At 52.8% G+C, this 57671-nt stretch carries 50 protein-coding genes (2 of these 50 cut by a window edge); 25 read left to right on the forward strand and 25 right to left on the reverse strand.

Going from position 1 to position 57671, the window contains the following annotated elements; all coding sequences use genetic code 11:
• On the reverse strand, positions 1 to 494 hold the beginning of the coding sequence (dacC, locus tag FDW92_RS15670) for a serine-type D-Ala-D-Ala carboxypeptidase (RefSeq protein WP_032940149.1). The gene continues 709 nt to the left of window position 1, outside the view; only the first 494 of its 1203 coding nucleotides appear in the window; the start codon lies at positions 492 to 494; the stop codon falls past the left edge of the window.
• Between the two features lie 329 nt (positions 495 to 823).
• On the opposite strand from dacC, the gene FDW92_RS15675 reads away from it, so the two are divergent.
• Complete coding sequence (locus FDW92_RS15675) at positions 824 to 1450, forward strand: glutathione S-transferase family protein (protein ID WP_042309542.1); 627 nt, start codon at positions 824 to 826, stop codon at positions 1448 to 1450.
• A 5-nt stretch (positions 1451 to 1455) separates the two neighbouring features.
• Here FDW92_RS15675 and FDW92_RS15680 read toward each other — a convergent pair whose 3' ends face one another.
• Positions 1456 to 2553, reverse strand: a complete 1098-nt coding sequence (locus FDW92_RS15680; RefSeq protein WP_042309544.1) for a PQQ-dependent sugar dehydrogenase — start codon at positions 2551 to 2553, stop codon at positions 1456 to 1458.
• Between the two features lie 102 nt (positions 2554 to 2655).
• Positions 2656 to 3039 carry a biofilm formation regulator BssR gene (gene bssR / locus FDW92_RS15685; protein WP_038639191.1) on the reverse strand — a complete coding sequence of 128 codons (384 nt, stop codon included), beginning with the start codon at positions 3037 to 3039 and terminating at the stop codon, positions 2656 to 2658.
• Positions 3040 to 3259: 220 nt separating this feature from the next.
• Between bssR and FDW92_RS15690 the strand changes: the two genes are divergently transcribed.
• Entirely contained in the window at positions 3260 to 4186 is a 927-nt protein-coding gene (locus FDW92_RS15690; protein ID WP_042309545.1) for a LysR family transcriptional regulator, read from the forward strand.
• 31 nt (positions 4187 to 4217) lie between these two features.
• Here the strand turns inward: FDW92_RS15690 and glgP are convergent, their stop codons facing one another.
• Positions 4218 to 6668: a glycogen phosphorylase gene (gene glgP / locus FDW92_RS15695; protein ID WP_042309547.1), complete on the reverse strand. Its 2451-nt coding sequence runs from the start codon at positions 6666 to 6668 to the stop codon at positions 4218 to 4220.
• Positions 6669 to 6720: 52 nt separating this feature from the next.
• Positions 6721 to 6906 carry a glycine cleavage system protein T gene (locus tag FDW92_RS15700; protein WP_227255149.1) on the reverse strand — a complete coding sequence of 62 codons (186 nt, stop codon included), beginning with the start codon at positions 6904 to 6906 and terminating at the stop codon, positions 6721 to 6723.
• 231 nt (positions 6907 to 7137) lie between these two features.
• On the opposite strand from FDW92_RS15700, the gene rimO reads away from it, so the two are divergent.
• A complete protein-coding gene (gene rimO, locus FDW92_RS15705) occupies positions 7138 to 8445 on the forward strand; it encodes a 30S ribosomal protein S12 methylthiotransferase RimO (protein WP_003831616.1) in 1308 nt (435 codons plus the stop codon).
• 54 nt (positions 8446 to 8499) lie between these two features.
• Here the strand turns inward: rimO and gsiD are convergent, their stop codons facing one another.
• The 6 genes from gsiD to FDW92_RS15735 form a co-directional block, all read right to left on the reverse strand.
• Entirely contained in the window at positions 8500 to 9411 is a 912-nt protein-coding gene (gene gsiD, locus FDW92_RS15710; protein WP_042309548.1) for a glutathione ABC transporter permease GsiD, read from the reverse strand.
• 2 nt (positions 9412 to 9413) lie between these two features.
• Positions 9414 to 10334 (reverse strand): glutathione ABC transporter permease GsiC, encoded by a 921-nt coding sequence (gene gsiC, locus FDW92_RS15715; RefSeq protein ID WP_042309550.1) that lies wholly within the window; start codon positions 10332 to 10334, stop codon positions 9414 to 9416.
• A 46-nt stretch (positions 10335 to 10380) separates the two neighbouring features.
• Positions 10381 to 11919: a glutathione ABC transporter substrate-binding protein GsiB gene (gsiB, locus tag FDW92_RS15720; RefSeq protein ID WP_042309552.1), complete on the reverse strand. Its 1539-nt coding sequence runs from the start codon at positions 11917 to 11919 to the stop codon at positions 10381 to 10383.
• A 28-nt stretch (positions 11920 to 11947) separates the two neighbouring features.
• Complete coding sequence (gene gsiA / locus FDW92_RS15725) at positions 11948 to 13819, reverse strand: glutathione ABC transporter ATP-binding protein GsiA (protein ID WP_042309554.1); 1872 nt, start codon at positions 13817 to 13819, stop codon at positions 11948 to 11950.
• Positions 13803 to 14771 (reverse strand): beta-aspartyl-peptidase, encoded by a 969-nt coding sequence (iaaA, locus tag FDW92_RS15730; protein ID WP_042310148.1) that lies wholly within the window; start codon positions 14769 to 14771, stop codon positions 13803 to 13805. Before iaaA ends, gsiA begins: the two co-directional genes overlap by 17 nt.
• Positions 14772 to 14962: 191 nt before the next feature.
• On the reverse strand, positions 14963 to 15751 hold the full coding sequence (locus FDW92_RS15735; protein WP_042309556.1) for an aminoglycoside nucleotidyltransferase ANT9: 789 nt from the start codon (positions 15749 to 15751) through the stop codon (positions 14963 to 14965).
• A 176-nt stretch (positions 15752 to 15927) separates the two neighbouring features.
• On the opposite strand from FDW92_RS15735, the gene moeA reads away from it, so the two are divergent.
• Positions 15928 to 17163, forward strand: coding sequence for a molybdopterin molybdotransferase MoeA (moeA, locus tag FDW92_RS15740; RefSeq protein WP_042309558.1), 1236 nt, complete (start codon positions 15928 to 15930; stop codon positions 17161 to 17163).
• Positions 17163 to 17912, forward strand: coding sequence for a molybdopterin-synthase adenylyltransferase MoeB (moeB, locus tag FDW92_RS15745; protein WP_042309559.1), 750 nt, complete (start codon positions 17163 to 17165; stop codon positions 17910 to 17912). Before moeA ends, moeB begins: the two co-directional genes overlap by 1 nt.
• 48 nt (positions 17913 to 17960) lie before the next feature.
• Here the strand turns inward: moeB and FDW92_RS15750 are convergent, their stop codons facing one another.
• Both FDW92_RS15750 and fsa read right to left on the reverse strand, forming a co-directional pair.
• Positions 17961 to 18902 (reverse strand): Rpn family recombination-promoting nuclease/putative transposase, encoded by a 942-nt coding sequence (locus FDW92_RS15750; RefSeq protein ID WP_042309561.1) that lies wholly within the window; start codon positions 18900 to 18902, stop codon positions 17961 to 17963.
• A gap of 174 nt (positions 18903 to 19076) precedes the next feature.
• Complete coding sequence (gene fsa, locus FDW92_RS15755; RefSeq protein WP_042309562.1) at positions 19077 to 19739, reverse strand: fructose-6-phosphate aldolase; 663 nt, start codon at positions 19737 to 19739, stop codon at positions 19077 to 19079.
• Between the two features lie 132 nt (positions 19740 to 19871).
• Between fsa and FDW92_RS15760 the strand changes: the two genes are divergently transcribed.
• From FDW92_RS15760 to FDW92_RS15775, 4 genes are all read left to right on the forward strand, one after another.
• Positions 19872 to 20771 carry a glycyl-radical enzyme activating protein gene (locus FDW92_RS15760; protein WP_042309564.1) on the forward strand — a complete coding sequence of 300 codons (900 nt, stop codon included), beginning with the start codon at positions 19872 to 19874 and terminating at the stop codon, positions 20769 to 20771.
• 5 nt (positions 20772 to 20776) lie between these two features.
• Positions 20777 to 23209 carry a glycyl radical protein gene (locus FDW92_RS15765; protein ID WP_042309566.1) on the forward strand — a complete coding sequence of 811 codons (2433 nt, stop codon included), beginning with the start codon at positions 20777 to 20779 and terminating at the stop codon, positions 23207 to 23209.
• A gap of 167 nt (positions 23210 to 23376) precedes the next feature.
• Entirely contained in the window at positions 23377 to 24192 is an 816-nt protein-coding gene (locus FDW92_RS15770; RefSeq protein WP_137400659.1) for a Cof-type HAD-IIB family hydrolase, read from the forward strand.
• A 148-nt stretch (positions 24193 to 24340) separates the two neighbouring features.
• Entirely contained in the window at positions 24341 to 25603 is a 1263-nt protein-coding gene (locus FDW92_RS15775; protein ID WP_042309570.1) for a DUF1479 domain-containing protein, read from the forward strand.
• On the opposite strand, the gene FDW92_RS15780 is transcribed toward FDW92_RS15775, so the two are convergent.
• Positions 25600 to 26673 carry a LacI family DNA-binding transcriptional regulator gene (locus FDW92_RS15780; RefSeq protein ID WP_042310151.1) on the reverse strand — a complete coding sequence of 358 codons (1074 nt, stop codon included), beginning with the start codon at positions 26671 to 26673 and terminating at the stop codon, positions 25600 to 25602. The genes FDW92_RS15775 and FDW92_RS15780 overlap by 4 nt on opposite strands.
• Before the next feature lie 288 nt (positions 26674 to 26961).
• Between FDW92_RS15780 and FDW92_RS15785 the strand changes: the two genes are divergently transcribed.
• A complete protein-coding gene (locus FDW92_RS15785) occupies positions 26962 to 28263 on the forward strand; it encodes an MFS transporter (RefSeq protein WP_042309572.1) in 1302 nt (433 codons plus the stop codon).
• A 17-nt stretch (positions 28264 to 28280) separates the two neighbouring features.
• Positions 28281 to 30644 (forward strand): glycoside hydrolase family 31 protein, encoded by a 2364-nt coding sequence (locus FDW92_RS15790; protein WP_042309574.1) that lies wholly within the window; start codon positions 28281 to 28283, stop codon positions 30642 to 30644.
• 187 nt (positions 30645 to 30831) lie between these two features.
• On the opposite strand, the gene FDW92_RS15795 is transcribed toward FDW92_RS15790, so the two are convergent.
• Positions 30832 to 32427, reverse strand: coding sequence for an ABC-F family ATPase (locus FDW92_RS15795; protein WP_042309575.1), 1596 nt, complete (start codon positions 32425 to 32427; stop codon positions 30832 to 30834).
• 232 nt (positions 32428 to 32659) lie between these two features.
• Here FDW92_RS15795 and ldtB point away from each other — a divergent pair, with 232 nt between their 5' ends.
• Positions 32660 to 33580, forward strand: a complete 921-nt coding sequence (ldtB, locus tag FDW92_RS15800; protein ID WP_042310152.1) for a L,D-transpeptidase — start codon at positions 32660 to 32662, stop codon at positions 33578 to 33580.
• 45 nt (positions 33581 to 33625) lie between these two features.
• On the opposite strand, the gene FDW92_RS15805 is transcribed toward ldtB, so the two are convergent.
• Positions 33626 to 34735, reverse strand: coding sequence for an anion transporter (locus FDW92_RS15805; protein ID WP_042309577.1), 1110 nt, complete (start codon positions 34733 to 34735; stop codon positions 33626 to 33628).
• Positions 34732 to 35205: a manganese-binding transcriptional regulator MntR gene (gene mntR, locus FDW92_RS15810; RefSeq protein WP_042309579.1), complete on the reverse strand. Its 474-nt coding sequence runs from the start codon at positions 35203 to 35205 to the stop codon at positions 34732 to 34734. The genes FDW92_RS15805 and mntR overlap by 4 nt, the downstream gene beginning before the upstream one ends.
• A 186-nt stretch (positions 35206 to 35391) precedes the next feature.
• Here mntR and mntS point away from each other — a divergent pair, with 186 nt between their 5' ends.
• Positions 35392 to 35520 carry a manganase accumulation protein MntS gene (mntS, locus tag FDW92_RS15815; protein WP_042309581.1) on the forward strand — a complete coding sequence of 43 codons (129 nt, stop codon included), beginning with the start codon at positions 35392 to 35394 and terminating at the stop codon, positions 35518 to 35520.
• A 277-nt stretch (positions 35521 to 35797) separates the two neighbouring features.
• Positions 35798 to 37384, forward strand: a complete 1587-nt coding sequence (locus FDW92_RS15820) for a phosphoethanolamine transferase (protein WP_042309583.1) — start codon at positions 35798 to 35800, stop codon at positions 37382 to 37384.
• Positions 37385 to 37447: 63 nt separating this feature from the next.
• Here the strand turns inward: FDW92_RS15820 and ompX are convergent, their stop codons facing one another.
• Positions 37448 to 37963, reverse strand: coding sequence for an outer membrane protein OmpX (gene ompX, locus FDW92_RS15825; RefSeq protein WP_003035257.1), 516 nt, complete (start codon positions 37961 to 37963; stop codon positions 37448 to 37450).
• A gap of 400 nt (positions 37964 to 38363) precedes the next feature.
• Between ompX and rhtA the strand changes: the two genes are divergently transcribed.
• The 6 genes from rhtA (at position 38364) to ybiO (ending at position 45042) form a co-directional block, all read left to right on the forward strand.
• Positions 38364 to 39251, forward strand: a complete 888-nt coding sequence (gene rhtA, locus FDW92_RS15830) for a threonine/homoserine exporter RhtA (protein ID WP_042309586.1) — start codon at positions 38364 to 38366, stop codon at positions 39249 to 39251.
• 304 nt (positions 39252 to 39555) lie between these two features.
• Entirely contained in the window at positions 39556 to 40059 is a 504-nt protein-coding gene (dps, locus tag FDW92_RS15835) for a DNA starvation/stationary phase protection protein Dps (RefSeq protein WP_038639118.1), read from the forward strand.
• A 365-nt stretch (positions 40060 to 40424) separates the two neighbouring features.
• Positions 40425 to 41171 (forward strand): glutamine ABC transporter substrate-binding protein GlnH, encoded by a 747-nt coding sequence (glnH, locus tag FDW92_RS15840; protein ID WP_038639115.1) that lies wholly within the window; start codon positions 40425 to 40427, stop codon positions 41169 to 41171.
• Between the two features lie 137 nt (positions 41172 to 41308).
• The gene (glnP, locus tag FDW92_RS15845) at positions 41309 to 41968 is read left to right on the forward strand and encodes a glutamine ABC transporter permease GlnP (protein ID WP_006685364.1); all 660 of its coding nucleotides are present in this window, start codon (positions 41309 to 41311) and stop codon (positions 41966 to 41968) included.
• On the forward strand, positions 41965 to 42687 hold the full coding sequence (gene glnQ, locus FDW92_RS15850; protein WP_042309588.1) for a glutamine ABC transporter ATP-binding protein GlnQ: 723 nt from the start codon (positions 41965 to 41967) through the stop codon (positions 42685 to 42687). Before glnP ends, glnQ begins: the two co-directional genes overlap by 4 nt.
• A gap of 117 nt (positions 42688 to 42804) precedes the next feature.
• Positions 42805 to 45042 (forward strand): mechanosensitive channel protein, encoded by a 2238-nt coding sequence (gene ybiO / locus FDW92_RS15855; protein WP_042309590.1) that lies wholly within the window; start codon positions 42805 to 42807, stop codon positions 45040 to 45042.
• Here ybiO and rlmF read toward each other — a convergent pair.
• Complete coding sequence (gene rlmF / locus FDW92_RS15860; protein WP_042309591.1) at positions 45039 to 45965, reverse strand: 23S rRNA (adenine(1618)-N(6))-methyltransferase RlmF; 927 nt, start codon at positions 45963 to 45965, stop codon at positions 45039 to 45041. The genes ybiO and rlmF overlap by 4 nt on opposite strands.
• A 211-nt stretch (positions 45966 to 46176) precedes the next feature.
• On the opposite strand from rlmF, the gene mcbA reads away from it, so the two are divergent.
• The 3 genes from mcbA to ybiJ all read left to right on the forward strand — a co-directional run bounded on the left by mcbA (position 46177) and on the right by ybiJ (position 47409).
• On the forward strand, positions 46177 to 46437 hold the full coding sequence (gene mcbA / locus FDW92_RS15865; RefSeq protein WP_006685368.1) for a DUF1471 family periplasmic protein McbA: 261 nt from the start codon (positions 46177 to 46179) through the stop codon (positions 46435 to 46437).
• Between the two features lie 143 nt (positions 46438 to 46580).
• Positions 46581 to 46847, forward strand: coding sequence for a DksA/TraR family C4-type zinc finger protein (locus FDW92_RS15870; protein WP_042309595.1), 267 nt, complete (start codon positions 46581 to 46583; stop codon positions 46845 to 46847).
• Positions 46848 to 47148: 301 nt separating this feature from the next.
• Entirely contained in the window at positions 47149 to 47409 is a 261-nt protein-coding gene (gene ybiJ / locus FDW92_RS15875; RefSeq protein WP_006685371.1) for a DUF1471 family protein YbiJ, read from the forward strand.
• A 97-nt stretch (positions 47410 to 47506) separates the two neighbouring features.
• Here ybiJ and FDW92_RS15880 read toward each other — a convergent pair whose 3' ends face one another.
• From FDW92_RS15880 to FDW92_RS15900, 5 genes are all read right to left on the reverse strand, one after another.
• Positions 47507 to 48592 (reverse strand): malate/lactate/ureidoglycolate dehydrogenase, encoded by a 1086-nt coding sequence (locus tag FDW92_RS15880; RefSeq protein ID WP_042309598.1) that lies wholly within the window; start codon positions 48590 to 48592, stop codon positions 47507 to 47509.
• Between the two features lie 160 nt (positions 48593 to 48752).
• Positions 48753 to 49721 (reverse strand): DNA-binding protein YbiB, encoded by a 969-nt coding sequence (gene ybiB, locus FDW92_RS15885; RefSeq protein WP_042309599.1) that lies wholly within the window; start codon positions 49719 to 49721, stop codon positions 48753 to 48755.
• Between the two features lie 28 nt (positions 49722 to 49749).
• Positions 49750 to 51900, reverse strand: a complete 2151-nt coding sequence (gene dinG / locus FDW92_RS15890) for an ATP-dependent DNA helicase DinG (RefSeq protein ID WP_042309601.1) — start codon at positions 51898 to 51900, stop codon at positions 49750 to 49752.
• A gap of 167 nt (positions 51901 to 52067) precedes the next feature.
• Complete coding sequence (locus tag FDW92_RS15895) at positions 52068 to 53489, reverse strand: DASS family sodium-coupled anion symporter (RefSeq protein WP_137400660.1); 1422 nt, start codon at positions 53487 to 53489, stop codon at positions 52068 to 52070.
• Between the two features lie 33 nt (positions 53490 to 53522).
• Positions 53523 to 54875 carry an adenylosuccinate lyase family protein gene (locus FDW92_RS15900; protein ID WP_042309604.1) on the reverse strand — a complete coding sequence of 451 codons (1353 nt, stop codon included), beginning with the start codon at positions 54873 to 54875 and terminating at the stop codon, positions 53523 to 53525.
• A 202-nt stretch (positions 54876 to 55077) separates the two neighbouring features.
• Between FDW92_RS15900 and FDW92_RS15905 the strand changes: the two genes are divergently transcribed.
• Positions 55078 to 55812 carry a GntR family transcriptional regulator gene (locus tag FDW92_RS15905; RefSeq protein WP_042309605.1) on the forward strand — a complete coding sequence of 245 codons (735 nt, stop codon included), beginning with the start codon at positions 55078 to 55080 and terminating at the stop codon, positions 55810 to 55812.
• 67 nt (positions 55813 to 55879) lie between these two features.
• Here the strand turns inward: FDW92_RS15905 and rhlE are convergent, their stop codons facing one another.
• Entirely contained in the window at positions 55880 to 57223 is a 1344-nt protein-coding gene (rhlE, locus tag FDW92_RS15910) for an ATP-dependent RNA helicase RhlE (protein WP_042309606.1), read from the reverse strand.
• A gap of 221 nt (positions 57224 to 57444) precedes the next feature.
• Here rhlE and cecR point away from each other — a divergent pair, with 221 nt between their 5' ends.
• Positions 57445 to 57671: the start of a transcriptional regulator CecR gene (gene cecR, locus FDW92_RS15915; RefSeq protein ID WP_042309607.1), read on the forward strand. Its footprint extends 451 nt past the window's final position; only the first 227 of its 678 coding nucleotides appear in the window; the start codon lies at positions 57445 to 57447; the stop codon falls past the right edge of the window.

The raw sequence follows: 57671 nt of genomic DNA on the forward strand, positions 1-57671 counted from the left end.
GTCAGTCCCAGTTTTTTCGCGTAACCGTTCATCAGACCGATGAAGGACTCCTGACTCCCGGCAACGTAATCAGCGAGTGCAATACAGGCATCATTACCAGACTGAATGATAACGCCTTTGTTCAGATCGGATACCGCAACCTGATCGCCAGGTTTGAGGAACATAACCGACGAACCGCGCAGGGCCGGATTACCGGTCGCCCAGGCATCTTTGCCCACGGTGACCATGTCGTTGAGGTTAATTTTTCCGGCCTTCAGCGCCTGACCGACCACATAGCTGGTCATGATCTTGGTCAGACTGGCAGGATCCAGTTTCTCATCAGCATTACCTTCCGCCAGCACCTTGCCGCTGGCGTAATCCATCAGGATCCATGCACGCGCGTCCACGCTCGGAGGAGCCGTGGGTTGCTCCGCCGCCTGTACGGTCGGTGCCAAAAGGATTAAGAGTGCAGAACCAGCAGCAAAGCTGCGAAGTGAAGAGAAGTATTGCGTCATAAATGCCACCCGAGTATCCATTCTAAAAAACCACGTCATACCACACCGTGTTTACACAAAACTGGCCAGACAATCTCGGCCAACCCATTGCAGAAAAAGTCTGATGGATGACGTGTAAAATAAGTGCGGTGAGTAATAACGCACTAACGAGCTTAAATAAACCGTAAGTTGGTAAAGTTTTTAAAGTTTATGCAATAACACCGCGCAGCGCTGCCCCTGGCACGATTTTTTTAGACGTTGTTGCGTAAATATTAGGTTTACCCCACCATGTGAGCGAGTCAGAGGGTATCTGCAGCCATGAAGCTGCTCAATTAATTTGCGGGGTTACTATGATTACACTGTGGGGTCGCAATAACTCGACCAACGTAAAAAAAGTATTGTGGACGCTCGAAGAACTGGAACTGCCGTATAACCAAATTCTGGCAGGCGGGCAGCATGGCGGTAACCGCGATGCCGACTATCTGGCGATGAACCCGAACGGGTTGGTCCCACTGCTACGCGATGATGAAACAGACGTTGTCCTGTGGGAATCCAATACCATTGTCCGTTATCTGGCGGCGCAGTACGGGCAAAAGCGTTTGTGGGTTGAGGCGCCTGCCGCGCGTGCCGTCGGCGAAAAATGGATGGATTGGGCGAACCAGACGCTGAGTCCTACGCACCGGGTTATCTTATTTGGTCTGGTCAGAACGCCAGCCGATCAACGCGACATGGCAGCCATTGAGGCAAGTATTCAGGTTTGCGATAACCTGTTTGCTATTCTGGATAACGCGCTGGCGGACCAGCCGTGGTTCTCCGGGGCGGAATTTGGCACGGCGGATATCGCCATTGCGCCATTTGTCTATAACCTGTTCAACGTTGGTTTGACATGGACCCCGCGTCCACACCTGGAACGCTGGTATCAGCAACTGACGGAACGACCGGCATTTCAAAAAGTGGTGATGATCCCGGTCAGTTAATCAGCTCAGGGACTCACCTTCAGTAATTCCCCGTCGGACTCGTCGGTTAACACATACAAATAGCCGTCTGGTCCGACGCGCACATCGCGGATCCGCTGTCCCCTTTCCTGCAACAGGCGCCCCTCTTCGGTGACCGTATTCCCTTTGACGCTCAGCACGATCACCTCTTTATCTTTCAACGCGCCGATAAACAGCTTCTGCCGCCACTGCGGGAAGGTATCGCTATTGTAAAAAGCCATTCCGCTAACTGCCGGTGACTTTTCCCAGTAAAAGATAGGCTGTTCTGTACCCGCAACAATTTGCCCCTTGGCTTCGGGAATTTTGAGACCGCTATAGTTAATCCCCCAGGTTGCGATCGGCCAACCGTAGTTTTTGCCTCTTGCGGGGATATTGATTTCATCGCCTCCACGCGGACCATGCTCATTGAGCCACAGCGCATCGCTCCACGGATTCATTGCCATACCTTGTGGATTACGGATGCCATACGACCAAATTTCTGCCCGCGCCCCCGACTGATTCACAAACGGATTATCCGGCGGCGTTTTGCCCTCGTCGGTCAGACGTACCACCTTGCCCTGCAATTTATTTAGATCCTGGGCGGTTGCACGTTGGTTATTCTCACCCAGGCCGATAAACAGATAGCCATGACCATCAAACACCATGCGCCCGCCAAAATGGTTTCCGGTTGAGAGCTTCGGCTGTTGGCGAAAAACGGTCTGGAACGCTTGCAGGTGTTTGAGATCGTCGCTCAGTCGTCCGTAACCCACCGCCGTGCCGGCTTTACCCTCACTGTCGGCTTCAGCGAAGCTGAGCCACACTCGCCGGGATCGTTCAAAGTCAGGCGCTAACACCACATCCAACAATCCTCCCTGACCATTCGCCCAGACTTTAGGTACGCCGGTCAGCGGGTCGGAAAGTCCCTTATCAGGCTGCCAGAGTCGAAGCTGGCCGCCTTTGAGCGTAATTAACATACCGCGATTATCGGGTAAAAAAGCCAGCGACCACGGGTGATCAAGTTTGGTTTGCAGCACCTCCACCTTTACCGCGGCGGCATAAGAGGAAAATAGCGCAAGTGGGATAGCACAGAGAAAGAGTTGACGCATAACACCTCCTGAATGGCTCTGCATAAAGCGTAGCCAGCAGGGGGAATTATCCCGCTACATTTACATAATCTTAACGAAAAGGGGGAGCGCCCTCCCCCTGATTCAGACGTGTTCCAGCGTTGGATAAGATTGCAAACACTGGATGCTCAGCGTCAGCGTTGTCAGGCAGTTTTCCAGTTTATCTGCGTTAACGGCAATAAAAGTTGGACAATCGTGATGTCCACTCATAAGACAAACAGCGGCGGCGGCTAACGCCCCTTCAGCACGATGAAGGGCATTCCACTCTTCCTGATCAAGATGCATACCGTGAAGCTGTGATTGCTCGTGCAGTTCGCGATTCAGCACAAAAAAATTATCACGCAGACGATCGCTCTCGCTGACTGACATGTAGCCTTTCGCTTTTCTCAACAGCAGATAAGCGGCAAGTTCGATACGGGCGTTTATCAATTTGTTGAGAAGATCGGTTCTCAGTCTGTCAACAACCATACTTTGTTCCTCCTCTTTCCAACCATGGTGCAACTTAATAGTATGGTTGTTTTTTGAACAAATAGATGTCCTACATCAACAAAGCTCAATTGATTAACATAATTTACAATGTTACAACTCCAGGCGATGCGCTTAGCGAAAATGGTCAGTTTCCCGCTAGCATGACATTTTTTGCTATACCTGATGTGATTACTGCCGTAGTGCTGATTATGAGGGGTCTATGTCGAAAGCAAATGATGCAGAGAAAATTCGCACACTATCAAAAATTGATCTCAATCTGCTGACGATTTTCTGTTTGATCTATAGCGTAGGCAGCATCTCCCGAGTCGCTGATATGTTGAATATCTCACCCTCTGCCGTCAGCCAGTCCTTGAGAAAACTGCGCGAAATGATGGGGGATAATCTGTTTGTCCGCAGCGGAAATGCGCTGTTACCGACGGTCTACTCTGATGAGCTTTATGATAATACGATCCCTATTATCGACAAACTGTCGTTGCTGATGCCGCTTTCCACGCCTGCCGCCAAAAAAAGGCTAACGCTCTATACGGAATCTTTTATATCCCCTATCGTCATTCCCGATGTTACCGCGAGAATAATCGATACCGACGCCGATATCAGTCTCCTGCACCTCACCGCCGACCTGAATGAACAGAGCATTATTGAGTTATTGAATATGCGCCAGGCGGATGTCGTTTTTTCAACTTTTTCCGTTGAGTCAGCAAGCCTTTCATGCCAGAAAATATGCGATATGCGCCTGGTACTGGTAGCGTCGCAGAATAATGCTTTATACGGTAGTTCCATTAGCGAAGCACAATTCAGAAACGCGAACCTGGTGGGTTATAATACCAAGAATGAAAAAATCATTTACCATCGCAGTATTGTGGATAAAAAATTCAGATCCGGGGATCGCTGCCTGCTGACCTCATCATTTACGGCGATACTGACGATTGTGTCCAATACCCATTGTATAGGGGTGATCCCGGAAAAGGTGTTTGCAACACATGCTCATCTGTATGGGCTGAAAAAAATAAACACGCCGTTTCCCCTGCCGCAATTTAGTGTGTTTGCTTCATCACGCAAAGACAGCAATACCCATAAGATCCTCTCCCCCATACTCGCCGATTTGCAAACCGCCTCCCTGTTATAAAAACCAGGGAGGCTCAGCGTTAGGGAAATTGCTATACGTGAATTTTAGCTATGCGCCAGATATGGTCGGCATATTCCTGCACCGTTCTGTCCGATGAGAAATACCCCATGTTGGCAATATTGTGCATCGTCCTGGTCGTCCACTCCCGGGGAGTTCGATACAGCTCATCCACCGCATCCTGACAGTTCACATAGCTGCGGTAATCCGCCAACACCTGATAGGTGTCGCCAAAATTGATTAATGAATCCAGCACGTCTCTGTAACGTCCGGGCTCCTGCGGGCTGAACATACCCGTACCGATTTGCGTCAGCGCCTGGTGCAATTCCTCATCATTTTCAAAGATGCGTCGCGGGTCATAGCCATCGCGTCGTAAGGCTTCAACCTGATTAGCCGTATTACCAAAGATGAAGATGTTATCTTCCCCAACGTACTCGCGCATTTCAATATTCGCGCCGTCGAGCGTACCAATGGTCAACGCGCCATTCATACCAAACTTCATATTGCTGGTCCCGGAGGCTTCCGTCCCGGCCAGGGAAATTTGCTCTGACAGATCGGCAGCAGGAATAATTAGCTGTGCGAGACTGACGCTGTAATCCGGGATGAAAACCACCTTTAGTTTGCCGCCTGTTTGCGGGTCATTGTTGACTAACTGCGCCACATCATTAATTAAGCGGATAATTTGCTTCGCCATGTAATAAGACGAGGCGGCTTTTCCGGCAAAAATATTCACCCGTGGAACCCAGTTGGCATCCGGCGCGGCTTTAATCCGGTTATAGCGCGTGATCACATGCAGCACATTCATAAGCTGCCGCTTGTATTCGTGAATACGTTTCACCTGCACATCAAACAGCGCATCAGGATTCACCACCACGCCGTAATGGGCGGCAATATGTTGCGCCAATCGCTGCTTATTTTCATACTTCGCCCGGCGCACCGCCTCATTCACCGTCGGATAATCTATGTATTGCTTTAACTCGCCCAATTGCATTAATTTGGTCCGCCAGCTTTCGCCAATATTCTCATCCAGCACATTGGCAAGCGGAGGATTAGCCAACGCCAGCCAACGCCGCGCCGTGACACCATTGGTTACGTTGGTGAAACGCAGAGGAAAGATACGCGCAAAATCAGCAAACAGAGAGTCGGTCATCAGCTTTGAATGCAACGCCGACACGCCATTTACCTTATGACTGACAACCACCGCCAGCCAGGCCATGCGCACCACGCGCCCATTAGATTCATCAATCAGCGATACGCGCTGCAGTAGTTCGCTATCATCGCGATAGCGCTCCTGTAACGTCTTCAGGAAGCGGTCGTTAATCTCAAAAATAATCTGCAAATGACGCGGTAAAAGTCGACTTAGCATTTCTACCGGCCAGGTTTCCAGCGCCTCGCTCATCAACGTATGGTTGGTATAAGAAAAAATCTGACAGGTCACGTCAAACGCGTTATCCCAACTAAACTGGTGATGATCAATCAACAAACGCATCAGCTCTGGGATCGCCAGCACCGGATGCGTATCATTGAGGTGGATAGCGATTTTATCGGCCAGATTATCGTATGTGCGGTGCAACTGATAATGACGGCTCAGGATGTCCTGAATCGTGGCCGAGGCCAGGAAATAGGCCTGGCGTAAACGCAGTTCACGTCCTGCATCGGTCGAATCATCAGGGTACAAAACTCGCGAGATCCTCTCGAAGTGATATTTGTTTTCCACTTCCGTAGCAAAGTCTTCCTGCTGATTCAGTTTGCCCGCATTGACCTCACTATTTACCTGAACGTTCCACAACCGCAATGTATTGGTGGTGTCCGTCGCATAGCCGGGAATAATCTGGTCATGGGCCACCGCCAGAATATCTTCAGTTTCTAGCCAGCGGGTTTTATTCCCTTCTTGTTGCAGTCGCCCGCCAAAGCGCACTTTATAATGCGTATTATGACGTTTGAATTCCCACGGATTACCGTATTCTAACCAATAGTCCAGCGACTCTTTTTGCACGCCATCAACGATATTTTGTTTAAACATACCGTAGTTATAGCGAATGCCGTAACCGCATCCCGGCAGGCCAAGCGTTGCCAGAGAATCAAGGAAACAAGCCGCCAGTCGTCCGAGACCACCATTTCCAAGTCCGGGATCATTTTCCTCGTCAATTAGCTCTTCCAGTTCCAGCCCCATTGCCTCAAGCGCGCTTCTGACTTCTTCGTAAATACCTAACGAGAGCAACGCATTAGACAGCGTACGGCCAATTAAAAATTCCATCGACAGATAATAAACCTGGCGCGCATCCTGAGAGAATTGTGCCCGATTGGAACGGTGCCAGCGCTCGACCATTCGATCGCGTACCGCATATAACGTCGCATTAAGCCACTCCCGTTTCGTGGCGATGGCGGGATCTTTGCCAATAGTAAATAAAAGTTTATTAGCAATATCATCTCTCAGTTTATCAACATCAGAGTCCGCCGCGAGCGGTAGTGGCGAAATATACATATTAACGTTACCTTTCAAATTTTGCAGGATGGGTAATAGACAGGTGAATTATTTAAACTCTGAGTTTGCGAGCGTCAGTTTTTTGCCGAATAATTTCATGACTGGCGATAAACGTTAATTCTGTCATTAATACACGCCAACTTAAGCCTGTAGCCAGTGAGATATAATATAAACTCACACCATTAGCATAAAGAGTTTTAGCCATTTCAAGTTTCGACTGCAAAACAATATCTTTCAAATTTAACCTCATTAATAACGCTCGACGAGATAAAATTTATGCTAATTAATTTCTACAGCCAAGAAGTGACACTTAAAGCCGGAATTAGACTCGCTAAACACCTTCCGCTAACCGATCCACTATTTATAGGTATTGGTCTTTATTCTCCCGGTCTTATGCCGATCAGATATAGATGTACCGTGACGGCATCTGTATAATCCCCCGATTACGAGCAATGTACAGTATAAGAAAATGGCAAAAATTGGTTTTATATCACTAGGTTGTCCGAAAAACCTCGTCGATTCTGAGCGCATCCTGACCGAACTTCGTACCGAAGGCTATGATGTTGTGCCAAGCTACGACGACGCGGATATGGTTATCGTTAACACCTGCGGCTTTATCGACAGCGCGGTTCAGGAGTCCTTGGAAGCAATCGGTGAAGCGTTGAACGAAAACGGCAAGGTGATCGTTACCGGCTGTCTGGGCGCGAAAGTCGATCAGATCCGTGAAGTCCACCCGAAAGTGCTGGAAATCACCGGTCCGCACAGCTATGAACAGGTTCTGGAGCACGTTCACCACTATGTGCCAAAACCAAAGCATAACCCGTTCCAGAGTCTGGTTCCTGAGCAGGGCGTCAAGCTGACTCCGCGCCATTATGCCTATCTGAAAATTTCTGAAGGCTGCAACCACCGCTGCACGTTCTGCATTATTCCCTCAATGCGTGGCGATCTGGTGAGCCGTCCGATCGGCGACGTTCTCAGCGAAGCCAAGCGTCTGGTAGATGCGGGCGTGAAAGAGATACTGGTCATTTCTCAGGATACCTCCGCGTACGGCGTGGATGTGAAGCATCGCACCGGTTTCCATAACGGCGAGCCGGTCAAAACCAGCATGGTTGATTTGTGCGAACAGTTATCAAAACTGGGGATCTGGACGCGTCTGCATTACGTCTATCCCTACCCGCACGTTGATGACGTAATCCCGCTGATGGCGGAAGGTAAAATCCTGCCGTATCTGGACATCCCGCTGCAGCATGCCAGCCCGCGTATTCTCAAGCTGATGAAACGCCCAGGTTCAGTCGACAGACAGCTGGCGCGCATCAAGCAGTGGCGTGAAATCTGTCCTGAACTGACGCTGCGCTCCACCTTCATTGTCGGTTTCCCGGGTGAAACAGAAGAAGACTTCCAGATGCTGCTCGACTTCCTGAAGGAAGCACGCCTGGATCGCGTCGGCTGCTTTAAGTACAGCCCGGTTGAAGGCGCTGGCGCCAATGACCTGCCAGACCAAATCCCGGAAGAGGTGAAAGAAGAACGCTGGAACCGCTTTATGCAGTTGCAACAGCAGATCTCTGCTGAACGCTTGCAGGAGAAAGTGGGCCGCGAAATTCTGGTTATCGTTGATGAAGTTGACGAAGAAGGCGCGATTGGCCGCAGTATGGCTGACGCCCCGGAAATCGACGGTGCGGTGTACCTGAATGGCGAAACCAAGGTCAAACCTGGCGATATCATCCGTGTGAAGGTCGAAAACGCAGATGAATACGATCTGTGGGGCACCCGCGTTTAAATAGCGTAACCCAACGTAGGCCGGGTAAGCGTTACGTCTTATCCGGCCTACGGTTTATCCTTTTATTTTCGGGTCCAGCGCGTCGCGCAAACCATCGCCCAGTAAGTTAAACGCCAGCACCGTCAGAAATATCGCCACCGCCGGGAAAAGTGCCACGTGGGGTGCTATCACCATATCTGCCCTTGCCTCATTGAGCATTGCCCCCCACTCCGGGGTCGGCGGCTGCGCGCCCAATCCCAGGAATGACAAGCTCGCGGCAGAGATAATCGACGTGCCAATTCGCATGGTAAAAAAGACCACGATCGATGAGACCGTTCCCGGCAGAATATGGTTAAAAATGATGGTTGCATCGCTGGCACCAATACTGCGGGCAGATTCAATAAAGGTCTGCTGCTTCAGCACTAGCGTATTCCCGCGCACCAGGCGCGCGAAGGCCGGAATGGAAAAAATAGCCACGGCAATAATCACGTTGGCAATACCGCTTCCCAGCACCGCCACCACAGCAATCGCCAGCAAAATCCCCGGAAAGGCGAACAGTACATCGCAGATGCGCATAATCAGTCGATCCCACCAGCCTGCGTAGTATCCCGCCAGCAACCCCAGCACCGTGCCAATCGCCGCGCCAATAAATACGGCAAAGACGCCAGCCGCCAGCGAGATTTGCGCGCCAACCAGCACACGGCTAAAGATATCCCGTCCCAGGGAGTCAACGCCAAACCAGTGCAACATCGACGGTCCGTCATTCAAACGGTCATAATCGAAGTAGTTTTCGGCATCAAATGGCGTCAGCCAGCGGGCAAAAATCGCCACCATAATCAGTACAAGGACAAATAATCCCGCGAACAGCGCCATGCGCTGGCGACGGAAACGACGCCAGAACTCATGCCACGGCGTGCGTATCTGCTCTGGCTTAACAAGAGGCATCGCATTCAAAATCGCCTGTCGGCGCCAGTTAAAAAATCGCATCCTTACTTGTACCTGATAGCCGGATTAATGGCGGCGTAGAGTACATCCACCACTAAGTTAATAAGAATAAACGCCAGAGAAAACAACAGCACCTCGGCCTGTATCACCGGGTAGTCGCGCATTTCGACTGAGTCCACTAACAGTCGTCCAAGCCCAGGCCAGTTAAACACCTTCTCAACCACAATTGAGCCGCCAAGCAAAAAGCCAAACTGTAGTCCCATCATGGTAACCACCGGGATCATCGCATTCCGCAGACCATGTTTTAACACCACCCAGGTTTCACTCACTCCTTTAGCTCGCGCGGTGCGCATATAGTCTTCACTGAGCACATCAACAAACGAGGCGCGGGTAAAGCGGGCCAATACCGCTGCCACCGCCGCCCCCAGTGTGATTGACGGCAGGATATAGTGCAGCCAGGTGTCAGCGCCCACAGTGGGCAACCAGCCGAGTTCAACGGAAAATATCTGCATAAGCAGCATGCCGAGCGCAAAAGCCGGAAAAGAGATCCCGGTGACCGCCAGCGTCATACTTAACCTGTCCGGCCAGCGATTACGCCATACGGCGGCGATAATCCCCGCCGTCATACCAAATAACACTGCCCACGCCATACTGGCAATTGTCAGCCATAGCGATGGCATAAAACGGCTGGCAATTTCTTCCGCAACCGGGCGACGAGAAACCATCGAGGTTCCAAAATCGCCTTGCAACACGTTGGTCATGTAATGCCAGAACTGAATATGCAGCGGTTGGTCCAGACCTAGTTGCTTACGCACCAGTTCAATCACCTCAGCGTCAGCCTCCGGTCCGGCAATCAGCCGGGCCGGATCACCGGGTAGCATGTGAACAAATAAAAACACCAGCACCGCCACAATTAACAGCGTTGGAATCAACCCCAGCAGGCGCTTGAAAACATAGTTAAGCATCACGCTCCCTTCGCCGGCCCCTGCATTACGGGGCCGAATGCATCGCTTATTTTAAATCCGCATCATCAAAGCTAAATCCGGTATCCGGCATGATCCAAAATCCGGTCAACCTGGTACTGTGCGCCGAAATCAGTTTTTCCACCACCAGCGGGATCCACGGCGACTCTTTCCAGATAATATCCTGCGCATCCTTGTACAGCTTCGCTTTCTGCGCTGGATCGTTGGTTTGCAAAGCCGCAGCTAGATCACTGTCCACCTGCTTATTGCTGTAGAACGCCGTGTTAAACAGGGTTGGCGGCCAGTTTTGTGATGCAAACAGCGGCGACAGCGCCCAGTCCGCTTCGCCTGTAGACGCAGACCAGCCGGTGTAGAACATCCGCACTCCGCTCTCTTTCTGCGCTTTACCTTCAACTTCCGCCGCACGCTGACCAGCGTCCATCGCCGTTACCTGAGCCTTAATGCCCACCTGCGCCAGCTGCTGCTGGGTAAATTGCAACACTTTCTGTGCAGTACTGTGGTTATGCGAAGACCACAGCGTGGTGGTAAAACCATTAGGATAGCCCGCTTCTTTCAGCAACTCGCGCGCTTTCGCCGGATCATAAGGCCACGGCGTATAGCTTTGCGCATAGGCTATCGACGGGGGGAGAACGCCGGTTGCCGGCGTCGCATAACCGGCAAAAGCCACTTTCACCAGCGCCTGACGGTTGATGGCATAATTCAGTGCCTCACGTACCTTCGGGTTATCGAACGGTTTTTGCGTGACGTTCATGCTGATATAACGTTGCATGATAGACGGACTGGCCACCAGTTCCAGGTTTTTGTTCTTCGCCAGTAGCGCCGCCTGCTCGTAAGGGATCGGGAAGGCAAACTGCGCTTCCCCGGTCTGCAGCATGGCCGCACGCGTGTTGTTGTCGGTCACTGGACGCCAGGTGATCGTATCCAGCTTTGGCAGGCCTTGCTGCCAGTAGCCCGTGAACTTCTTAACCTTCACAAAATCCGTCTGATTCCAGGTATCAAGCTGATACGGTCCGGTGCCGACAGGATGAAAGCCGATCTCCTTGCCGTATTTCTCCAGCGCGGCGGGAGAAATCATCGCCGTTGCCGGATGCGCCAGAATATTGATAAAGGCAGAGAACGGCTGTTTCAGCGTAATCTTCACCGTCGATGGGTCGACAACCTCGGTTTTATCGATATTCTTATACAGATTGTAACGTTTCAGATGGTTTTCCGGATTACTGGCCCGATCGAGGTTAGCTTTGACCGCATCGGCGTTGAAGTCAGTGCCATCCTGAAACTTCACACCCTGACGCAGCTTAAGGGTGTAAGTCAGGCCATCATCAGAAACCGTATAACTCTCCGCCAGCACATTTTTCAGCTTCATCTCTTTATCAAGGCCAAACAGTCCTTGATAAAACGACTTTGCTACCGCCTGCGACAACGTGTCGTTCGCGTCATAGGGGTCGAGCGTGGTGAAGTTAGATCCCACTGCCACCACCACGTCTTTGGCGGCCCAGCCCGGTGCGGCGGCCAGCGCCGAGGCCACTCCCACAGCAACCAGCCATTTTCGAGCAACAATTTTTGTCATGTTATTCTCCTTGAACCCTGTCTGCCTGTTATAAACGCGAAAGCGCATTTTCTTGTTGTGGACGCGCTACATAATGCCCCGGGCCAACTAACTGTAATGACACGGGGGAAATCTCTTCGCCGCGCTTGCGGATATTGCTGGGGATATCATCCGACAACAGCACGCGCTGGGGGCGATGATGTGATGGATCGGCAACGGGTACTGCCGCCATTAGTTTGCGCGTATACGGATGCTGTGGATTTTCAAATACCGCCCGCCGGGTGCCGATCTCGACGATCTGCCCCAGATACATCACCGCCACACGGTGACTGATCCGCTCCACTACCGCCATATCGTGGGAAATAAACAGATATGCGATCCCCATTTCGCGCTGCAGGTCGAGCAACAGGTTGATAATTTGCCCACGAATCGAGACATCCAGAGCCGAGACCGACTCATCGGCAATGATCACCTTGGGATTGAGCGCCAAAGCCCGGGCAATGCAGATACGCTGACGCTGACCGCCGGAAAACTCGTGCGGATAGCGCCAGGCATGCTCAGGGAGCAATCCTACGCGCTCCAGCAGCCAGGCAACCCGTTTTGCAGCCGCATCACCTTGCAGTAATCCATGCACCCGTAACGGCTCTAAAATGGAATATCCCACCGTCTGGCGAGGATCGAGCGATGCATAAGGGTCCTGGAAGATAAACTGAATATCCCGGCGCAGCGGCTGCAGTTTGCTGGCGGCCAGGGTATCAATACGCTGTCCGTTGAAGATGATCTCTCCACGCTGAGACTCAACCAGGCGCAACAACGCCCGCCCGGTGGTGGACTTGCCGCAGCCCGACTCGCCCACCAGCGAGAGCGTTTCTCCCGGCCACAGGTCAAAGCTAACGTTTTCCACCGCGTGCACCTCACGGGTTACCCGGTTAAGAATGCCGCTGCGCAGAGGAAAACGCGTCACCAGATTGCGCACCCGTAGGATAGGCTCGCCTTCAACCACGGTGTCCTGCTCGGTTTGCGGTTCGACATGACTAGGATCGTGTAAAGAAATAAGTGGAAAACGGCGCGGATACGCTTGTCCGCTCATGGAGCCAAGCTGCGGTACGGCTGCCAGCAGCGCTTTAGTATAGGGATGCTGGGGAGCATGAAAGATCTGCTCAACGCTGCCGGTTTCTACCGCCTCACCCTGATACATCACCAGCACACGGTCAGCAATATCCGCCACCACCCCCATATCGTGGGTAATAAAGATCACCCCCATCGACATATCCTGTTGCAACACTTTTATCAGTTGCAGGATCTGCGCCTGAATAGTGACATCCAGCGCGGTGGTCGGCTCATCGGCAATCAGTACCGCAGGGCGGCACGACAGCGCCATAGCGATCATCACGCGCTGGCGCATGCCGCCGGAAAGCTGGTGTGGATAGCGCGATAAAATCGCCTTCGCCTCAGGAATACGGACCTGATCGAGCATCCGTTTAGCTTCCAGCATCGCCTCTTCATGACTGGCCCCCTGGTGTAAGCGGATAGACTCGGCGATCTGCTCACCCACGGTAAACACCGGATTAAGCGATGTCATTGGCTCCTGAAAGATCATCGCGATATCCGCGCCGCGCACGTGGCGCATCTGTGATGCGCTCTGTTCACCCAGCTCTATCACCTGGCGGTTGCGGCGGCGGAGTAGCATTTCATCACAGCTCACCTCGCCGCCAGCCTGTTCAATCAGACGCATCAGCGACAAAGCCGTGACCGACTTTCCTGAACCGGACTCGCCAACTATCGCCAACGTTTCGCCACGCTTGAGGCGAAATGACAGATTACACACCGCACTGACGCGCTGCTGTTCCTGTTCAAAGGTAATGTTCAGGTTGCTCACTGCCAGTACGTCACTGGCGTCAAGCTCATCGCTGTGTGGCAACGGTATCTCCTTTTTCCCGATAAATACCGGTGGTTGGCGTATCGCCCGCGTATCCCCAGGCACGGTACATGCCTTCACTATTAAACGGTAAGGCGACGTTACCCTCATGATCGATAGCAATTAAGCCACCGCTGCCGCCCAGCGCCGGTAATTTTTCCATCACCACACGCTCGCACGCCTCAGATAAACTCAGGCCGCCATAGTCCATCAACGCCGCAATATCATAAGCCGCCAGCGCACGAATAAAGACTTCTCCGGTTCCGGTGCAGGAAACCGCCACGTTGGCGTTATTGGCATAACAGCCGGCACCAACCAGCGGACTGTCACCCACCCGGCCCGGCAATTTGTTGGTCATCCCGCCGGTCGATGTCGCCGCCGCCAGATTACCAAACATGTCCAGCGCGACCGCCCCCACGGTACCCATTTTGTTATTTTCATCCAGTGGGGTAGCGTTATGATCCAGCATCGTTTCACCCGTCGTTCGCGCCGCCAGCAATTGAGCGTAGCGTTCTGGCGTCGAGAAAATATCCGCCGAAACGCGCTCCATACCCTGCGCAATAGCAAAATTCTCTGCCCCCTCACCAATCATCATCACGTGTGGGCTGTGTTCCATCACCAGGCGTGCCGCGAGAACTGGATTTCGCAGATGGCTTACCCCCGCGACGGCTCCCGCTTGCAGGGTATTACCGTCCATCACGCAGGCGTCCAGCTCATGGGTTTCATCACGGGTATATACTGCGCCAATTCCGGCATTAAACAGCGGGCACTCTTCCAGCAGACGCACGGCCTCGGTCACCACATCCAGTGCGCTACGCCCCTCTTCGAGCATCCGCTGACCGGTTTCGACGATATCGGACAGCGCCTGTATGTAGCGCAACTCCTGCTCCTGGCTGAGCTGCGCGCGGGTAATAGCCCCAGCACCGCCATGAATTGCAATAACTGCTTTACCCATTTTTTCGTCCATTAAGGTGACTGGTTCCGGGGGTTATAAATATCAGAATTTCGGTGACTTATTGATTCGATTTTTGAATATAGAAAGATGCAGACGTCATGTAAAGATAAAGGCCTGCACCTCATAATCGATACCATCAGGTCATACAGATAGAGTAAACAGGAATGAGATCCCCGACGACATTGAATAACCTATTCAAGCAGATCGGTAATCTCTTTTTTTGCATAAAGCACAAATCGTTGTACTGACGGCATAGATTCAGCCCAGTTCGTTTTGGTTAACCCCAGATATTCCGAACATGCAGCTTGCAGCGTGTCAGCATGCTCAACGGGCAATTGCGGCATGAGCCACGACGCGGCCTCATCCTTTGCGACAATATCGCCAGTAACGACGCTGTACCAGATACGCGCCAAAGCCAGCATGATATTGCGCTCATCACCCTCTAAATCTGCCGGTTTTTGCCACTGTTCGAGGGTATGTCGAAACGTTTCCAATACATCATTGGCAGGAATGGCGTTGAATAATATATCAGCGGGTTCACCAAATAACGGTACGCTGGCGCGCCGGGCCTGGGTCAGCAAAATGGCAAGATCAGGATCCGCCAGCGCCGGTTCAAATACGCCGGCACCAATATCATCACGCAACCACTCACCAAACTGCATTTCTCTGACGGGTGGGAATCGCCACGGCACGATCTGCGAGAACAGAACAACGGTGACTTCCAGCGCGCGGTAACGTTCTGAGGTCCCGGGCGGCGCTGAAATGGTCAGCAATTCCCGCATTACGGTTTCTCTTAACCGGGCATCCATTGGTTCCCGTATGGTGACCAACAAATCGATGTCGCTTTGAGGTTTTAAACCGCTTTCGACAGCAGAACCATACAGATGAATAGCAACGAGATTCTCCTCGAAAACCTGGCGGATGAGCGCGCTGGCTGCATTCACCTGTCGTCGAATTGCCTCCGGGATAGTAGTAGCCATTTAGCCCCCTGGGGAAAAAAGCGGAAATATTAAGTCTATACTGCATTGTTCCTGTGTCGCTATCCTCTGGCATAAAACCTTGATCAGATCTGATTCTAAGCCTGAGGTAGCATACTGTCCTCGGCCATTTTCTGACATAATGGCCGGATTCGATTTTGCCCCGCAGGAGTCTTCTCATGGAATTTACCGCCGGACTGATGCCGCTTGAAACGGCTCTCTCTCAGATGCTGTCGCGTATTACCCCGCTCACCGCCGTCGAAACGCTGCCGCTGGTTCAATGTTTTGGCCGTATCCTGGCCGCCGACGTCGTATCCCCCATTGATGTACCGGGATTCGATAACTCGGCAATGGATGGCTATGCGGTGCGATTAGATGATTTACGCTCGGGTCTGCCGCTTGCGGTAGCAGGCAAAGCCTTTGCCGGACAGCCTTTTCACGGCGAATGGCCCGCGGGGACCTGTATCCGCATCATGACCGGCGCCCCGGTGCCTGCCGGTTGTGAAGCAGTGGTCATGCAGGAACAAACGGAACAAACCGACGACGGTGTGCGTTTTACCGCCGAAGTCCGCAGCGGACAAAATATTCGTCTGCGCGGTGAAGATATTGCGAACGGTGCAGTCGTCTTCCCCACCGGGACCCGCCTGACAACCGCCGAGCTCCCGGTTCTGGCCTCGCTCGGAATTGCTGATGTGCCTGTTGTGCGCAAAGTCCGCGTGGCGTTGTTTTCCACTGGTGATGAACTGCAACTGCCGGGTCAACCGCTGGGCGACGGACAGATTTATGACACCAACCGTCTGGCCGTTCACCTGATGCTGCAACAGTTGGGCTGCGAGGTGATCAACCTGGGGATTATTCGCGACGATCCCAACGCCCTGCGCGCGGCGTTTATTGAAGCCGACAGCCAGGCCGATGTCGTTATCAGCTCCGGTGGCGTTTCTGTCGGTGAAGCGGATTACACCAAAACCATTCTGGAAGAGTTGGGAGAAATTGCCTTCTGGAAGCTGGCCATCAAACCGGGCAAACCGTTTGCCTTTGGCAAACTAAGCAACAGTTGGTTTTGCGGTCTGCCAGGTAACCCGGTGTCAGCAGCCCTCACCTTTTATCAACTGGTGCAACCAATGCTGGCGAAACTCAGCGGCAACACGGGCTGTGGGTTGCCTCCTCGCCAACGCGTGCGCACCGCGTCACGTCTGAAGAAGACGCCAGGACGTCTGGATTTTCAACGTGGCGTATTGCAGCGCACCGCAGAAGGCGAACTGGAAGTCACCACCACCGGACACCAGGGTTCGCATATTTTTAGCTCCTTTAGCCTCGGCAACTGTTTTATCGTGCTGGAACGCGATCGCGGCAACGTTGAAGCCGGAGAGTGGGTTGAAGTCGAGCCGTTTAACGCGCTGTTTGGAGGCCTGTAATGGCGGAACTCAGCGACCAGGAGATGATGCGCTATAACCGGCAAATCATTCTGCGCGGCTTCGATTTTGAAGGCCAGGAAGCGCTCAAGGAGGCGCGGGTACTGGTCGTTGGTCTGGGGGGACTTGGCTGCGCCGCGACCCAATACCTGGCAGGCGCAGGCATCGGGCATTTAACGCTGCTCGACTTTGACACCGTTTCCGTGTCGAACCTCCAGCGCCAGACGCTGCACAGCGATGCAACCGTAGGGCAACCGAAAGTGCTGTCCGCCCGCGACGCGCTGGCGCGGATTAACCCTTATATCGCCATTACGCCAGTGAATGCGCTGCTGGATGATAGCGAAATTCACGCGCTGATCGCCGAACACGATTTGGTGCTGGACTGTACGGATAACGTCAGTATCCGCAATCAGCTTAATGCCGGATGCTTTAGCGCAAAGGTTCCGCTGGTTTCCGGGGCGGCAATCCGCATGGAAGGGCAAATTACCGTCTTTACCTATCAGGAAGGCGAACCTTGCTACCGTTGCCTGAGCCGCCTGTTCGGTGAAAATGCCCTCACCTGCGTGGAAGCTGGCGTAATGGCTCCGCTAATCGGCGTGATCGGCTCATTACAGGCTATGGAAGCCATTAAATTATTGGCAAACTACGGTAAACCCGCATCTGGAAAAATCGTCATGTACGACGCCATGACCTGCCAGTTTCGCGAAATGAAGCTGATGCGTAACCCTGGCTGTGAGGTGTGCGGGCAATAACTGTAAGCCCCGGCGGCATTTATTTTCCGGGGCTGTACTAACATACAGTCAATGCGTCAAAGATTTAATATCTTCCTCTGATAGCCCGGTGATTCTCACAATAAGCTCCCGTGGGAGACCATCGGCCAGCATTGAGTGGGCAATGCGCTGCGCTTCCTCGCGGCGACCTTCAGCTAAACCTTTTTCATGACCGCGCTCCATGCCTTTCCGTAGCCCCTTTCGCTCCCCTGCCCTACGTATTTTTTCGACAATATTCATTGTACTCTCCTTGTGTTCGGGTACCTGCTGCGCCAGCTTACGCATAAATCGCCCAAAGCGCGGTTTGTGACCATGCTGGATTAGCAGATAATTAAACAGCGCTTTTAGCTGGCTGTCATTAGCACTTCCTGTAACCAGCAGCGTAGCCAGATTGTCCACCAGTCCTAATAAATCGCGCTGGCGAATATGCTTTTGAATCAGTTCCAGCAGTGCGATACGCCGGTGCTGCATAATTTCTTCATCCGGGATCACGGTAATATCCACCAATGGAAATGCCGACAGATAAAGCTGGCGCGCCAGGAGCGGATTATCAAACTCATCCAGCCAGCATAAAGAGAAGGGATAAGGCGTATCGACGCCATGATAAAACAGCATCGGCACGACTAACGGTAAGCGGGCATGCCCAGCGTCAAGGTGGCTTTGCATTGCCGCTATCGCATAACGCATCAGGCGAAACGCCATATGCACATCAGGACGACTTTGATGTTCAATCACGACATAGATATAACCCTCCCCTTCACTGGTTTTCATCGACCAAAGCACATCTGAATAATATGCGCGTAAGTTTTCTTCAATAAAACTGGAGGGTTGCAGTTCTAACGTCGCCAGATCACAAAGCACCCGTAGCGTGGGAGGAAGATGAATTTCAATAAAATCACGGGCTGTGGCAGGGTATTTTAAAAATGTTTTAAACAGCGCATCGTGCGGTGTGGCTGTAGGTGTTTTTTTCATGGCGGTCCGTCACCTGATAAACATGATGACGTGAATGTACCCGTCGCGATGACGGGTAGCATGCAGGCTTTACCGGTTTTACGAGGGGGATTCGCAGTTTATTGATCTTAACTGCAACAGATTCATTTTAACGGAATCACATACGCAAATATGCCGGAGTAATCCGACCTAAAACTAGATCGACGTCCGTCCAAACGCCCCCTGCCAATCCTGCTCAAACTTCACAATCGCCGCATCCACAGCCGGAGAACTAATCATCTGCTGAGCGACGTCCAGCGGCAGCGTGATGGATTCGCAGCCTGCCAGCAGGCAATCCAGCGCCTGACGCGGCGTTTTGAAGCTGGCTGCCAGTACTTTGGCGTGCGGCGCATGCATGTTCAGTAAGGTTTGCAGATCGGTAACTGTCTGAATACCATCTCCCCCCTGCGCATCCACGCGGTTTACGTATGGCGCAACATATTCCGCTCCCGCCAGCGCCGCTAACAGCCCTTGAGCAGCACCGTATACCGCGGTACCCAGCGTCGGGATCCCTTCTTCTTTCAGCAGCTTAATCGCCGCCAGACCTTCTGCCGTCACCGGTACTTTGACCACGATATCCGCAATGATTGTCCGCAGTTTACGCGCATCGCTGACCATACCTTCGGCGGTCGTCGCCATCACCTGCGCAAACAGACGGCCTTGTCCCCCCATCGCTTCCTGCAGTTGCGGCAGCAACACTTCCAGCCTCTCTTTACCAGCCGCCACAATACTCGGGTTAGTGGTCACCCCGGCCAACGGAAAAATACGCGCCAGAGCTTTGACAGCGGCAACATCCGACGTATCTAAATAGAGTTCCATAACCTTTCCTCAAACGAATAATTAGCATGAATAAAAAGTAGCACGGCGAAACCTCACGGTTAGTTGACGCACGTCAATATAACTTTCATTCGAAAGTAATTTAATCTTTATACGAAAGAAAAGAGGCCGCTTATGATTTTCAATATCCAGCGCTATTCCACGCATGATGGTCCCGGTATCCGTACCGTGGTGTTCCTTAAGGGATGCTCCCTCGGCTGTCGTTGGTGTCAGAATCCGGAAAGCCGCGCCCGCACACAGGACCTGCTCTACGACGCACGTTTGTGTCTCGACGGTTGCGATCTCTGTGCTCAGGCGGCACCCGCGGTGATTGAGCGGGCGCTGAGCGGTCTGCTTATTTATCGCGAAAAACTGACCGATGACGATTTCGCCGCGCTGACGTACTGCTGTCCAACCCAGGCGCTGACCGTCTGCGGAGAGGTAAAAAGCGTGGATGACATCATGGCGACCGTACTGCGTGATAAACCGTTTTACGATCGTAGCGGTGGCGGGCTCACCCTCTCGGGCGGCGAACCGTTTATGCAGCCAGAACTGGCGGCAGAATTATTCCAAGCCAGCCACGACGCGGGCATTCATACGGCGGTCGAAACCTGTCTGCATGTGCCGTGGAAGTATATCGAGCCGTCATTACCTTACATTGATCTGTTCCTGGCCGATTTAAAACATGTCGCCGACGCGCCGTTTAAACAGTGGACCGATGGCAGTGCCTCTCGTGTATTAGACAATCTGAAAAAATTGGCCGCTGCGGGTAAAAAAATGATTATCCGCGTACCGCTGATTCAGGGTTTCAACGCTGACGAAGCCGCCATCCAGGCTATTACCGATTTTGCTGCCGACGAGCTTCACGTCGGGGAGATCCATTTTTTGCCCTATCACACCCTGGGCATCAATAAATACCACTTACTCAGTCAACCCTACAACGCACCGGATAAACCGCTTGAGGCGCCAGCTCTGCTCGAATTTGCTCAGCAGTATGCCCGCCATAAAGGTTTAACCGCGACCCTACGAGGATAATCGCCATGACCACTCTGAAACTGGACACACTCAGCGACCGTATCAAAGCGCATAAAACAGCCCTGATCCACATCGTGAAGCCGCCGGTTTGCACCGAGCGCGCCCAGCACTATACCGAGATGTATCAACAACATCTGGATAAGCCAATCCCGGTACGCCGCGCGCTGGCGCTGGCCCATCATCTGGCGGAACGTACCATCTGGATTAAGCATGACGAACTGATTATTGGTAACCAGGCGAGCGAAGTGCGCGCCGCGCCGATCTTCCCGGAATACACCGTCTCCTGGATTGAAAAAGAGATCGATGACCTCGCCGACAGACCTGGCGCAGGCTTCTCGGTAAGCGAAGAGAATAAACGTGTGTTGCACGAGGTATGTCCGTGGTGGCGTGGTCAGACCGTGCAGGATCGCTGCTACGGGATGTTCACCGATGAGCAGAAAGGTCTGCTGGAAACCGGCATTATCAAAGCCGAAGGCAACATGACCTCCGGCGACGCACACCTGGCGGTAAACTTCCCGCTGCTGCTGGAAAAAGGTCTCGACGGCCTGCGCCACAAAGTCGATGAACGTCGCTCCCGTATCAATCTGACTTGTCTGGAAGACCTCCATGGCGATCAGTTCCTGAAAGCGATTGATATCGTGCTGGAGGCCGTCAGTCTGCACATTGAGCGTTTTGCCACGCTGGCACGCAAAATGGCATCTACGGAGACCCGCGCCAGCCGTCGCGAGGAACTGCTGACCATGGCGGAAAACTGTGATGTGATTGCGCATGAACCGCCTAAAACGTTCTGGCAGGCGCTGCAGTTGTGCTACTTCATCCAGTTGATCCTGCAAATTGAGTCGAACGGCCATTCCGTGTCGTTTGGTCGCATGGATCAGTATCTCTATCCTTTCTACCGTCGTGATGTGGAGCTGAATCAGTCGCTGGATCGCGAGCACGCCATTGAGCTGCTGCACAGCTGCTGGCTGAAGCTGCTGGAAGTAAACAAAATCCGCTCCGGCTCCCACTCCAAAGCATCGGCAGGTAGCCCGCTGTATCAGAACGTGACCATTGGCGGACAGAATCTGGTTAACGGTCAAGCGGTGGATGCCGTCAACCCGCTCTCTTACGCCATTCTGGAATCCTGCGGTCGCCTGCGCTCTACTCAGCCTAACCTGAGCGTGCGCTATCACGCGGGGATGAGTAACGATTTCCTTGATGCCTGTGTGCAGGTCATTCGCTGCGGCTTCGGGATGCCAGCCTTTAACAACGATGAAATCGTCATACCTGAATTTATAAAGCTTGGTATTGAACCGCAGGACGCCTATGACTATGCGGCCATTGGTTGCATCGAAACCGCCGTTGGCGGCAAATGGGGCTACCGTTGTACCGGCATGAGCTTTATTAACTTTGCCCGCGTGATGCTGGCGGCGCTGGAAGGCGGACGCGATGCCACCAGCGGCAAAGTCTTCCTGCCGCAGGAAAAAGCGCTCTCGGCTGGCAACTTCAACAATTTCGATGAAGTGATGGACGCCTGGGATACACAGATTCGCTACTACACCCGTAAATCCATTGAAATCGAGTATGTCGTTGACACCATGCTGGAAGAGAACGTACACGATATTCTCTGTTCGGCGCTGGTAGACGACTGTATCGAACGCGCGAAAAGCATTAAGCAAGGCGGCGCGAAGTATGACTGGGTATCAGGTTTGCAGGTGGGTATCGCCAACCTCGGCAACAGCCTGGCGGCTGTGAAGAAACTGGTCTTCGATCAAGGCGCTATCGGCCAGCAGCAATTGGCTGCAGCACTGGCTGATGATTTTGACGGTCTGACCCACGAGCAATTACGTCAACGACTGATCAACGGCGCGCCGAAGTACGGCAACGATGACGATTCCGTTGATACACTGCTGGCCCGCGCTTATCAGACTTATATCGATGAACTGAAACAGTATCATAATCCACGTTATGGTCGGGGTCCGGTTGGCGGCAATTACTACGCCGGGACCTCTTCTATCTCCGCAAACGTGCCGTTTGGCGCGGCAACCATGGCAACGCCGGATGGCCGTAAAGCTCACACCCCGCTGGCTGAAGGCGCAAGTCCGGCTTCCGGGACGGACCATCTCGGCCCGACGGCGGTGATTGGCTCGGTGGGTAAGCTGCCGACCGGTTCCATTCTCGGCGGCGTGTTGTTAAACCAGAAGCTGAATCCGGCCACGCTGGAGAATGAATCAGATAAGCAAAAACTGATGATCCTGCTGCGCACCTTCTTTGAAGAGCACAAAGGCTGGCATATTCAGTACAACATTGTGTCCCGTGAAACGCTGCTGGAAGCAAAAAAACACCCGGATCAATACCGTGACCTGGTGGTGCGTGTCGCAGGCTATTCCGCCTTCTTCACCGCCCTGTCTCCGGATGCACAGGACGATATCATCGCCCGTACTGAACACATGTTGTAACTCCCCCGCCCGGTGGCGCTGCGCTTACCGGGCCTACATATTTCCCCATTAGCCGGGTAAGGCGAAGCTGCCACCCGGCCTTTTACTTTCATTCGAAATTAAATTTGTGCTTCAGGTCACATTGTTATTAGAATGTTTCTGGTCGCAGTTATGAGCCAGGAGCAAGTATGACCATCAAAGTTATCGTCACCGATATGGACGGAACTTTTCTCGACGACGCCAAGAAATACGATCGTGCACGTTTTATGGCGCAGTATCAGGAACTGAAAAAACGAGATATTGAATTTGTCGTGGCCAGCGGCAACCAGTATTTCCAGCTGATCTCCTTTTTCCCGGAGCTTAAAGACGAAATATCGTTTGTCGCTGAGAATGGCGCGCTGGTTTATGAGCATGGCAAGCAGCTGTTTCACGGTGAGCTCACCCGTCACGAATCACGCATTGTTATTGGCGAACTCCTCAAAGACAAGCAGCTCAATTTTGTTGCATGTGGTCTGCAAAGTGCCTACGTCAGCGAGAATGCCCCAGAGCCTTTCGTGGCATTGATGTCGAAACACTATCATCGCCTGAAACCGGTGAAAGATTATCAGGACATTGATGATGTGCTGTTTAAGTTTTCTCTGAACTTACCCGACCAACAAATCCCGTTGGTTATCGATCACTTGCATACTGCTCTGGATGGCATAATGAAGCCCGTCACCAGCGGCTTTGGGTTTATCGATTTGATTATTCCGGGCTTACATAAAGCCAACGGTATCAGTCGCCTGCTGAAACGCTGGAACCTGTCTCCGCAAAACGTCGTCGCCATTGGCGATAGCGGCAACGATGCAGAAATGCTGAAAATGGCGCATTACTCTTTCGCCATGGCCAATGCGGCAGAGAGCATTAAAACGATTGCCCGCTATCAGACCGACGACAATAACCATCAGGGCGCGCTGAACGTGATTCAGGCGGTGCTGGATAACACATCTCCTTTTAACGTCTGATCCTGCTAACCGGGGCGTGCTCCGGTTTTTCACTCTTTATTCATTCCGTGCCCACCATCAAGTTTTTAAACTTGCATTAACTTATTTTTAACTTATATTGCATGTGTAAGTTAAATAAGTTTCGAATGAAAGTTAATGCGAGGTGGTTATGGCTTTTACGTTTACCAGCGACACATTGCCCGCCGATCACAAAGCGGCAATCCGTCAGATGAAACAGCAGCTGCGGGCACAGCTTGGGGATGTTCAGTTGATTTTCAATCAGCTGAGCGATGCCATTGCCACTCGCGTGGCGGAAATCAACGCCCTCAAAGCGCAAGGCTCCCCGGTTTGGCCAACGTTGTCCTATGCGGATATCAAAGCGGGACGCGTAAGCGCCGAGCAGCGTGAAGAGATTAAGCGTCGCGGATGCGCGGTCATTAAGGCGCATTTCCCCCGCGAACAGGCGCTGGCATGGGACCAGTCGATGCTCGATTACCTAGATCGCAACCATTTTGATGAGGTCTACAAAGGCCCCGGTGATAACTTTTTTGGCACCCTCAGCGCATCCCGCCCGGAGATCTACCCCATCTACTGGTCCCAGGCGCAGATGCAGGCCCGCCAGAGCGAAGAAATGGCCAATGCGCAGTCATTCCTTAATCGCCTGTGGACGTTTACAAGCGAAGGGAAACAATGGTTTAACCCGGACATCAGCGTCATCTATCCTGACCGCATACGTCGTCGTCCGCCGGGAACAACGTCCAAAGGGCTGGGCGCGCATACGGATTCCGGCGCGCTGGAGCGCTGGCTTCTGCCGGCATATCAGCAGGTCTTTGCTAATGTTTTCAATGGCAAGCTGGAAGATTACGATCCATGGCAGGCGGCGCATCGCACAGAAGTTGAAGAGTACACGGTAGATAACACCACTAAATGTTCAGTATTTCGTACCTTCCAGGGCTGGACGGCACTCTCCGATATGTTGCCAGGTCAGGGATTGTTGCACGTAGTCCCGATTCCTGAAGCGATGGCCTATGTGCTATTACGTCCATTGCTTGACGATGTGCCGGAAGATGAGCTTTGCGGCGTCGCGCCCGGCAGAGTTCTGCCGATTTCCACGCAATGGCATCCGCTACTGATAGAGGCGTTAACCAGTATTCCGCAACTGGACGCCGGAGACTCCGTCTGGTGGCATTGCGATGTGATCCACTCCGTCGCGCCGGTGGAAAATCAGCAGGGTTGGGGCAATGTAATGTACATCCCTGCCGCGCCGATGTGCGAAAAGAATCTGGCTTATGCCCATAAAGTGAAGGCCGCGCTGGAAAAAGGCGCGTCGCCGGGTGATTTCCCGCGCGAGGATTATGAAACTGACTGGGAAGGACGCTTCACGCTGGAGGATTTGAATATCCACGGTAAGCGTGCGCTGGGTATTGCTTAGCTGTCGTACAGTCCTTCCCGATCCACGGCGGTGCGTCGTTTCCCCTGACGTATCCGCCGTACTGATTCCCGTACGGCCAGCATGCCGTTAAGCAACAACGTCCACACCGGCGCATCCGGGCGCATCAGCCGCTGCTGGAGCATATATACCGCTTCCGTTCCCAGTTCATCACGGGGAACATGAACTGCGGTTAAGGGTACATCCTGAATTGCCGCCAGATTAAAGCCGTCGATGCTCATGACAGAGACGTCCTGAGGTACGCGCAGGCCGTGTTTTTGCAGGGCACTGATGGTACCCGCCGCCATAAAATCGCCGCCAACTAAAAATGCAGTCGGCAGATCCTTACCCTTCCGCTCGATAAGCCAGACATTTACCAGCTCCTCCGTTTCACGAGCGCTAAAGCTCGGCACCACCAGCAGATCGCGCAGGTCATTAAATTTCAGGTTGTGTGACTGCCACGCGTCGCGGATCCCCGACAGGCGCAGCTCCATAGTGTAGCGGCGCAGACACATTACATTCAGCACCTCCCGGTGCCCCATTTCAAACAGATATTCCGCCGCCCGTTCGCCAATGGCGCGATGGTCCGGCGCGACGGCAGGCAGACGCATGTGCCGGTCCCGGCAGTTAATCAACATGCAGGGTTTAGCGACATCCACCGCCAGATCGTGGATATGAGGATCGTCGATACCGAGAAGAATGGCGGCCTGGGTGTCCGGCTCGTTCATTCGCGCCAGAAACAACTGCGCATCGCTGTCGTTCTCTTCCAGCGCGCAGTAGCGCAGGCGGACTTCGTGGGACGCCAGGCCTTTACTCACGCTCTGGATCACGCGGTAGTAAAAGATGTCGGACCGCTCGTCAAACGCCCGCTGCGGGGCAAAAACAACCAGACAGTTAAGCAGCAAACGCCCGGCCGCCATGCCTTCAATCACCCCTAATTCCCGCGCGCATGCCAACACCTTTGCCCGTGCTTTCTCACTGGTGTTGGCCTTCCCCGCCAGCACGCGAGAAACCGTGCTGATTGAGAGCTGAGTACGGGCTGCGATTTCGGTAATTTTTAGCCTTTTGTCCATTTTGTGATCTGGCTCCATTTGCAAAATGAAAAAATTTTCATTGCTCATTTATCAGTAAATAACTGGCATAGGAGCCATCATGCCAAATGACTTAAGTCATTTATGAGAAATTTTGCACAAAAACAACTATTTCCCGCTCATGTTCTCCCTTAAGGTGAACTTGTCACACCACTTCCATACTAGTTGTATATCAACTTTCATATTTTAAATGTATATAAATCAAAGCCATAAAAATTTGTGTGACACCTGAACCTCCGTCCCCTTACCGTCCGTCTTGTGGAGAGTAAAATGAGTCAGGACATCAATAACACCATTGCGACAAGCAAAACCCGTCGCGTCATTAAGAACTTGCGCTGGTACATCCTGGTGCTGTTCTTACTTGGCGTCACCGTTAACTACATCACCCGAAACTCGCTCGGGATCCTCGCCCCGGAACTGAAAGAGAGCCTCGGCATCACCACCGAGCAATACTCCTGGATCGTCGGCGCGTTCCAGATCGCCTACACCATTTTCCAGCCCCTGTGCGGCTGGCTGATTGACGTTATCGGCCTGAAAATTGGCTTTATGGTCTGCGCCGGGATCTGGGCGTTGATGTGTATTTTCCATGCGGGCGCCGGAAGCTGGCTGCACCTGGCGATTCTGCGCTTCTTTATGGGTGCTTCTGAAGCCGCCGCTACCCCGGCGAACGCCAAAACCATTGGCGAATGGTTCCCGAAATCAGAGCGTCCCGTTGCCGCTGGCTGGGCGGGCGTAGGCTTTTCCATCGGCGCGATGCTGGCGCCGCCTATCATCTACTTTGCTCACACCTCGTTCGGCTGGCAGGGCGCGTTTATGTTTACCGGCGTGCTGGCGCTGCTATGGGTGATCCTGTGGTGGGCGTTCTACCACAATCCGGAACAGCACCCGAACCTGGGTAAGGACGAGCTGGCATTTATCAAACAGGATAACGAACCGCCAGCGGTGAAACTGCACTTCCTGACTGCGCTGAAGACCGTCTCAAAAAACAAACGCTTCTACGGTATCGCCATCCCGGCCTTTATGGCGGAACCGGCCTGGGCGGTGCTGAGCTTCTGGGTGCCGCTGTACCTTGCCAAAGAGCACGGTATGGATTTGAAGCAGATTGCGATGTTTGCCTGGCTGCCGTTCCTCGCCGCCGACCTCGGTAGCGTGGCGAGCGGTTACCTGACGCGTCTGTATACCCGTCTGTTCGGCTGCTCCCGCGTTAACTCTGTGGTAGCAAGCTCCGTGACGGGCGCGTTCCTAATGATCTCTCTGGGCATCGTGGCCATCACCCGCGACCCGTATATCACCATCGTGCTGATCTCCATCGGTGGCTTCGGGCACCAGATCATCTCCTGCATGCTGAGCGCCCTGGTCGTTGAGTCGTTCGACAAAGGCCAGATGGCGACTGTCAACGGCATGCGCGGCTCTGCGGCGTGGATCGCCAGCTTCCTGTTCTCGCTGTTAATCGGCGTAACCGCCGACAAAATCGGCTTTAACCCGCTGTTTATTGCCATGGGCTTCTTTGACCTGATTGGCGCTGTCTTCCTGGTAGCATTTATTGCTGAACGTCGCGCTAAACGCGCCTGATAGTGGATGTATTACATATGAAAACCCTGAAAAACTGGATCGTAGATAAGCAGTCAGCAAACCATCTTGAACTGCTGGTCGATAACCAGCACCGTCTGTGTCTGTATGTGCTGGAAGAGAATCTTTTCCGCGTGCTGGTTAAGCGTAAAGGCGAGCTGGCGCTGGACCGCACCTGGAGCATCGCCCCGGAAAAAGACGTGCCGTGGGAAGGTCGCCATCGTGACGACATAAGCGGCTTCTCCTGCCCGGCCTGGAACCTGACGCAGCAGGATGGTGCGCTAACCGTGGCAACCGAACGGCTGCGCGTGACCGTCCACCAGCCGCTGTGGCTGGAGTGGCACTACTGCAATGAGGCGGGCGAGTGGCAGTCGCTGGTCAATGACCGACCCACCAGCGCATACCTGCTGAATGCACACGGCGACGGCGTGGCGCACTATCTCAGCCGCCGTAAGGATGAGCGTTTCTACGGCCTGGGTGAGAAAGCGGGCGATCTGCAGCGCAACGGTAAACGTTATGAGATGCGCAACCTCGATGCGATGGGCTATAACGCAGCCAGCACTGACCCGCTGTACAAGCACATCCCGTTCACTATCGCCCATCGCCATGATGTGAGCTACGGCCTGTTCTACGACAACCTGAGCAGTTGCTGGCTGGATTTGGGTAACGAAATCGATAACTACCACACCGCCTATCGCCGCTGGCAGGCGGAAGCGGGTGATATTGATTACTACATCTTTACCGGCAAGCGAGTGCTGGACGTCACCAAAGCCTTTGTCCGTCTGACCGGCAAAACGTTGTTCGGACCAAAATGGAGCCTGGGCTACAGTGGCTCGACCATGCACTACACCGACGCATCGGACGCGCAGAACCAACTGATGAACTTCATCCGCCTGTGCGCAGAACACGCTATTCCATGCGACTCGTTCCAGCTCTCTTCCGGTTACACCTCGATCAACGGCAAGCGTTACGTCTTTAACTGGAACTACGACAAAGTGCCGCAACCGAAGGTGATGAGCCAGGCGTTCCACGACGCGGGGCTGAAACTGGCGGCCAATATCAAACCGTGCCTGTTGCAGGATCACCCGCGTTATAACGAAGTAGCAGAACGCGGCCTGTTTATTCGCGATTCCGAAAGCAATACACCAGAACGTTCCAGCTTCTGGGATGACGAAGGCTCTAACCTCGACTTTACCAACCCGCAGACTATTCAGTGGTGGCAGGAAGGCGTCACCACGCAGTTGCTGGAGATGGGGATCGACTCTACCTGGAACGACAACAACGAGTTTGAAGTGTGGGACGGCGAAGCGCGCTGCCATGGCTTCGGCCAGGAAATCGCTATCAAGCACATTCGCCCGGTGATGCCGCTGCTGATGATGCGCGCCTCGCTGGAAGCGCAGCAGCGTTTCGCCCCGGAGAAGCGCCCATATCTCATCTCCCGTTCCGGCTGCGCCGGGATGCAGCGCTACGTGCAGACCTGGAGCGGCGATAACCGCACAAGTTGGGACACCCTGCGCTTCAACACCCGCATGGGGCTGGGGATGAGCTTGTCCGGGCTGTTCAACGTCGGTCACGACGTCGGCGGTTTCTCCGGCGACAAACCGGATGCCGAGCTGTTTGTCCGCTGGGTACAAAACGGCGTGATGCATCCGCGCTTTACCATTCACTCATGGAATGATGACCACACGGTGAACGAGCCGTGGATGTATCCGGGCGTGACGCCTGCCATTCGTGGTGCCATTGAACTGCGCTATCGCCTGCTGCCGTATCTTTACACCCTGCTCTGGCAGGCGCATGCCGACGACGAGCCGATGCTGCGCCCGACCTTCCTCGATCACGAGCACGATGCGCAGACCTTTGAAGAGTGCGATGACTTCCTGCTGGGTCGCGACCTACTGGTCGCCAGCGTCGTCGAAGCCGGGCAGCGCGAGCGCCGGGTCTGGCTGCCGGATAACGAAACGGGCTGGTATGATTTTTACACCCACGCGTGGTATGCGGGCGGGCAATCCATCGTCCTCGATGCGCCGCTGGAAAAACTGCCGCTGCTGGTGCGCGCCGGAGCCGGTCTGCCGCTGAGCGAGCGCATCACGCATGTGAGTGCCGAAAAAGATACGGCCCGCGAGCTGAAGCTGTTCCCGGTTAAAGGCGTCGGCACGACCTCCGGGCTGCTGTTTGAAGACGACGGTGAAAGCTGGGGCTATCAGAACGGCAATGCGCTGTGGGTGGAATGGGAAATGGTGTGCGATGGCGCAACCATCAACCTGAAGGTGAACGCGCGCGGGGATTATCGTCCGGCGTGGAAGGCACTGAAGGTGTCGTTACCGGTAGGGGAAAAACGTAAGCTGCTGGTGAACGGGGTTGAAGGGGGTGAGTGGCTGGTGTAGTGCTGCCTGATGCCCTCACCCTACCCCTCTTCCACAGGGAGAGGGAATAAAGGCTCGACGCCTTTCCCTAAGTATTTCGCGCTGCAGGAAGGCGGCAAACCTGTGAATCCCCGGGAGCTTACATTAGTAAGTGACCGGGGTGAACAGGTGAAGCCAACACATCTGCAGCGTGAAAGACGACGGGAAATTAGCCGTCGATACCTTTACTACGCAGGTAATCTTCGTAGTTACCGGTGAAGTCGATCACGCGCTCCGGCGTAATTTCAATCACGCGGGTGGCCAGCGAGCTGACAAACTCACGGTCGTGAGAAACGAAAATCAACGTGCCCTGATACATTTCCAGCGCCATGTTCAACGACTCAATTGATTCCATATCCAGGTGGTTGGTTGGTTCATCCATTACCAGAATATTCGGTTTCTGCATCATCAGCTTACCGAACAGCATGCGCCCTTTTTCACCACCGGAGAGCACTTTTGCAGGCTTCTTGATATCATCCTGGCTGAACAGCAGACGACCGAGGAAGCTGCGCACAACCTGCTCGTCGTCGCCTTCTTGTTTCCACTGACTCATCCATTCGAAGACCGTCAGATCGTTTTCAAACTCATATTCATGATCCTGCGCGTAGTAACCGACCTGCGCGTTTTCGGACCACTTCACGGTACCGTTATCCGGCTGCAAATCACCGACCAGCGTTTTCAGCATAGTGGATTTACCCACGCCGTTGGCGCCCAGAATGGCAATCTTCTCACCCACTTCGAGCAGCAGATTGAAGTTTTTAAACAATGGGCCTTCATCAAAACCTTTGGTAAGCGCTTCCACTTCCAGCGCGTTACGGAACAGTTTCTTATCCTGCTCGAAGCGGATGAACGGGTTCTGACGGCTGGAAGCTTTAACTTCTTCCAGTTTAATTTTATCGATCTGACGGGCGCGGGAAGTCGCCTGACGAGATTTCGATGCGTTAGCGCTAAAGCGGCTGACGAAGGATTGCAGGTCGGCAATCTGTGCTTTCTTCTTGGCGTTATCGGCCAGCAGACGTTCACGCGCCTGAGTCGCCGCCGTCATGTATTCGTCGTAGTTACCTGGATACACACGCAGTTCGCCGTAGTCCAGATCCGCCATGTGCGTACAGACCATGTTCAGGAAGTGACGGTCGTGCGAAATGATGATCATGGTGCTGTCACGTTCGTTCAGCGTCTGCTCCAGCCAGCGGATGGTGTCGATATCCAGGTTGTTCGTTGGTTCGTCGAGCAGCAGAATATCCGGGTTTGAGAACAGTGCCTGGGCCAGAAGCACACGCAGCTTCCAGCCGGGTGCGACTTCGCTCATCGGGCCGTAATGTTGTTCTACCGGAATACCCACGCCCAGCAGCAGTTCGCCCGCACGCGCTTCCGCAGAGTAGCCGTCCATTTCACCGTACTGAACTTCGAGGTCAGCCACTTTATAGCCGTCTTCTTCGCTCATTTCGGCCAGAGCGTATATACGATCGCGCTCCTGCTTCACTTCCCACAGTTCACCGTGACCCATGATTACGGTGTCAAGCACGGTGAATTCTTCAAAGGCGAACTGATCCTGGCGCAGCTTACCGATGCGCTCATTCGGATCGAGGGAAACGTTACCCAGCGTCGGTTCGAGATCACCGCCAAGAATTTTCATAAAAGTGGATTTACCGCTACCGTTCGCGCCAATCAGGCCGTAACGGTTGCCGCCGCCAAATTTGACGGAAATATTTTCAAACAGCGGCTTACTGCCGAACTGCATGGTGACGTTGCTGGAAACTAACACTGGCGTATCCTGAAAGAGAAAGAAATATGTGACAAACCGCTTATTATGCCATAAGTCTACGATAAGATCGCCCCTTCATGCTGAAGGGCTAAAGTGAAAGCAAAAGGAAAAAAATGTGATTTAGTACACATCCGAATTCCTTGTTGCTCAGATTGCACATATAATGCGTGCCCAACACTACATAAATCTCAACCCACTGGCCTGCCTGGCACTGAATCTCGCATACATGAAGATGAATATGAAATTGACAACGCTTTTCGCGGCGGCACTTGCGGTAGTTGGTTTTTGCAACACTGCCTCAGCCGTCACGTACCCGCTGCCTACCGATGGTAGCCGTTTGATTGGCCAAAACCAGGTCATCACCATTCCTGAAGGCAATACCCAACCGCTGGAGTATTTTGCGGCAGAATATCAGATGGGTCTGTCTAACATGCTGGAAGCCAACCCTGGCGTGGATACTTTCCTGCCGAAGGGCGGCACCGTACTGAACATTCCTCAGCAGTTGATCCTGCCGGATACCGTGCATGAAGGTATTGTTATCAACAGCGCTGAAATGCGTCTGTACTACTACCCGAAAGGCACCAACACCGTTATCGTTCTGCCGATTGGTATCGGTCAGTTAGGCAAAGACACGCCAATCAACTGGACCACCAAAGTAGAACGTAAGAAAGCGGGCCCAACCTGGACGCCAACGGCGAAAATGCATGCGGAATACCGCGCTGCGGGCGAACCGCTGCCAGCCGTGGTTCCGGCAGGCCCGGATAACCCGATGGGTCTGTACGCCCTGTATATCGGTCGTCTGTATGCTATTCACGGCACCAATGCTAACTTCGGCGTTGGCTTACGTGTCAGCCACGGTTGCGTCCGTCTGCGTAATGACGACATCAAATTCCTGTTTGAAAATGTGCCGGTCGGCACTCGCGTACAGTTTATCGATGAGCCGGTGAAAGCCACTACCGAACCAGACGGCAGCCGTTACATCGAGGTACACAACCCACTGTCCACCACTGAAGCACAGTTTGAAGGCGGGGAAATCGTACCGATTACGCTGAACAAGAGCATTACCAGCGTCACCGGTCAGTCTGACGTTGATCAGTCCGTCGTTGATCAGGCGGTACAGAACCGTTCTGGTATGCCGGTTCGTCTGAACTAATCTGCTATATATGCCCGATGGCGCCACGCTTATCGGGCATAATCCTCACATCACCTGCAGCAAACCATACCCTACCAGTCCCGCCCATATCAGCATCGGCAGCGAATACCAATGAAAACGCCACCAAATCCGTCGGTCGTTTGCCATGCGTAAAGCAATAAGATTTGCCAGCGATCCCGGCAGCAGTCCGAAGCCGCCCACATTAACTGCCCAGGCCAGCAACAGCGTCGGCGGAACGTAGTTCAGCAATAAAATTGTACTGGGCACATTACTGATAAACTGCGACAGGCCAATGGCCGTCAACCAAAGACCCGGCGCAGAGAGCGTGCCAATCTGGTGGGTTATCCCCTGCAATGCCGGTAGCTGCGTCAGCAAATGCACATCAATGAACATCGCCATAAACACCAGCAGCAGCGTCCAGTCCACGCTGAGGATGACGCGACGCGCCAGAACCATGAATCCCGCCGCCACAATCGCCAGGCCCCACAACTCTTGTTTTAACTCCAGCGCCGTCAGAAATATGATATACAGCGCCAGACAGCTCCACACCAGGCGTGGTTGCCAGTCCGGCGCGCGCGTCCCGGTATGATAGTGCAATGCTTTGTTTGGGAAACTGAACCAGCACAGCACCACCAGCGTCAGCATCATGGCACTCGCGAGCGGCGCCATTTGCCAGGTAAACGCGGTAAATGACAACCCGGAGCGCCCCCACATCAGGATATTTTGCGGATTGCCTATTGGCGTAAGCAACGATCCAGCGTTTACCGCCAGCGCCTCAAAGATAATCAGGCGATTTACCGGAATGGCGCATAATTTTTTCAGGGTGATGGTCAGCGGGACAACAATAAACAACGCAACATCGTTGGTCAGAAACGTCGACAGTAGCGCCGCCGCCAGCACCATAAATATCGCCAGTTGGCGTTCTGTGTGAAAACGGCGGGTCATCTTGCGCCCTAACACATCGAAGTAACCGCTTAATTCAACGCCTTTGGTCAGTAACATCAGGCCGCTAAGGGTAATAATGGTGTGCCAGTCAATCGCTCCAGGCCAGGAGCGGGGCGTAAATGGCGTGAACACGCTCAGAACAACCCCGACGATGATTAACAGCTGGAAAAAACGATCGCGCTGCAAGGCGCGTAGTAAAGGAAAACTCATTCAGAGCCAGATCCTTGCTGTTGCGTAAAACGGCTAAAAGCCTCCAGCGTTTCCTTACTGACGTGGTGCTCCATTCCCTCAGCGTCACGGCGGGCAATTTCCGGGCTGATACCTAACATCAACAGGAAATTTTCCACAATCTGATGACGCTCCCGGCTCTCCTGGGCCAGGCGTTCGCCTTCTGCGGTTAAAAACACCCCGCGCCAGGGGATCATTTCAATCAACCCGACTGAAGCAAGGCGCTTCAACATTTTGGCAACCGTCGGCTGGGAAACCCCGAGTCGGGCAGCCATATCCACCTGGCGCGCTTCACCCACCTCAATAATGAGATCGGAAATCAGCTCTACGTAGTCATCAATCAGCTCGCGGCGATGCGCCTCCCGGACCTGACGAAATCCTTCAACGTGTTCTTCGACATTCACCAATTGCGTCACTTTTTTTGTTGTTGGCATACCTGCGCGACGACTCATTCTACTTCCTCGTTACTGTGACGCGTTAACGGCATCTGATTAGAGAGCGCTCATTGTAAACCAGAGTTGCGTGGGCACAAAAAATTAACGTTTTAGCAATAGCTATATAATATAGCCTGTGCTATATCTGTATATAATAAAGACATCCCTCAAGGACCGATGGGATCGTGAAGTCAGGAGGTTTATATGAATGAATTTAAGAGGTGTATACGCGTGTTTAGCCACTCTCCCTTTAAAGTACGGTTGATGCTGATCTCTATGCTGTGTGACATGATCAACAGCAAACCAGAGCAGGATAAACCTTCAGGAAAATAATGCGGCGTCGCGGTACGCCGCTTCCTTTCCCTGCTGTCGTCCGGGGTACAGTAGTGGCTTTCGTCCCAATAACCCTTCTTTTTGTCAGTTTTGCCACCTCTCTCGCAAAACAATTTCCTTGTAGTAGTTGACCTTCTCTCATGCACACTCTATCTTTTCGCAGCCCTGCGTATATTGCGGCTCGCGGATGCGGACCCTATCCCTCTTCTCGCTCTCTCAGGCAGGCAATGACCCTTAACGCCAGGGTAAGCACATGGCGTTTTTGCATTAGTGGCGTATGAATTTAACCCTCAAAGATTCAATCATTGCTCGTAGCCGGGCCATTAGTCCGTGGACTGGCCTCTATTTCTTACAGTCTATGTTGATCAACCTAGCGTTGGGCTATCCGCTTAGCTTGCTCTACAGCGTTGCTTTCACCTGTATATTAATGCTGCTGTGGCGTAGCGCCCCGCGCGCGCAGAAAGTGCTGATTGGCATTTGCTCACTTATTGCGGCAATGTACTTTCCGTTTGGTCAGGCTTATGGTTCGCCTAACTTCAATACGTTGCTGGCGCTGCACTCAACCAATATGGAAGAGTCCACCGAAATCCTGACCATCTTCCCCTGGTACAATTATCTGGTTGGGGTATTTATTTTTGCCCTCGGCGTTATCGCCGTACGCCGTAAAAAAGAAACGCAAAAGCGCAGCTGGAATAAATACGACAGCCTGTGTTTGTTATTTAGCGTCGTCGCGTTTTTTGTTACCCCGGTACAAAACCTGGCCTGGGGCGGCGTGTTCAAGCTTAAGGACACCGGTTATCCGGTTTTCCGCTTTGCCAAAGACGTGATCGTCAATAATAACGAAGTGCTCGATGAACAGGAGCGCATGGCGAAGCTGTCGAGTGTGAAAGATAGCTGGACGGTAACCGCCGTGAAACCAAAGTATCACACCTATGTCGTGGTCATTGGTGAAAGCGCCCGCCGCGACGCATTAGGTGCGTTTGGCGGTCACTGGGACAACACCCCGTTTGCCAGTTCCGTTAACGGCTATCTGTTCGCAGATTACATTGCCGCAAGCGGTTCAACGCAAAAATCGCTTGGCTTAACGCTTAATCGGGTTGTTGATAATAAACCTCAGTTCCAGGATAACTTTGTCACTCTGGCCAACCGCGCGGGATTCCAGACGTGGTGGTTTTCCAATCAGGGGCAGATTGGTGAATACGATACGGCTATCGCCAGTATCGCAAAACGAGCTGATGAAGTGCACTTCCTCAAAAACGGTGATTTCGAAGCGGATAAAAATACCCGTGACGAAGAGCTGTTGAAGATGACTGCCCAGGTGCTGGCCACCGAGCGAACTCAGCCGCAGCTTATCGTGCTGCATTTAATGGGTTCACATCCGCAGGCTTGCGACCGTACGCAAGGAAAATACGAGACCTTCGTCCAGTCAAAGGAGACATCTTGCTATCTGTACACCATGACGCAGACGGATGACCTGCTGCGCCAGCTTTACGAGCAATTACGCAACAGCGGTACCAGCTTCTCGATGGTCTATTTCTCCGATCATGGCCTCGCTTTTAAAGAGCGGGGAAAAGAGGTGCAGTACCTGGCGCATGACGACCGTTTCCAGCAGAATTTCCAGGTACCTTTTATGGTGCTGTCGAGCGATGATAAAGCCCATCGGGTGATAAAAGCCCGTCGCTCTGCGAATGATTTTCTTAGCTTTTTCTCTCAATGGACGGGGATCAGCGCGAAGGAAATTACCAACAGCTACCGTTTTATCTCAGAGAAAAAGGCCGGGCCAGTGTATATCACCAACTTCAAACTGCAGAAGGTGGATTACAACCATTTGGGTACCGATATCTTTGAGACCAAATCTCGTTAATCTCTAAATTACACGCAAAAAAAATCCGCCTCAAAAGGCGGATTTTTTATATCACCGAAGTGATTAGAAGCGGTAACCCACGCCAGCGATCCAGGTGCCGACGTCAACGCTACGAATACGGCTCTGCTCGTAGGAGAAGTCCAGAGCAACGTTTTCGATCGGGTTGAACTGCAGACCAGCACCGTAAGAGAAACCGTAGTCGCTGGTGGTGTGGTTGTCAGCCGGAGATGCTGCGTTCTGGAATTTACCGTAACCAACACCCACTACACCGTAGATGCTTGCCCAGTCGTTCAGACGGTAAGCCGGACCAGCAGTGATGCCGTAGTACTGGGTTTTGTTGTAGTCGCCAGAAGCATCGGTACGGTCTTTTTCAGTGTAAGTGAAGGAACCGATTACACCCAGCGGGTTGTTGTCCTGCTCGTAGCGATACTTCAGGTTGAAACCGTTCATTTTGTTCGCTGCGCCCTGAGCATCACTCTGAGCGTAACCACCAGTAACGGTAGAAGTAGCAGCTACAGCAGTACCTGCGGAGAAAGCCAGAACAGCGGCCAGTGCTGAAAGACATGCAATTTTTTTCATAACCACCTCAAATGTGCTTCAAGTAAATCCTAAGTTTTAAATATAACAAAAATTGATGGGAAACTCTTTGCGATTCGCGGTGTCTAACGGGCTCTTTCATGTAACAAAACATTTCACAAACCAGCTATACCTTTCAATTTACACCACTTTTTCAAGCTAATGAGCCATTATTGCGCGCACAATACGACACATTCATCCAGATAATTCCTAATCACGCAGATTATTAATCCACCAATTTCGTACCATTGTACGGATCTGAAGAATTTTTTTTTCAACCAATACTCAACCAGTTGAGTGTATTTCCATTACACTCGCTGTTTTACTTTTCTATACATTTTGCCATCCGCGTCGCAACGCCGCGCAGATGAAGAGATGTAACCATCATTTGTCAGGAGAAAGGATGCCGGGGTCGTTACGAAAAGCGCCAGTTTGGTTACCAATTTTGGTTTTACTTATTGCTATGTCTTCCATTCAAAGCGGTGCATCACTGGCAAAATCGCTGTTCCCACTCGTCGGTGCACCAGGTGTTACCGCGCTGCGCCTCGCGCTGGGCACACTCATCCTTATCGCCTTCTTTAAACCCTGGCGTTTACGTTTTGCTAAAGAACAGCGCCTGCCGCTGCTGTTTTATGGTCTGTCTCTTGGCGGGATGAACTACCTCTTTTATCTGTCTATTCAGACCGTCCCGCTGGGAATTGCCGTGGCGCTGGAGTTTACCGGCCCGCTCGCAGTGGCGTTGTTTTCATCCAGACGCCCTGTAGATTTTATTTGGGTAGCCCTGGCCGTTCTTGGGCTTTGGTTCCTGTTACCGCTTGGCCAGGACGTTTCTCATGTTGATTTAACCGGCGCAGCGCTGGCGCTGGGAGCTGGCGCCTGTTGGGCCGTTTATATTCTCACCGGCCAGCGTGCCGGCGCAGAACACGGTCCGGCAACCGTAGCGGTCGGTTCATTAATCGCTGCGCTGATTTTTGTTCCCATTGGCGCGATTCAGGCCGGCGATGCCCTGTGGCACTGGTCAATACTGCCGTTGGGCCTGGCCGTGGCCGTACTCTCCACCGCGCTCCCCTACTCATTAGAGATGATCGCACTAACGCGACTGCCAACGCGTACTTTTGGTACGTTAATGAGTATGGAACCCGCGCTGGCTGCGGTTTCGGGAATGATCTTCCTTGGTGAAACGTTAACGCTTATCCAGACGCTGGCCCTGGGGGCTATTATTGCCGCATCAATGGGTTCTACACTCACTATTCGCAAAGAACCGCAAATTAAGCAAGTTGACGTGAATTAACCCCCTTAATATTCTGCATGGTTTGCATAATCATGCAGAATATCCACTTGTTAATCTGCGTGATAATTTTCTAATAAATATCTTGTACCCACCCACGTATTTCTTTTAATTTTTTACATTAACATAAAAATAACATTTCGTTGTAATGGCATCATGTATATCAATGATTTTATTGATTATTTTATTTCCATTCATCTCTTCGCTATTAAAGCAATAGGTAACACCGGAAAAATAAATCCAAAATTAGCGCTATACTTATTCCCGTTGAAGAGTTGGGACATAAATATCAAGAGGATATGAAAATATGAGTACCGCAAAACTGGTAAAAACAAAAGCATCCGCCCTCGTTTATACTCGCAACGATGTGACAGACAGCGAAAAGAAAGCCACGGTAGAACTGCTGAATCAGCAAGTGATCCAGTTCATCGACCTGTCGTTGATCACTAAACAGGCTCACTGGAACATGCGCGGCGCGAACTTTATTGCTGTCCATGAAATGCTGGATGGCTTCCGTACTGCCCTGACCGATCATCTCGATACCATGGCTGAGCGCGCCGTACAGTTAGGCGGTGTGGCACTGGGTACGACCCAGGTCATTAACAGCAAAACGCCACTGAAAAGCTATCCACTGGATATCCATAGCGTGCAGGACCACTTAAAAGAACTGGCCGATCGTTATGCAGTGGTCGCCAACAGCGTACGTAAAGCCATTAGCGAAGCAAAAGACGAAGATACAGCGGATATCTTCACCGCTGCGTCACGCGATCTCGACAAATTCCTGTGGTTTATCGAAGCCAACATTGAATAACAGCAGACATAAGAATTACCTATAAAACCCTCGCTCCGGCGGGGGTTTTGCACATTTATGGTGCATAACATTGATCATTCGTCACTCCAAAGTAAATTAATTGTAATAATCACCTCACACAATCGTTAACGAAAGATTGTTTTATCAACAATTTTTACGCTAAATAGTCATACCGTTTGCACCGTGTCAGGTACGCACCAAATGGGTGCCCCAAAACAGTGCAGATCACCCACTTTGCCCTACTTATTGTGCAGAGAAGAGAGGCACCTTCTTTTTAAAACAATGAGTTGCAAAAGTGGCACGATTTTTTCATTAAGCCATATGTTCTCGCAGGGGATCGCCCCGTGGATATAAAAGGAAATCCTATGAAGTCTGTATTAAAAGTTTCACTGGCTGCACTTACCCTGGCTTTTGCGGTGTCCTCCCATGCCGCAGATAAGAAACTGGTTGTCGCAACTGACACCGCGTTTGTACCGTTCGAATTCAAACAGGGTGACAAATACGTTGGATTTGATGTGGATCTGTGGGCTGCCGTCGCCAAAGAATTGAAGCTGGATTATGAACTGAAACCAATGGATTTCAGCGGCATCATCCCGGCTCTGCAAACCAAAAACGTCGACCTGGCACTGGCGGGTATCACCATCACCGACGAGCGTAAAAAAGCGATCGACTTCTCTGACGGCTACTACAAAAGCGGTCTGTTAGTGATGGTCAAAGCGAATAATAACGACGTTAAAAGCGTGAAAGACCTGGATGGTAAAGTTGTTGCTGTGAAGAGCGGCACCGGTTCCGTTGATTACGCGAAAGCTAATATCAAAACCAAAGACCTGCGTCAGTTCCCGAATATCGATAACGCCTATATGGAACTGGGCACCAACCGCGCAGACGCCGTGCTGCATGACACGCCAAATATTCTTTATTTCATCAAAACCGCGGGTAACGGCCAGTTCAAAGCCGTAGGTGACTCGCTGGAAGCTCAACAATACGGTATCGCCTTCCCGAAAGGCAGCAATGACCTGCGTGAGAAAGTGAACGGCGCGCTGAAAACGCTGAAAGAGAACGGCACATATAACGAGATCTACAAAAAATGGTTCGGTACTGAACCTAAATAATAACTGGCAGTGATGCCCGGTGGCGCGATGCATACCGGGCCTTTCCCAGTATTTTTGAGACCTGTAAACCGGATAAGCACAGCGCATCTGGCAAAACGGGCATTTCAATCTTTACACCACGGTAACAGGAACGACATATGCAGTTTGACTGGAGTGCCATCTGGCCCGCCATCCCGCTTTTGATTGAAGGCGCCAAAATGACCTTATGGATCTCGATCCTCGGTCTGGCTGGCGGTCTGGTAATCGGGCTTGCAGCAGGGTTTGCGCGTACTTTCGGCGGTTGGATAGCCAACCACGTAGCGCTGGTGTTTATCGAAGTCATTCGCGGTACACCAATCGTTGTGCAAGTGATGTTTATCTACTTCGCCCTGCCAATGGCGTTTAACGATTTACGTATTGACCCCTTTAGCGCCGCCGTTGTCACCATCATGATCAACTCCGGTGCCTATATTGCGGAAATCACCCGCGGTGCGGTGCTCTCAATCCATAAGGGATTCAGTGAAGCCGGACTGGCGCTTGGGCTTTCACGCACTGAGACCATCCGTCACGTTATTTTGCCTCTCGCACTTCGTCGTATGCTGCCTCCGCTGGGCAACCAGTGGATCATCAGCATTAAAGATACCTCGCTGTTTATCGTCATTGGCGTCGCTGAACTGACCCGTCAGGGGCAGGAAATCATTGCCGGTAACTTCCGCGCACTGGAAATCTGGAGCGCCGTTGCGGTGTTCTATCTGATCATTACCCTGGTGCTGAGCTTCATTCTGCGTCGTCTGGAAAGAAGGATGAAAATCCTGTGATTGAATTTAAAAACGTTTCTAAGCACTTTGGCCCTACCCAGGTGCTGCACAATATTGATCTGAACATTAAGCAGGGCGAAGTTGTGGTCATCATCGGGCCGTCCGGTTCCGGTAAATCTACTCTGCTGCGCTGCATTAACAAGCTGGAAGAGATAACCTCCGGCGATCTGATCGTCGACGGTCTGAAAGTCAACGATCCCAAGGTCGATGAGCGGTTAATTCGCCAGGAAGCCGGGATGGTGTTTCAGCAGTTCTACCTGTTCCCCCACCTGACGGCGCTGGAAAACGTCATGTTTGGACCGCAGCGCGTACGCGGGGCGAATAAAGAACAGGCAGAGAAGCTGGCGAAAGAATTACTGGCTAAGGTCGGCCTGGCCGAGCGTGCGCATCACTACCCTTCTGAACTTTCCGGCGGTCAACAACAGCGTGTGGCTATCGCCCGTGCACTGGCAGTGAAGCCGAAAATGATGCTGTTTGATGAACCAACCTCAGCGCTTGACCCTGAACTGCGCCACGAAGTTCTGAAAGTCATGCAGGATCTGGCGGAAGAAGGGATGACCATGGTGATTGTGACCCACGAGATCGGCTTTGCCGAAAAAGTGGCCTCACGTCTGATTTTCATTGATAAGGGACGTATTGCCGAAGACGGTAATCCGCAAGCCCTGATTGAAAATCCACCCAGCCAGCGTTTACAGGAATTCTTGCAGCACGTTTCCTGATGCGTTGACCTCCCTTCGCCCGAAGGGAGGTTTTCACCAGAATCCTCTCATTTCCATTCTCTTACGCTCTGGCATCTATACTTATCCTTTTGAATTTATTTTCTCATGGGAGGAGTCATGCGCTGGATCCTGTTGGTCTTCTTTTGTCTGCTGAGCATACCGTCTCACGCGGTGACGATACCCGGCGTCACAACCTCGACTTCAGCCGACCCGCAAGCCACCCCCGCAAAAGAGCCTGATGTTGAGCAAAAGAAAGCCGCTTACGCCGCGCTGGCTGACGTACTGGACAATGAAGCATCGCGCCAGGAGTTGATCGGTCAATTGCGCAAAGTCGCGGCAACGCCTCCTCCCGAGCCCGTGCCTGTAATTGTCCCCCCCACGCTAACTGAAGAAAAAACGGTGTTGGAAAACGTGACAGATGTCGGTCGTCACTATAGTGAAGTTCTTTCCGACCGCTTTGCTCAGCTTTACCGCAACATCACCGACGCCCCGCATAAAACCTTTAACCCGCAAACCTTCACCAATGCCCTGACCCATTTTTTAATGCTGGCAGCGTCAGTGTTTGGGTTTTACTGGCTGATCCGCCTGTGCGCGCTGCCGCTGTATCGCAAAATGGGACAATGGGCGCGACGGAAAAACCGCGAACGCAGCAACTGGCTACAGCTTCCGGCAATGATCGTCGGCGCATTTATTATCGATTTATTACTGCTGGCGCTGACGTTGTTTATAGGGCAGATTCTGAGCGATCGAATGAACGCCGGGAGCCGCACCATCGCTTTCCAGCAAAGCCTGTTCCTCAATGCCTTTGCGTTGATTGAGTTCTTCAAGGCGATTTTACGTCTGATATTTTGCCCGACGGTAGCGGAGCTACGCCCGTTTAACATTCAGGATGACGGCGCGCGCTACTGGAATCGCCGTTTGAGTTCATTGAGCAGCCTGATTGGTTACGGACTGATTGTTGCCGTTCCTATTATCTCAAACCAGGTCAACGTGCAGGTCGGTGCGATGGCAAACGTCATCATCATGCTGTGTATCACGCTATGGGCGCTGTATCTTATTTTTAGAAATAAGAAAGAGATCACACAGCATTTGCTCAATCTGGCGGAAAGATCGTTAGCCTTTTTCAGCCTGTTTATCCGCGCCTTCGCGCTGGTATGGCATTGGCTGGCCAGCGCTTACTTCATTGTGCTGTTTTTCTTCTCGCTGTTTGACCCTGGCAACAGTCTGAAATTCATGATGGGCGCAACGTTACGCAGCCTGGTGATTATCGGCATTGCCGCCTTTGTTTCCGGCATGCTTTCGCGTTGGATAGCCAAAACGATTACCCTGTCGCCACATACCCAGCGCAGCTATCCGGAATTACAAAAACGGTTGAATGGCTGGCTGTCGACGGCGTTAAGCGTGGCCCGGATCCTGACGGTGTGCGTCGCGGTGATGCTGCTGCTCAATGCCTGGGGATTGTTCGACTTCTGGAACTGGCTGCATTACGGCGCCGGAGAAAAAACGGTGGATATCCTGATTCGTATCGCGCTGATTCTTTTCTTCTCCGCCATTGGCTGGACGATCCTTGCCAGCCTGATTGAAAATCGTCTGGCTTCCGATATTCACGGTCGCCCGTTGCCCAGTGCCCGTACCCGCACGCTGTTAACGCTGTTCCGCAATGCGCTGGCGGTGGTTATCAGCACCATCACCATCATGATTGTGCTGTCCGAAATTGGCGTCAATATCGCCCCCTTGCTGGCCGGGGCCGGGGCGCTAGGGCTGGCGATCTCTTTCGGCTCGCAAACGCTGGTAAAAGACATTATCACCGGGATCTTCATTCAGTTCGAAAATGGTATGAACACCGGGGATTTAGTCACTATCGGTCCACTCACCGGTACGGTTGAAAGGATGTCCATTCGTTCTGTGGGGGTGCGTCAGGATACCGGGGCGTACCATATCATTCCCTGGTCATCGATAACCACCTTCGCCAACTTTGTGCGTGGCATTGGCTCGGTCGTCGCCAATTACGATGTCGACCGTCATGAGGATGCGGATAAAGCCAATCAGGCGTTGAAAGACGCTGTCGCTGAGCTGATGGAAAAGGACGATATTCGCGGGCTTATTATCGGCGAGCCATCGTTTGCCGGGATCGTCGGGTTAACTAATACGGCTTTCACGCTACGGGTCTCATTTACGACCCTGCCGCTGAAACAGTGGACCGTACGTTTCGCGCTCGACAGCCAGGTGAAGAAACATTTCGATCTGGCCAACGTACGCGCCCCGGTACAGACGTATCAGGTCTTGCCTGCACCGGTGAATGGCCCTCCGTCGGCGGCAAGCGATCAACTGCCGCCAGGGGAGCCAACGCTTTAGCGTTTACGCGCCATAAAACGACGACGCTGATCGTTATCCATAAAGGTCCAGGCAATAAAGCGGCTCTGCTTTTGCCCCTGGGCCATCTCTTTTTTAACCACTTTCACCGCGCCCGCATCCGTTAATGCATGATACAGCGGAGGTAAATTCTCACCGCGCGAAACCAGCGTGGTAAACCACATCACCTGCCGACCAAAGGCCTGGCTTTCGGCGATCATTTTCTTGATGAACGCCACTTCGCCGCCTTCACACCACAACTCCTGCTGCTGTCCGCCAAAGTTCAGCGCATCATCTTTGTCCTGACCCAGATTACGACGCTTACGTTCGCTTCCGGCACGCGCAGAGGCCGCAGAATCATGGAATGGCGGGTTACATACAGTGGCTTCATACTGCTCGTTTTTATGAATGATACCGTTGAAGATTGACGCAGCATCTTTTTGTCGGCGCAAACGAATTGCGCGAGTTAACCCCGGATTGGCGTTAACGATCGCTTGAGCGCTGTGAAACGCTTCGCTACTGGTTTCGCTACCGGTGAATCGCCAGCCGTATTCATGCACGCCAATCAGCGGATAAATACAATTGGCCCCTACTCCCACGTCCAGTACGCTCGCATTTGCCGGAATGGTTCCTGTCGTTTCACCTAACAGGTCGGCCAGATGGTGAATGTAGTCCGCACGACCAGGAACTGGCGGGCACAGAAAACCGTCTGGAATATCCCAGTTTTTCACCGCATAAAAATGCGCCAGCAGTGCTTTATTGAGCGCCTTCACTGCCTGCGGATTGGCGAAGTTAACGCTCTGCTCGCCGCCGGGCGTGAGGATGAGAAATTGCGTCAACTCGGGGGTAACCTGGCATAAAGTCGCAAGATCATAACGGCCATTGTGGCGGTTGCGTGGGTGTAATCCCGGTTTCTGGGGGGACATAGCATTCTCCTTTTAACAGCGGCGTAAGATACCCGCATAACGCCACGCGGTAAACACACTCATCAAGGAAATTTGATTCTTTATGCCTGTTTCATGCCGAATAAATCGTTCAAAAAACAGACGATTCATCATCGATTTTTTGCGGTAAATATCATCCGCAGGCGACCTAAACTTATCAGGCACCACCTGTTGTTTCTCAGAGGATATCACCATGAAGAAATGCCTCACATTACTTGCTGCTACCGTACTAACCGGTATGACGTTCGCGTCCTTTGCCGCACAGCCCAACACCAGCCCAGCCACCGGTCAGCTCCAGGCCTCCGGTACAGTATTCGCTACCGGAGCCTCTAACCTGAGCGATCTCGAAGACAAGCTGGCAGAGAAAGCAAAAGAGCAAGGCGCAAAAGGCTTTGTCGTTAACTCTGCGGGCGGTAAAAACCAGATGTACGGCAGCGCCACTATCTATAAGTAACCCACTTCACTCAGCCCAACTGCATTCGTCCCGAATGCAGTTTCCTGCACGAATGGTCTGAAATCTGATACCGCTGATGCATGGTCGTTTTTCAGCCATCATATTCGCTATACTTATTCTGTAGACAATGACAGGAGGTACATATGGCATCCGGATGGGCAAATGACGACGCAGTTAACGAGCAGATCAACAATACTATTGAAGATGCTGTTGCCCGCGCCCGCGGTGAATTACCGACCGGGGAAAGTCTGTATGAATGCGAAGAATGCGGTAATCCTATCCCACAGGCCAGACGTGAGGCGGTACCGGGCGTACGCTTATGCGTCGCCTGCCAGCAGGATAAAGATTCACATAAATTAGCATTTTCAGGATATAATCGCAGAGGTTCGAAAGACAGCCAGCTACGTTGACTCATCTTTACCAAAAGTTTCAGCGCAGACGATTTCCTTTACGAGCACGCTTTTTCGCATGCTGTGTAGCAAAATGTGCCGTTGCCGCTTTCTCTGTAAAGCGCAATGACAAGAACTGTAAATCCCTCTTTCGAATTTATTAATATTCAATAAGTTATTTGTCATTCAATTTTTTTGATTGATGCCGTCAATTCTATTCGATTTTCTCTCGCATAAAAAAACGTGATACTTCTCACATCGACGAAACAACGTCTTCTTACCAGAACACTGACTAACAGAACAAACCTGCGAGAGATTAATCATGAAAAATATCAAATTTGCCGTTGCCGCCATCGCCCTTTCTACCCTGTCATTTGGCGTTTTCGCTGCCGAGCCGGTTTCCTCCACTCAGGCACAAAGCATGAATAAAATTGGTGTAGTTTCGGCAGATGGCGCCACCACGCTGGATGGTCTGGAAGCAAAACTGGCTGAGAAAGCCGCCGCTGCCGGCGCAACGGGTTACAACATCACCTCCGCTGTCGGCAACGACAAAATGAGCGGCACCGCGGTTATCTATAAATAACCGAAAGAATACCTGTACGACCCAATGCTCCAACCCTCATTGACCCTGTTTGTTACCCTTTGTTTGCCCGTCCGCCACTGGACGGGCTTTTTTTTGCCTACTGTTCCAACCGTTGACGAAACTCTCGTAACACGGTGTCGGACATCCCTATTTGCCGCGCCGCTTCGCAAATTGCCTGCCAGCTTCCGGCATCCAGCGGAATACCTAGTTCCAGCCGTTCCTCACGAGTATTCACCTCCCACTCCCCTGGCAACAGGATCGGAGCGTCATCGGCATGCGGGGACGCTTTTACCCACTCAGCAAATGCCGCGACCTGGTTATCGCAGTCCGGCGCGCCGAACAGTTCCGGGTTCATAATGATGGTGGTCATGCAGTTAATGATGGCGTCCGCGCTGGTCTGCAGGCTCTCCTCATGTGTGGTTTTACCACCAGAAAGCGCGCCGCCCATAATTTCGCACATCGCCGCCAGCGCATAACCCTTGTGTTGAGCGAAGGTCAGCAACGAACCCAGCGGAGAGACCTGCATCACAGCAGGATCGGTAGTCGGTGTACCCTCGGCATCAATCAGACATCCCGGAGCCACCGGTTCCCCCTTATGCCATGCCACGCGGGTTTTGCCAAAGGCGATAGCGCTGGTTGCATAGTCCAGCAACAGCGGGAAGGTATCTTTACGCGGAAAAACGACGCAGAAAGGGTTGGTGCCAAAACGGCTATCGCGACCGTGGAACGGTGCGACCATCGGGATGCCCACCACATTCACAAAGTGCACCGAGACAAAACCTGCCGCCGCACATTGTTCCGCCCAGTAACCAATGCGTCCGATATGGTGCGAATTGTGTAACGCCACGGCGGCGATACCGTACTGGCGCGCTTTTTCAATCCCAAGCATCATTGCCTCGTGCGCCGCCACCTGACCAAATGCGCAATCGCCATCAAGCGTAATCACCGCTCCCGCATCTTTTACCACTTTGGCATGACGGTTGATCTGCAGATGTCCCTGCGAGAAGGAGCGAATATAGCTTGGGATCATGCCGATACCGTGGGAGTCGTGCCCGGCGAGGTTAGAGGCAATCAGATGGTCGGCCACCAGCCGCGCTTCCTGCTCGTTACTCCCCATCTGGTGAAAAACGGCCTGAATGAAGGCGTGCAGCGTTGGCACATGGAAGCGATGTCCACTGTTCATTGTTATCTCCTGTTGTGTCGCGTGTTTGTTGTGTTTCTTATTTTTCAACAAACTATGCTGCGCCACGCCAGTCAGGAGGTCAATAAACGTGCAGAAATTTCACGTTGTTGCAAAGAATGAACCGACAGGCCTGGAAATGGCCTGTCGGGGAAACAAGAATTTAGAAGCTTTGCCCGACGCGAGCCAGACCTTCAGCCAGCGAGGAAGATTCGCCGGTTGCGACCAGGCAGCAGGCCATCTGTATTTTCAACGAAGCCGGAACAGGCTCGCTACCGGCCAGACAACGTTCTATCCAGCGCGCGGTAGTTTCCGGATCTTTTGCCACCGGCAGCGGTACCGGTTCGTCAGGCATCTCACTCTGGCGGTCGTGCAATACGCGCACGCCGGAGGAATCGATCAGGCTTATCTGCGGGCAGCGCTGCGGGTTGGCATACACTTCGCCTTCGGTGCCGTGCATCAACAGACCGCGACCACCGATGTCGCCAAAGAATTTCGCCACGCGCGATACATATTCCGGATGCGACACGCTGGAAAGACGCAGCGCGGCATCTTCAGCAAACGGCGTGGCGAGCTTGGCCAACGTATGCGCGCTGTTACGCACGCCCATTCTCCAGCGCATCGCCAGCTGTTTCTCCAGCGGAGGACACAGCGCGCTCACCGGGATAAACACCGGCTCATGACCATCGAGTTTTGCCTGTGCCTGTCCCGCATGCCGCGTTGGCGTAATGCCCATCAGTTCGAAAATGGTTTCTGTCAGCACGCGGGTTGGATCTTCACTGACGCCGTGCACCACTACCGGAAAGCCCAGCTTGTGCAGTAAAATTGCCAGCAACGGAGTCAGATTCGCCTGCTTGCGTGCGCCATTATAGCTGGGAATAACAATGGGCATGGGTTTAGCAACCGGCGGCGTCAGGCGAAGGGTATGGTTCTGCATCGCTTCGTAAAAACCCAGCATCTCCGCTTCACCCTCGCCTTTAATACGTAGCGCAATCAGTACGCCACCCATCTCAAGCTCCGGTACGTCGCCGTTCAGCATATGGGTATACAGTCCGCGAGCAGTATCCTTATCCAGATCACGCGCGTGGTTTTTCCCTCGCCCAATCTCTTTGATGATTTTGCGGTAATCCATCGATAACTCCTTGCTGTTGCTCACATCGTTAACGCCTGCGGCGGCGCGTGGGTTTCGCTTTTTCTTTTGGTTCTACTATAACGTCTGGCACAGCAGGTTGCTCTATCGGAAATATGGGTAACGCATTCAGTAAACGCTTGCCGTAGTTTTTGGTCAATAAACGCTTGTCATAAATAACCACGTCCCCCCAGCAGCCGTGGCTACGGATGAGTCGCCCGACCTGCTGGATTAAATTAAACGATGCGGCCGGTAAACTCTGCACTTCGAAAGGATAACGATTCAGGCTTTTCAGCCATTCACCCTCGGTGATCACTACCGGGCTGTCGATTGGCGGAAAGGCGATTTTATGAATATGCACCTGCGTCAGCAGGTCGCCTTTCAAATCCAGACCTTCGGCAAAAGATTGCAGACCCACCAGCACGCTACGCTCACCGTTTTGTACCCGTTTGCGGTGTAGCTCCACCAGACGATAGCGCGGCTGATCGCCCTGGACCAGCAACAGCAGACGTAGATCGGCGACATGCTCAAGAAAACGCTGCATCGCCCGACCGCTGGCAAACAGCACCAGCATGCCCTGATGCTTTTTGCTTTCCAGTTGTTCGCGGAAATAGGCGGCCATTTCCGCGATATGCTGCTCTTCGTTCTCCATCAACGGTTCGTAGCGCATCTGCGGAATAACAATTTTGCCTTGCTCAACATGATTAAACGGAGAATCCAGTGCGACGAAGCGGTCACCGGCCTTTTCTTTCAGGCCGCTCATCTCCTGCAGACGCGAGAAACTGTTGAGCGAGCGCAGCGTGGCGGAGGTAACGATAATATGTGGTACGCTGCGCCACAGCAGTCTTTCCAGTTGATCGCTCACGCGGATCCCCACGCAGTGGAACCAGACATGGATCTGCCCGTCACGCACTTCACGCGTCGCCCATTTACTCACCGGAGCGCCTGACGACTGCGCCAGCGAGGCCAGCCGCCACAGTTTGCTTTGCGCTTCGAACATACCCAGCGCCCGGTTCATCTGCAAAATAACCCGATGCAGACGCACAATATCGTGGGTGCCGGTTTTTTCGCTGAGATCGTTGAGGAACAGTTCCGCCAGACCGCGCAGCATTTCCGTGAGCTTAGCCAGGCGCTGACAAATCTCCATCACTTCCGCTGGCAATTCCCCCATCGCAAAACGGTGTTCTGCTTCCTGGGTGGCGGGCATATACAGATTAAGAATATTGTTGAGCGATGAAATCAGTTCATACAGCTCTTCGCAGTGGCCGTTCAGACGCTCGGCATTTGCCAACGGCGGCGTGGTTTTGGGGCGAAACTGCTCCAGGCAGGTTGCCACTAACTTACAAAACAGATCCAACTGTAGTCGATACCAGGGGGCGCTGATTTCCGCACTCATCTCCAGCGCATCGCGTGCAACGTCCGGTAAGTGGTGGCCTTCATCAAGCACCAGCAGCAGGTTTTTCGGCTCCGGCAAAACAGCTTCACTTTCCATGGCGGCCATCACCAGCGCATGGTTAGCAACCACCACTTCGGCTTCCTGAATCTCCCGGCGGGCAACAAAAAAAGGACATTCACGATAATAGTGACAATTCCGATTCAGACAGCTGGCCTTATCGGTGCTCAGGCGTTGCCAGAGTCCGTCATCAATAGCGATATCCGTGTGATCGCGCAGCCCGTCCCATTTATAGGTGTCGAGGTCGCCTTTCAGCCTGGCGCAGCGCTTTTGTTCTTCCTGGTTATTTGGCGTCAGGTCATCGTCGAGAAAAGCCAACAGATCCTGCTGATTGGGTTCAGTACTGGCAAGCGCCGCTAAGTTACGCGGGCAGACATAGCGCCCACGACCGAACGCGGCGGTAAAACGCAGGTCAGGAATAATTTTGCGCAGTAACGGCAGGTCTTTGCTGTAGATCTGATCCTGCAAAGCGACGTTGGCGGTACTAACCACCAGCGTTTTTTGTTCTTCACGGGCAATGGCGATTCCCGGAATTAAATAGGAGAGGGTTTTCCCCACCCCAGTCGGCGCTTCAATCGCCAGATGCCGCCCTTCTTCCCCGGAGAGCGTTTTCGCGACGTCAGCAATCATCTGCCGCTGCGGTGCCCGGGGGATAAAGTCGGGGATCTGTTCCTGAAGCGCCTTGTACCAGGCGGCGATTTGCGCTTTCAGCGCAGCCGTAAGTGCCATGAGAAAACCTGAAATACTGTATAAACAGCCACTATTGTGGCACATTTCAGGCGCTGGATGTACCTTTTTCCCTCATTCTGGAAAGCGCTTCGCAGCGTTGACTTAAATTGCCGGGAACCCTATACGGCCTACAGTCAGGTACATTGCAGGCCGAATAAACGTGTCGGTTAATAGTATCCCAGCAGCTTCCACCACAGCATACCCACGGCAAAAATGATAATGACATTTGCCGTCACCACACAGAGGTTGATTTTGTAAAAGCGCGGGCGTTCAAAATAACCCTGGGCAAAATAGATAGGGCCAGGTCCACCACCGTATTCCGTATTGCCCCACATCAGATTACTGAAGATACCAAAGCAAATCGCGACCATCATCGGCGGTGCGCCCGCAGCGATCGCCGTTGCCGCAAAAGGGGCATACAGCGCAGCCACGTGGCCGGTGGCGGTCGCAAAGAGGTAATGGACGTAAATATAGAGGATCCCCAGCAAAATAAAGGACTCTATCGCGCCAAATCCCTGAATACCGCTGCCCAGTTTTATCGTCATCCATTTAATAAAGCCCAGATCGGCAAGCCCGGTTGCCAGGCTAATAATGACGCTAAACCAGATCACCGTGTCCCACGCTGCATGGTCATTGAGCAGGCTTTTCCAGCTGACTGCGCCAGAGGCGAAAAGATAAGCAGCCAATCCCAGTCCAACCGAGGTTGCCGATAATCCCGTGATTAAGCTGGTGCCCCAGCCGACCAATGCCAACACGAAGCCAAACGCGACCTTTTTCTCATTACCGCTCATCGCACCGAGTTCACCGAGCGCCTGCTTGCCCATCGCTTTTGCCTCTGGCGTACGTTTAAGCTCAGGATCCAGCAACTTATAGACCAGAAGCGGCATCAAACAGAAACAGACCATCGCAGGAACAACAGCGGAAACAAACCACCCGCCCCAGGTTATCTCGACGCCTAATGAGGATTTAGCCAGACTCGCCACCAGCGGATTTGCCGCCATCCCGGTGAGGAATATCGCCCCGGTAATGGGCGTAAACTGAAAGCACACCATGGTTAAAAAATCACCAATACGCTTGCCGGTTACTCCCGGAGCCGAACCTAATACGTCATTGATTGAACGAGTGATAGGGAAAATAATCCCTCCGGAACGGGCTGTCACTGACGGCATTGCCGGAGCCATAATCAGATCGGATACCCCCAGCGAATAGGCAATACCCAGGCTACTGCCGCCAAATAGCGATAACATTTTATACGCGATACGTTTCCCGAGCCCTGAGGTAACAAACCCCAGAGAAAGAACATAGGCGCAGAAGATGAGCCATACCGTACCGGAAGCAAACCCTGACAGCGCTTTCGCCTCTGGCAAGGTCTTGGTAAAAATCACCACACAAAGCGCAATCAACATTACCGCCCCCGAAGGGAGCGGTTGGGTAAGAATGGCGGCAATGGTCGCGGCAAAAATAGCAAACATATGCCAGGCCTGAGGCGTCAGACCATCAGGTACGGGATAAAACCAAATTATCCCCCCAATCGCCAGCGGTATCAGGAACGCCAGAATGGATTTTCCCGCGACAGAATTCGTTGACATAAAAATATCCTTATTCCGTTAGCCCGAGAACCTTCATTTCTGCGACATATATTTGGCCAGCACCTGATCGACCATCGCGGGTGCCATTCCCAGGTAATTTGCCGGGTCGGTCAGTTTCTCAATCAACTGCGGATCCAGTCGTTCTGCAACAGATGGCACCGCATTCAGCACATCAGCCAGTCGCCCCCCCTGTTCGTTGACGATACGGCAGGCGTCGTACACAACATCATGCGCATCCTGACGACCGATGTATGGCGCCAGTCCCATCATGACCGCCTCAGCCACTATCAGGCCGTTGGTCATACCGAGGTTACGTTTCATCGCCGCTTCATCGACTATCAGCCCCGCCAGCATAAAATTGGCCTGATGCAACGCCCCTGCGCTGAGGACGAAACTTTCCGGGATAGCAATCCATTCCGCATGCCACGGCCCGGTCGCCCGTTCCAGGTCCTGCACCATCGCATCCAGCATCAGTCCCGCTTGCTGACGCACGCCTTTAGCACAGGCCAGCATCAGTTCGCTGGAGATCGGGTTGCGTTTCTGCGGCATGGTACTGCTGGCGCCACGCCCTTTAACAAACGGCTCATACAGCTCGCCAAACTCATTGGCTGCCAGCAACATTACGTCGTAGGCAATCTTACCCAGCGAACCAGTAATCACCGCTAACAAGTTAACCGCTTCGGCAAAACCATCACGCGCGACGTGCCAGGTGGACGTCGGAACATTCAGTCCAAGCTCTTCCATCATCGCTTTTTGTACCGCCAGCCCTTTATCCCCCAGCGATGCCAGCGTACCAGCTGCACCCGCAAATTCGCCGACCAGAACACGAGGACGCGCCTGGGTAAGACGTTCCGCGTGGCGTTCAAACATATCCAGCCAGATGGCCGCTTTATAACCGAAGGTCACGGGCAAAGCCTGTTGTAAGTGGGTTCTCCCGGCCATTGGCGTATCACGGTAGCGACGTGCGAGGTCTGCGAGCGTCGCTCGAAGTTTGTTTATATCGGTCTCAATTAACGTGAACGCATCACGAATTTGTAGGACTACCGCGGTGTCCATAATGTCCTGAGTGGTTGCCCCCCAGTGCACATAGCCGCCGGACTCGCCAGCCTGTTTAGAAATCTGGTGCACCAGCGGTAGGATCGGATACCCCACTATTTCGGTTTCATGGCGCAATAAATCAAAATCGAGCGTGTCGGCATTACATTTCTCGGCAATTTCCTGCGCCGCCGCCTCAGGTATTACGCCACAGCGCGCTTGAGCCTTAGCCAACGCAACCTCCACTTCCACGTATTTGCGCACCAGCTCGCGATCGTCAAACACCGCGCGCATCGCCGGTGTGCCGAAAGAATCCCTGAACAGAACAGAATCAAGTACATTCGAAGCCATAAATCCCCCTGGAAAATCTGATAATGATAAGATGCTTGTTTACGGCGGTTTGTTGGATATTCAAACGCCGCCGCAATGTCCAGACATTATCAAATGTCCGTACATTTAAATGTACGGACATTTATAGTATTCATAAGAAATGTAGGGAATAGTCCGTACAAATTTTCGTGATAAAGATCACTAATATTTTGATGAAACTGCGATGAAAGAATCTCTGTACAAGCGAATAGCACGTGAACTGGCACAGCAAATTTCGGTGGGAACCTTTGCCCCCGGCTCGCTGTTTCCTACGGAAATGGAACTGTGCGAAACATGGCAGGTCAGCCGCCACACCATGCGTGAGGCGTTAAGGGAATTAACAGAGCAAGGTTTGATTTCACGGCGTAAAGGCGCAGGCACCCGCGTTTGCGAACCTAAGGCTAACGGCGTCAATCATCCGCTATCGCATCTTGAGGATCTGCTGCTGCTGGCCAGGAACAATCTGCGCGTCATCAAGAAAATCGATGAGATTGTGGCGGACATAGAGTTGTCCCAGTTGATTGGCTGCCCGCCAGGTTCCCGATGGCTGCACATTGCCAGTACCCGTGAAGATGCGCAAAACCCGGACGCGCCAATTTGCTGGACCGACAGTTACGCCAGCACGGATTACGCCAAGCTGCGCACGTACATCCGCGATGATCCGCACTCATTAATTAGCGATCTGATCGAAACGCACTACGGTATTAAAAGTCATGAAGTGCATCAGACCATTACGGCTGTCGGCGTACCCAAAAAGGTGGCAAAGATACTCAATGTAACACCTGATTCTCCGGCGATGAGAATTGTGCGTCGTTATCTGGACAGAGATGGGAAAGTATTTGAGACGACGATTTCGATTCACCCGGCAGGACGCTATACCTGCTCAATCGTGCTGAAATCGCAAAGCTCAGGGGAATGATTGACCTAGCCGGCCTACACATTATGTAGACCGGATAGCGTGTTTATACTGCCATACAGCTGGTGAATTACTGCGCTGAAGACGGTCTGCGCGGACGGCGCGGTGGACGAGGCTTATCGCCTGCCGGTTTGCCTTCGCCGCTACGCGGTTTCGCTTTTGGCGCACCGCCATCCTGACGACGCGGCTGCTGGCCACGTCCTGCTCCGCCCTGACCGCGACCGCCACCACCACGCTGCTGGCGACCGTTCTGAATCGGCTCAGCTTTGATGGACGGGTCTGGCTCGTAGCCTGGCGTTGCAATACGCGGGATCTCTTTTTTCAGCAGCTTCTCGATGTCGCGCAACAGTTTGTGTTCATCGACGCACACCAGAGACAACGCTTCGCCGGTGGCAGCCGCACGACCGGTACGACCAATACGGTGCACGTAATCTTCCGGGACGTTCGGCAACTCGTAGTTCACCACGTGCGGCAGCTCTTCAATATCCAGCCCACGCGCGGCAATATCGGTTGCCACCAGCACGCGAATATCACCGGATTTAAAATCGGCCAGCGCACGCGTACGCGCCCCCTGAGATTTGTTACCGTGGATCGCCGCGCTGCGGATGCCGTCTTTATTCAGCTGTTCTGCCAGATGGTTCGCACCGTGTTTGGTACGGGTAAACACCAGCACCTGCTGCCAGTTGCCCTGACCAATCATCTGCGACAACAGTTCACGTTTGCGTTTTTTATCCACGAAATGCACATGCTGAGTCACCTGCTCAGACGCGGTATTACGACGCGCCACTTCGATTTCCAGCGGGTTCTGCAGCAGCTTTTCGGCCAGCGATTTAATATCGTCAGAGAACGTTGCCGAGAACAGCAGGTTCTGGCGTTTTGCCGGCAGTTTGGCCAGAACGCGACGAATGTCATGAATAAAGCCCATATCCAGCATGCGGTCAGCTTCATCCAGCACCAGAATTTCCACCTGATCCAGTTTCACCGCATTCTGGTGTTCCAGATCGAGCAAACGACCCGGGGTGGCAATCAGCACGTCTACACCGCCACGCAGCTTCATCATCTGCGGGTTAATGCTGACACCGCCGAAAACCACCAGCGAGCGAATATTGAGATACTTACTGTAATCACGAACGTTTTCGCCAATCTGGGCTGCCAGTTCGCGAGTGGGCGTGAGGATCAGCGCACGAACCGGACGGCGGCTTTTACCATGCGGCTGATGAGTAATCAGGTGCTGCAACAGCGGCAGGGTAAAACCTGCCGTTTTCCCCGTACCGGTCTGGGCGCTGGCCATCAGATCGCGGCCTTCCAGCACGGCAGGGATCGCCTGCTGCTGAATAGGGGTAGGTTCACGGTAACCCTGCTCGGCAACGGCACGTAAAATATCAGGGTTCAAACCAAGGGAATCAAAAGACATAACAACTCCGAACCGCCCTGACCGTTACCGGTGTCGTTTTCAGGGAGATACACACAATAGAGATGACAAAAACCACAATGTCATGAAGGGGCGGAGTGTAGCAGTTTTTGTGATGTACCGCATAAATTATCCCTTCAACGGAAAATAACCTCGCAGACTGGACAAGGTTGCACATCAGTCATAATCTTAATCAATCGATTGATTAAGATCAGAGTCGTGCCATGAATACACCCACCATGACAACCAAAGGTGAACAGGCGAAAAATCAGCTCATCGCCGCCGCGCTGGCGCAGTTCGGCGAGTATGGTCTGCACGCCACAACGCGCGATATCGCCGCGCAGGCCGGGCAAAACATTGCGGCCATCACCTACTATTTTGGCTCAAAAGAGGATTTATACCTCGCCTGCGCCCAGTGGATTGCTGATTTTATTGGCTCACAGTTTCGCCC

It is taken from the genome of Citrobacter sp. wls706 (genome assembly GCF_005281305.1).
Classification (GTDB): Bacteria; Pseudomonadota; Gammaproteobacteria; order Enterobacterales; family Enterobacteriaceae; genus Citrobacter; species Citrobacter werkmanii.

Bases quoted from the DNA above. Each gene is read 5' to 3' on its own strand.
- iaaA (WP_042310148.1), bottom strand. From the start codon at position 14,771: ATGGGTAAAGCAGTTATTGCAATTCATGGCGGTGCTGGGGCTATTACC.
- FDW92_RS15775 (WP_042309570.1), top strand. From the start codon at position 24,341: ATGGCTTTTACGTTTACCAGCGACACATTGCCCGCCGATCACAAAGCG.
- FDW92_RS15790 (WP_042309574.1), top strand. From the start codon at position 28,281: ATGAAAACCCTGAAAAACTGGATCGTAGATAAGCAGTCAGCAAACCAT.
- FDW92_RS15900 (WP_042309604.1), bottom strand. From the start codon at position 54,875: ATGGCTTCGAATGTACTTGATTCTGTTCTGTTCAGGGATTCTTTCGGC.
- FDW92_RS15820 (WP_042309583.1), top strand. From the start codon at position 35,798: ATGAATTTAACCCTCAAAGATTCAATCATTGCTCGTAGCCGGGCCATT.
- rhtA (WP_042309586.1), top strand. From the start codon at position 38,364: ATGCCGGGGTCGTTACGAAAAGCGCCAGTTTGGTTACCAATTTTGGTT.
- dinG (WP_042309601.1), bottom strand. From the start codon at position 51,900: ATGGCACTTACGGCTGCGCTGAAAGCGCAAATCGCCGCCTGGTACAAG.
- moeA (WP_042309558.1), top strand. From the start codon at position 15,928: ATGGAATTTACCGCCGGACTGATGCCGCTTGAAACGGCTCTCTCTCAG.
- gsiB (WP_042309552.1), bottom strand. From the start codon at position 11,919: ATGACAAAAATTGTTGCTCGAAAATGGCTGGTTGCTGTGGGAGTGGCC.
- mcbA (WP_006685368.1), top strand. From the start codon at position 46,177: ATGAAGAAATGCCTCACATTACTTGCTGCTACCGTACTAACCGGTATG.
- ybiB (WP_042309599.1), bottom strand. From the start codon at position 49,721: ATGGATTACCGCAAAATCATCAAAGAGATTGGGCGAGGGAAAAACCAC.
- glnP (WP_006685364.1), top strand. From the start codon at position 41,309: ATGCAGTTTGACTGGAGTGCCATCTGGCCCGCCATCCCGCTTTTGATT.
- gsiD (WP_042309548.1), bottom strand. From the start codon at position 9,411: ATGCGATTTTTTAACTGGCGCCGACAGGCGATTTTGAATGCGATGCCT.
- gsiC (WP_042309550.1), bottom strand. From the start codon at position 10,334: ATGCTTAACTATGTTTTCAAGCGCCTGCTGGGGTTGATTCCAACGCTG.
- FDW92_RS15785 (WP_042309572.1), top strand. From the start codon at position 26,962: ATGAGTCAGGACATCAATAACACCATTGCGACAAGCAAAACCCGTCGC.
- mntS (WP_042309581.1), top strand. From the start codon at position 35,392: ATGAATGAATTTAAGAGGTGTATACGCGTGTTTAGCCACTCTCCCTTT.
- fsa (WP_042309562.1), bottom strand. From the start codon at position 19,739: ATGGAACTCTATTTAGATACGTCGGATGTTGCCGCTGTCAAAGCTCTG.
- FDW92_RS15805 (WP_042309577.1), bottom strand. From the start codon at position 34,735: ATGAGTTTTCCTTTACTACGCGCCTTGCAGCGCGATCGTTTTTTCCAG.
- FDW92_RS15765 (WP_042309566.1), top strand. From the start codon at position 20,777: ATGACCACTCTGAAACTGGACACACTCAGCGACCGTATCAAAGCGCAT.
- FDW92_RS15780 (WP_042310151.1), bottom strand. From the start codon at position 26,673: ATGGACAAAAGGCTAAAAATTACCGAAATCGCAGCCCGTACTCAGCTC.
- FDW92_RS15770 (WP_137400659.1), top strand. From the start codon at position 23,377: ATGACCATCAAAGTTATCGTCACCGATATGGACGGAACTTTTCTCGAC.
- glnH (WP_038639115.1), top strand. From the start codon at position 40,425: ATGAAGTCTGTATTAAAAGTTTCACTGGCTGCACTTACCCTGGCTTTT.
- bssR (WP_038639191.1), bottom strand. From the start codon at position 3,039: ATGGTTGTTGACAGACTGAGAACCGATCTTCTCAACAAATTGATAAAC.
- FDW92_RS15870 (WP_042309595.1), top strand. From the start codon at position 46,581: ATGGCATCCGGATGGGCAAATGACGACGCAGTTAACGAGCAGATCAAC.
- FDW92_RS15895 (WP_137400660.1), bottom strand. From the start codon at position 53,489: ATGTCAACGAATTCTGTCGCGGGAAAATCCATTCTGGCGTTCCTGATA.
- glgP (WP_042309547.1), bottom strand. From the start codon at position 6,668: ATGTATATTTCGCCACTACCGCTCGCGGCGGACTCTGATGTTGATAAA.
- dps (WP_038639118.1), top strand. From the start codon at position 39,556: ATGAGTACCGCAAAACTGGTAAAAACAAAAGCATCCGCCCTCGTTTAT.
- ybiJ (WP_006685371.1), top strand. From the start codon at position 47,149: ATGAAAAATATCAAATTTGCCGTTGCCGCCATCGCCCTTTCTACCCTG.
- FDW92_RS15675 (WP_042309542.1), top strand. From the start codon at position 824: ATGATTACACTGTGGGGTCGCAATAACTCGACCAACGTAAAAAAAGTA.
- ompX (WP_003035257.1), bottom strand. From the start codon at position 37,963: ATGAAAAAAATTGCATGTCTTTCAGCACTGGCCGCTGTTCTGGCTTTC.
- FDW92_RS15760 (WP_042309564.1), top strand. From the start codon at position 19,872: ATGATTTTCAATATCCAGCGCTATTCCACGCATGATGGTCCCGGTATC.
- FDW92_RS15750 (WP_042309561.1), bottom strand. From the start codon at position 18,902: ATGAAAAAAACACCTACAGCCACACCGCACGATGCGCTGTTTAAAACA.
- ldtB (WP_042310152.1), top strand. From the start codon at position 32,660: ATGAATATGAAATTGACAACGCTTTTCGCGGCGGCACTTGCGGTAGTT.
- FDW92_RS15690 (WP_042309545.1), top strand. From the start codon at position 3,260: ATGTCGAAAGCAAATGATGCAGAGAAAATTCGCACACTATCAAAAATT.
- rimO (WP_003831616.1), top strand. From the start codon at position 7,138: ATGGCAAAAATTGGTTTTATATCACTAGGTTGTCCGAAAAACCTCGTC.
- rlmF (WP_042309591.1), bottom strand. From the start codon at position 45,965: ATGTCCCCCCAGAAACCGGGATTACACCCACGCAACCGCCACAATGGC.
- moeB (WP_042309559.1), top strand. From the start codon at position 17,163: ATGGCGGAACTCAGCGACCAGGAGATGATGCGCTATAACCGGCAAATC.
- FDW92_RS15905 (WP_042309605.1), top strand. From the start codon at position 55,078: ATGAAAGAATCTCTGTACAAGCGAATAGCACGTGAACTGGCACAGCAA.
- mntR (WP_042309579.1), bottom strand. From the start codon at position 35,205: ATGAGTCGTCGCGCAGGTATGCCAACAACAAAAAAAGTGACGCAATTG.
- FDW92_RS15880 (WP_042309598.1), bottom strand. From the start codon at position 48,592: ATGAACAGTGGACATCGCTTCCATGTGCCAACGCTGCACGCCTTCATT.
- FDW92_RS15735 (WP_042309556.1), bottom strand. From the start codon at position 15,751: ATGGCTACTACTATCCCGGAGGCAATTCGACGACAGGTGAATGCAGCC.
- ybiO (WP_042309590.1), top strand. From the start codon at position 42,805: ATGCGCTGGATCCTGTTGGTCTTCTTTTGTCTGCTGAGCATACCGTCT.
- rhlE (WP_042309606.1), bottom strand. From the start codon at position 57,223: ATGTCTTTTGATTCCCTTGGTTTGAACCCTGATATTTTACGTGCCGTT.
- FDW92_RS15680 (WP_042309544.1), bottom strand. From the start codon at position 2,553: ATGCGTCAACTCTTTCTCTGTGCTATCCCACTTGCGCTATTTTCCTCT.